We start from the raw sequence: 56856 nt of genomic DNA on the forward strand, positions 1-56856 counted from the left end.
TTCGCCAACGCAATAGCAGCGCCAAGTGGGCTTACCTTGCTTGATTGAGTGGGCTTGATGAAGATGAGTTTCATATCATTTCCTTGATGGTGATTTTTTAGCCTACGGTAATTGAATGTTTGCCGCAAGCTGCAACCGAAATAAAAAAGCACCACGCTGAGGTGATGCTTATTACTATACAGTTTAATTTATTTTTTGATGCGGCGAGCACCTAAGCCAAGTAATGCTAAAGCAAATACTGCTAGGCTTGATGGCTCTGGCACTGTAGCAGGTGCTTGAGCTAAGCTGTATTCAAAACCAATCGCGCCAATATTGTCGCTAACTGCTTCTGAGCTTACAGCGTCACTGCTGTTTAAAGATTGACGGATTAAGCGAGTAAAACTAATGTCATTGGCGCCAATTGTATGAGTGTTGTCCGTTGAGTAAGGTGTTTCATTCAAGTCGTTATCAAAGGCTAAGAAACCTAAAATGGTGCCTGCAGCGATGTTTAGACTTAAATCAATCTTAGAACTTTGGTTTTCGAATAAGCCCAGTTGAGTAAAATTGGTAGTTGAAGCGCCAAATTCTGGAGGTGTTGCAGAAAACTCTAGAATTTGTAAGTCGTAGTTTTGTGATATGCCAGAGCTGTTGGATAACCAAATAGATTCAAACGTCATGTCTTCTAGGGTTTCAAACCAGTAGCCTCGCTCTCTGGCAGTACAACAACCACCACCGCTAAGGCTGGGCTCTACAATTACCCCAGCATTAGCAGTACTCACGAAAGCCGATGATAGTAGCAGTAGAGATACAGCGAAAAAGCTTGAATACTTATTTAACATCTTGATTATGTTCCTAATTTAATATGGTGTCGCTTAATGTTGACGACTGTAAAGCAGGAACTGCGCCAATCTATAATATGGTGTTTTATCAAAACCTTAGTACTTAGAGGCTGTGTATTGTATGAGCTTATGTAAAAACTACTGACACTTTTTTCACCGGTAGCTTTTAATGTGGTTTGATAGGGTTTAGGCGCCCGCATAGTAGCTTAATAAATTGCTGTACAGCGATAAATACCGCGCATAATACCAATACGTAAATGCTTTGCTGTCCTAAGGCAACTAACAGTAAGCAACAAAGCAGCACGCCTACTATGGCGAGTACCTTATAAAAACCACGCAATAAAATGGCGCCAGCTAGCATACTCAACAGATAGACCATGATGAAATTGCCATTGGCATAACGGATTAACTCGTCCAGTGGTAACTCAAATAGCCAGGTTGCAACACAGCTAAGCGCACAAACTAAAACAATGGTGCTAAGCGCATGTTGTGGAATTTTATTTTTGGACAAACGCGCTAACGGTTTTAGCCGCTGACCTTCATCGGCCATGCTCCAGAGCAAGCGCGAAAAGCCTTGTATATAAATATTGATGCTAGCGTAACAAGCTAAATATCCCACAATGGCGGCTAGCCACTTGGCTTTTTGACCAAAGATAATCGCTACCAAATGAGGCAGTGACTGGGTATTGGCAAGTTGGTCTCCATAGCTGCCGTACTTAAGCACCACCACCGATGCCGCCCAGTACACGGCACCTGCTAAAAACACACCCAATAATAAGGCAATGGGGAAATCTCGTTCTGGCCGACGAAACTCCTCGCCCATATGGGCAAAGGCTTCAATGCCTACAAAACACCAAAACATCACAGCTAATGCAGGGGCAATGCTAGGAGTATCGATCTGTTCAGGAAGCTGATAATCGCCTGTTTGCACATCGCCCTGCCACCACAATGCCGCTACAAGCAATACAATCGCAATCGCAATCAAACCTTGAATATTGCCTGAGAGCTTTGCGCCTCCCATGCCTAATAGCCACATGCTGAGTAGCGTACCAAGTTGAATGATTAAGGCGGTATTTGGCGTGATGGAAAACATCGCCTGCCAAAATCCGGTCGCCATCATTAGCGCAGCAGGCAAGCCAACCGGTAACACCGAAATGAATAAAAAGGCCGTGAGTTTTTCGGCCCGAGGTCCCAAGGCTTTGGCAACAAAGTGAGCGGCCCCACCGGCGTGTGGATAGCGCTTGCCTAATGCCGCAAAGGTAAAGGCAATTGGCAATACCAAGCTAATGAGTAATAGCCAGGCTAATAAAGAACTGTGTCCGGCAATGCTGGCGGCAATAGCAGGAACAACAAAGATGCCAGTGCCAAGTAAAGAGGTGGCGAGTAATGCGATGCCTTGGCTGATGCCAAGTTGTTGATTTAAGCGGCTCATGAATGCTCACAGGATGAATAACAAAGCTAAAGCATAGCGCCAATCAACTCACTTGAAAGCTGTCAAAATAGCGGAAACTAACGCTAAATAGTCGGTGTTTGCCGTTAATTTAACGGTGAGTCCAACCTAGACTCTAGCTGCTCTAAAAGTTCGGCGTAGCGGCCGCTTGTTTTGAGCTTTTGTAAACCTTGGTTAAATTGCTGCAAATAATGCTGATTTTCCGAATGTTTTTTAGAGAGCATAAGCCGAAAGTGACGTTGCTCTACAAGAGTTTCGGAATAAGTAATTTGCTGGGTCTCTGCTTCGCTCAAGTGATTGGTCATGTAGTGCAAGGCAACGGTCTTGGTTAGCGCTATTGCATCGATGCGTTGATATAACAAGCGTTTAAATAGGCTTTGGTAGTCTCCCGCGATTTCTAAGCTAATCAATTCTTTTTCCGCAGTTTTTTCTAGGGTGGGGTAAACCGCAGCCACGGTTCCACCTATACTAATGCCCCTTAGGTCTTCGATGGTTTGCCAGTGAATCGGATTAGACTTCAATGAGAATAGTATTTCTTTATCACTCACAATGGGCTCGCTAAACCAAAAGTGTTGTTTGCGTTGTTCGGTTTCAATCCAGGCTAAGCTACCATGCCATCTGAAATTGGCTGCGCCAAAGCCACGCCGAGCATATTCAAAGGAGCGTTTCCATGGGTAGTAACCGTAATACGTTTTGATACCTTGTTGAGCAAAAGCTTCGCTAACAATTTGTGCGGCTATGCCGCCTTTTGCCAAGTCTATTGAAAGATAAGGTGGCCATTCACCACTGGTTAAATTGATGTTTTTAACAGCAAATGCTGGGTGCGAAAATGCGCTTAGCAAACTCACCAGTAAACAAAATATACCCAAATAACATTTACTTAACTTTCTTATCATTATCTTTTTAGTTTATTAACTTTTGTCTTTTTCAAGTGTAGTCGAGGGCTAAATAACGGTGCTTAATTTTCAAACCAACTACCTATTTTGAGTAGCGTTGTAAAAATTATTTCCGCGATTTCACAAAATCAAGTTTGCCGGAGTACGTGAATTTTAGCGTCATTTTATTACCCAAATGTAATTATATTACAGATTTTGATGGTTAAATATTCAACATACCTCTTTAGGGTAGTTTAAAGTTGTTATTGATCTACATCATTCTTTTATTTTTGTTACATCTTATTATCCGCGCATTAATCTTATTTTGTCGCTGGAAAATCTATGAGCAAGCTGAAGCTAGTAGTTGTTGGTAACGGTATGGTGGGGCACCGTTATTTAGAAGATTTGGTCGAGAAGGCTGACTTAAGCCAATTCGACGTAACAGTTTTCTGTGAAGAGCCTCGAGTTGCCTACGACCGTGTTCACTTGTCTTCATACTTTTCTCATCACACCGCTGAAGAGCTGTCTCTTGTTAAACATGGCTTCTACGAAAAACACGGCATTGAGGTATTGCTTGGCGAACGAGCTATCAATATCAACCGTGAGCAAAAAGTGGTGTATTCAAGCACTGGTCGAGAGATTGCTTACGACAAACTAGTAATGGCTACGGGTTCTTACCCTTGGGTTCCACCGATTAAAGGTAGCGAAAATAAAGACTGCTTTGTTTACCGTACCATTGAAGATTTAAAAGCCATTGAAGCATCTGCTAAAAAGAGTAAGAGCGGTGCCGTTGTAGGTGGCGGTCTATTAGGTCTAGAAGCGGCGGGTGCTTTAAAAGCGCTAGGCGTAGAAACCCATGTTATTGAGTTTGCTCCAGTATTAATGGCCGAGCAGCTCGACCAGCAAGGTGGTTTATTACTGCGCAACAAAATTGAGCGCATGGGTGTGCAAGTGCACACCAGCAAAAACACCTTAGAGATCCAAGCGCAAGGTGAGCATGCTCGTAATACCATGCAATTTGCCGATGAAACCAAGCTAGAAGTTGATTTCATTGTGTTCTCTACCGGTATTCGTCCGCAAGATAAGCTAGCGCGCCAATCTGAGCTAAGCATTGCACCTCGCGGCGGTATTGCGATTAACGATCAATGTTTAACTTCAGACGAAAACATCTACGCTATTGGTGAATGTGCTTCTTGGAACGAAAGCTTCTTTGGCTTAGTGGCGCCTGGTTACAAAATGGCGCAGGTAGCGGTTGATCACTTGTTAGGTAACAACAGCGCTTTCGAAGGCGCGGACATGAGCGCCAAGCTTAAGTTACTGGGAGTAAAGGTAGGTAGCATTGGTGATGCCAATGGTCGCACGCCAAACTGTAAGAGTTTTGTTTACCAAAACGATGAAGAGGGTGTGTATAAGCGCCTGATCGTTTCAGAAGATGGCAAAAAACTATTAGGTGCAGTGTTAGTGGGCGATACCGCTGATTACGGCAATTTACTACAGCTTAAACTTAACGATATTGATTTACCTGAACATCCAGACACGCTTATCTTGCCTGCTCATGCGGGTGCAGAAAAACCTGCAATGGGCGCAGACTCTTTACCTGATTCAGCGGTCATTTGTTCTTGCTTCGATGTTACCAAAGGTAAGATAGCTGCAGCAGTGGCAGATGGCCAAACGACTATGGCCGAGATTAAAGCCTCTACTAATGCAGGTACTGGCTGTGGTGGTTGTTTACCGCTAATTGGCCAAGTATTAAATGCAGAGTTGGCTAAAGCCGGCGTAGAAGTTAATAACCACCTTTGTGAACATTTTGAATACTCACGCCAAGAACTGTTCCACCTAGTTCGAATTGAAGGCCATAAAAGCTTTGAACAGGTATTAAACAAACACGGTAAAGGTTACGGCTGTGAAGTATGTAAACCAGCCGTTGGCTCTATTTTAGCTTCTTGCTGGGGCGACCACGTATTGGCGCCAGAGTTAGTAAGCCTGCAAGATACCAATGATAACTTCCTTGGCAACATGCAAAAAGACGGCACCTACTCGGTGATTCCGCGCATGGCCGGTGGCGAAGTTACTCCTAAAGCCCTTGGCGTACTGGCTGAAGTGGCCGAAGAATATGCCCTTTATACAAAAGTGACTGGCGCCCAGCGCATTGGTTTATTTGGTGCGCAAAAAGATGACCTTCCAAATATTTGGCGCAAGCTAATTGCCGTGGGTTACGAAACTGGCCAAGCCTACGGTAAAGCCTTACGCATGGCTAAAACCTGTGTAGGTAGCACTTGGTGTCGTTTTGGTGTGCAAGACAGTGTTGGTTTGGGCGTAATGCTAGAAAACCGTTACAAAGGCATTCGTACTCCTCACAAAATGAAGTTTGGTGTATCGGGTTGTACCCGCGAATGTGCCGAAGCCCAAGGTAAAGATTTAGGCATTATCGCCACCGATGCGGGCTGGAATATGTACGTGGGCGGCAACGGTGGTATGAAACCACGTCACGGTGATTTACTGGCCGCAGACTTAGACCAAGAAACCCTAATTAAATACGTAGATCGTTTCATGATGTTCTACATTCGCACCGCCGACAAATTACAACGTACTTCGGTTTGGTTAGAGAACCTAGAAGGCGGTGTTGATTACCTGCGTGAAGTAGTTGTAAACGACAAGCTTGGCATTAACCAACAACTAGAAGTCGACGTGGCTAAATTGGTTGCGAGCTATAGCTGTGAGTGGAGCGACACTCTAAACGACGAAGCGCAACTTAAACGTTTTGCTCATTTCATTAATAACGACCAACGTGATGAAAACGTAGTGTTTGTTAGCGAGCGCGAACAGCATCGCCCGGCTACTTTTGCCGAGAAACACCCACAGGCAAAAGGCGACATTCTACACGTTGAGTTGGAGGCATAATCATGAGTTTCGAAACCGTTTGTAAGTTAAACGATATTACCCCAGGTACCGGTATTTGCGCGCTAGTAAATGGCCAGCAAGTAGCCCTTTTTCGCCCACGTAACAATGAGCAAGTATTTGCCATTAATAACATGGACCCTTTTGCTAATTCGAACGTATTGTCGCGCGGATTGATTTGTGAGCATCAAGGTCAGCTTTGGGTAGCAAGCCCACTTAAGAAGCAACGTTTTAATCTTGAAACCGGCATCTGCCTAGAGAACCCAACGGTTTCGGTAGCGAGCTATAAGGTGCAGATTAAAGCCGACAGTGTTGCGGTGAGTGCATAACAGATTTTATTTTAGAAAATTAAGGAAGCATTATGTCTTACGTAAAACCCGCTGAATTCGTTCAAACCATGATCGATGCCGGTGAAAGCAAAGTATTTATGTCTACTCGCGATACCATTGTGCGCGGCATTATGGCTGGTGCAATTTTAGCGATTGCAGTAGCTGTAGCTATTACCGCAGCAGTGCAAACCGGTATGCCTATTGTGGGTGCTTTAGTATTCCCAGTTGGTTTTTGTATTTTGAACCTTATGGGTTTTGACCTACTAACTGGTGTATTTGCATTAGCGCCATTGTCGCTGTTTGAAAAACGCCAAGGTGTCACCGCCAAAGGTGTGCTTCGTAACTGGCTATTAGTGGGTTTAGGTAACCTTATTGGTGCGGTATCGGTAGCATTTTTGGTTGCCTTAACCTTTACCATGAACTTTAGTGTTGAGCCTGGCGCAGTAGGCCAAGCCTTTGTTAAAGCTTCAACAGCCCGTACTTTAGGCTTTGCCGAGCATGGCTTAAACGGTTGGATTACGGTGTTTGTTAAAGGCATCTTGTGTAACTGGATGGTGTGTTTAGGTGTAGTTGGCGCAATGACCTCTAAAACCGTTGGCGGTAAAGTATTGGCGATGTGGTTCCCAATCTTCATCTTCTTTGGTTTGGTATTTGAACACGCCGTAGTAAACATGTACCTATTCCCATTAGGCATGATGTTAGGTGCTGAATTTACTATCACCGATTGGTTAGTATGGAACCAAATTCCAGTTACTCTTGGTAACTTGGTTGGTGGCTTATTGGTAACTGGCCTAAGCCTTTATGTTACTCACGGTAAAACCTTGCCACAACGTAAAGCTGCTTAAGCACAATACACAGTAGTTTTACCGCAAAATGATAACCCCTTGCTGTTGCTAGGGGTTTTTTTGTATTTGAAGCTTATGAACTGATACTCTACGGTTTTGGCCTTAAGGCCCGTTACACTAAATATAATATTCGCTCTACCGAGTAATAAGGAAACAGACGATGCCCCACTCTTCTTCTACCGCTATTAACGAGCTGGGTTTTGTTTCGCTGGTTGGTGCAGGGCCTGGTGATCCAGACTTGCTTACCGTAAAGGCGGTGAAGCGCATCCGCACAGCCGATGTCATTGTATTTGACCGTTTGGTGTCGCAAGAGATCCTCGATTTAGCTTCGCCTACCGCAGAGATGGTGTACGTTGGCAAAAAGCTTGATCATCACTTTGTACCGCAAGATGAAATTAACCAAATCTTGGTAGACCAAGCCAAGTTAGGCAAACACGTGGTTAGGCTAAAGGGCGGCGACCCGTTTATTTTTGGCCGTGGCGGTGAAGAGTTGCAATCATTAGCAGCCGAAAACTTAGCTTTTGAAGTGGTGCCTGGCATTACTGCTGCGGTGGGTTGTACCGCCTATGCGGGTATTCCACTCACTCATCGTGACCATGCGCAAAGTGTGCAATTTATTACTGGCCATTTAAAACAACATGGTGAAGATATTGATTGGCCTTCCTTAGCGCATTCTAATCACACCTTGGTGTTTTATATGGGCCTTAAGCAGTGCCCAACCATTCAGGCAAATCTGATTAAAAATGGCTTAGCCGATACCACTCCTTGTGCCATCATTGAGCGTGGTGCCACGCCGCAGCAACGCGTTTTAACCGGCAGTTTAGCTGAACTACCAGAGTTGGCGCAGCAAGCCGAAAGCCCGTCTTTAATTGTTGTAGGCAGCGTTACAGAGTTGCACAAAGAGCTGGCTTGGTTCGCGCCAGAGTCGGTTTAGCTTAATCCGTGAAAAGCTTGGTCATATTAAATAGGGTGATTAAAGGGAAGTTAGTGCTTGGATAAGTTTGATCAAAAAATTGTCGCTATGTTAGTGGCCAATGCGCGTACTCCGGTGAGTCAAATTGCTCGACAGGTAAACCTTTCGCGTTCGGCCACCGCCGAGCGCATCGCCAATTTAGAGAGCAGTGGGCAGATCAGTGGCTATCACGCTAGCTTGGGCACCCATAGCGAGCAAGCGCCGATTGCTGCGCATTTAGAGCTTCGCTACAAAGAGCACAACTGTGAAGCTTATGCAGAGATTATGCGTGGCATTCCGGAGATTAAACGCTGTCAGGCCATATCTGGCGACGTTGATATGTTGCTGTACGTTGAAGTGGCCTCAATGGCTCGACTAGAAGACATTCGTTTGCAGCTAGAGCAAATGGAAAAAATGGTGATGGTGCGCACACACATGGTGCTTAGGGAAATGTTTAGTCGCTAAGGGTGGCAATGGATCAAGTTATTATCGGCTTTCAATTAGACAACGAGCGCCATTGGATCGCTCGGTTAGCTTGTGGCCACTATCAACACGTACGCCATCAACCTCCTTGGCAAAACCGCCCTTGGGTCACTAGCTATCAAGGTCGCGCTAGCATGTTAGGTAAAGAGCTCACTTGTGTAAAATGCCTCGAAAACGCCCCCCGCGATTGGAATTAATAAATAATTCAAGCCTGTAGATCTATTTTTATTCACCGCCCGTTTTATAAGTAATTTTTAAAACTGGCGTGGGTAGATATGCAACTAGCCTCTAGCTTAAATCGCAGATATATTTTTTTACTTAGCCTTCTGGCTGGCATGTGGGGCTGTTCTAGCGCTGAGATATCCAGCTATGCAAGTAACCAACCTGCCTTAGTGCTGGAAGACTTTTTTGATGGCCAGCTAAGTGCTCACGGCATAGTGAAAAACCGCAGTGGCGAGCTCATCCGCTATTTTAATGTTGAGATCACTGCTAGCTGGGATGAAACGGGCGTGGGCACCCTTGATGAGCACTTCATTTTTGACGATGGCGAAAAGCAGCAACGTATTTGGACCTTGAGCAAACAAGCTGATGGTAGTTTTCTTGCTCGTGCTAACGATGTTAGCCAACCGGCGCAGATGCACCTCTCTGGTAATGCCTTGTTTATGGACTATGTGCTCACTTTGCAATATAAAGGCAAACCGCTAGATGTTGCGGTTGAAGACAAAATGTATTTAGTGAATCCAAATACCATTGTGAACGAGTCAGTGATGCGAAAGTTTGGATTTAAAGTGGGCTCGGTAAGCCTAGTGATTCAAAAGCAGTCTTAGTTTGCCTTCACACAAACGTAAGCTAAACAACGCCTCAGCTGTTAAAGCCAGGCAAACTGGGCTAGGTATGTAGTAAGCAATTTAAATATTAAGAGAGAGCTCTATGAGCAATGTGTCTAAAACCAATGTTTCTAACTTAGCGCCACTGGCCAATAGTTTTAAGTTAGATCCCGCGCTAATTACTATCACCAACTTACGTTTACGGACTTATATTGGTTTTAACGAAGAAGAGCTCAGTAAGCAGCAAGATGTAGTCATTAATGCTGAAATTCGCTACCAAGCGACTCAAGCTTGTGAAGCCGATAGTGAAGATTTAGCACTCAATTACAAAGTAATTACCAAGGCGATGATTGCTCATGTAGAGCAAGGTCATTTTCGCTTACTGGAAAAATTGTGTGCAGACTTGCTAACCCTAGCTATGGATGAGCCGCGGGTGATTAATGCCAGCATTACCGTAGATAAACCCCATGCCTTGCGATTTGCTGACTCGGTATCGGTGACCTTATCGGGCTCGCGTAATGCCGAGTAAATCAGCCAAAAGCAGCGCTCCGGTATTAATTACCGGAGGTACTCAGCGTTTAGGTTTGGCGATTGCCGAAGACTTATTACAGCAAGGTTATCCGGTGATTGTGACTTACCGTCGCGACAAACCAGCGGTACAGGCCTTACGCGACAAAGGCGCAGATTGCGTGAAAGCCGATTTTAGTGATGAGCAGAGCATTAGCCAGTTTATTGGCTATGTTTTAGCCAACTACCAAGCATTGCGAGCGCTGATTCACAATGCTTCACAGTGGCTAAATAACATGGCTCTAGATAATCAACATCAGCTGATGCAAACGATGTGGAGTGTGCATGTGAGCGCGCCTTATCAGCTTAATCTGGCCTTTGAAGAGTTATTAAAGAACCAAGCAGAGCAGCCAGCTGGCGACATTATTCATATGACCGATTATGTCGCAGAAAAAGGCAGCAGCAAGCACATTGCTTATGCCGCCAGCAAAGCGGCTTTGGCTAATTTAACCCATTCTTTTGCTGCTAAACTTGCACCAGCGGTAAAAGTGAATAGTATTGCGCCCTCGTTGCTAATGTTTAACCAAGATGATCAGCCTGAATATCGGGCCAAAGCCTTGGCTAAATCTTTAATGGGGCTTGAGCCGGGAGCGGGTGAAGCAGTAGCCGCAGTGAACTACTTGCTGGCTAGTCAATACATAACCGGTCGTACCATCGGCTTAGACGGTGGGCGCCATCTGGTCTAGGGTTAATAGTGTTGTTAACTAAACCGTAGCGGGTGAACCAAGAAACTATCTAAAGGAAGTGATTATGAAAGTAGCGTTAGCTGAAAAACAATTTAGAAAAGACGCTTGCTTGTCACCAGAGGCAATTCAAGTACGCCAAGCGTTGATTGAGAAAGGGATTGAAACCCCCTTAGTGGATAATCAATTAAGCAATGAGCAGAAGTACAATAAAATTAAAGCCTCTTTGACTGATGTAGTGGCTACCTTGGGTTTAGATTTAAGCGACGATAGCTTGGCCGAAACCCCGCACCGTATTGCAAAAATGTTTGTCGATGAAGTGTTCTCGGGCTTAGATTATTCGCGTTTCCCGAAAATAAGCATCATTGAAAATAAAATGGCAGTAGAGGAGATGGTTAAGATTTCAGATATTGCCTTCACTAGTACCTGTGAGCACCATTTTGTGACCATTGATGGCTTAGCTAAAGTGGCTTACATCCCCAAAGATAACATTATTGGTTTATCTAAAATTAACCGCATAGTGAGGTTCTTTGCGCAGCGGCCACAGGTGCAAGAGCGATTAACTCAGCAAATCTTGGTCGCCTTGCAAAGCCTGCTAGGTACTGACGACGTAGCCGTTACTATGGATGCCACTCATTTTTGCGTAAAAGCACGAGGAGTTATGGATGCGAGCTCAAGCACCCAAACATCGGCTTATGGTGGCAAATTCAAATCGAGTAAGTCTGCTCGCAGAGAGTTTCTAGGTTAATTAAAAGCCCAGCATGTAGCTGGGCTTCTTGATTGCTTATTTGTTACCAGACGATGCGGGTTTAGGTTTCGCGAAACGGCGGCTGGTTTTATTGGTTCCACCTTCGGTATGGCGACGATTTTTACCCACCGGTTTATTGCCCCGTGAGTTTTCGCTCGAGCGTTGACCATCGCGATGCCCGTTGCGGTGCTGTTTTGGTTTCTTCGGCTTTTTCGGTTTAATTGGCTTACCACTTAACGTGGTTGCTGGCAAAAGCGTTGCAGGCTCAAACCCTTCCATTTCCTTACGTTCTAAAAGCTTGCCAGTTAAGTGTTCAATACCGCTTAAATCAGCAATTTCATCGGCACAAACTAATGAAATGGCCTGGCCAGTAGAGCCTGCGCGACCGGTTCGGCCGATGCGGTGAACATAGTCTTCAGCTACGTTAGGTAAATCAAAGTTAACCACTTGTGGTAGTTGATCAATATCTAAACCACGCGCTGCGATGTCGGTGGCCACTAGTACGCGTACTTCACCACTTTTAAAATTTGCCAGTGCGCGGGTTCGAGCGCCTTGGCTTTTATTACCATGGATAGCCGCCGCAGTAATTTGACTATGTTCGAGGTGTTTAGCCAAACGGTTGGCACCGTGCTTGGTGCGGCTAAATACCAATACTTGCTGCCACTTATTGTCATGAATAAGGCGGGTTAATAAGGCAGATTTTTTTGATTTATCGACCGGTACAATCCATTGGTCTACTGTAGGTGCGGCAGCGTTGGGTGGTGTAACGGAGACTTCTACAGGGTTATTCACTAAGCTTTTAGCTAATGTGCGGATCTCGTTAGAGAAAGTGGCCGAGAACATCAAGGTTTGACGCTGTTTTGGCAGCAAAGCCAAAATCTTTTTAATGTCGTGGATAAAGCCCATGTCTAACATGCGGTCGGCTTCGTCAAATACAATCACTTCTAACTGCTGAAAGCGAAAGGCATTTTGCTGGTAGAGATCTAGCAAGCGACCAGGTGTTGCCACTAATACATCTGCGCCGCGACGCAGCTTTTGCATTTGCGGATTAATTTTCACCCCACCAAATACCACGGTAGAGCTAAGCGCCATGTTTTTACCGTAGGTAGTTACGCTTTCACCCACTTGAGCCGCTAACTCACGGGTTGGGGTAAGCACTAAGGCGCGTACTTGGTTGGCGCGCACTTTTGGCCCCCTACTTAGCAACTCTAGCAGTGGCAAGGTAAAGCCGGCGGTTTTACCGGTGCCGGTTTGCGCGGCGGCCATGATGTCTTTGCCTTCTAGAATCACAGGAATGGCTTTGGCTTGAATAGGTGAGGGCGTGTCGTAACCTTGTGCTGCTACGGCGTCTAATAAAGGTTTAGATAAACCCAGGGAGTCAAAGCTCATAGTTGGTCTCTTGTGATAATAAGTATGGCCGCTAAGTGGCGGGCGTGCAGCTTACAGTAAGTTAGGGTTAAGCGCCAATATTGAGCTAGCAAAAGCGGGCTGCTGAAATCGTGCTAGTCTGAAGGCAATAACGGGTATTAACGATATTTCGTCTGGGAGTCACTTAATGAGTATAGCCGAGCGTTTGCTAGAGCTAGGAATTAGTTTACCTAAACCAACAGGCCCAGCTGCCAGTTATAGTAATTGTGTACAAACAGGCAATTTACTTTATGTCTCGGGGAAGGGGCCGGTTGCCGGTTTACAGGAGCCGCCAAAGGGTAAAATTGGCAGAGAGTTTACTCACCAGCAAGGGGCGCAGTTTGCCCGTTTGGCTGGCTTAGATATTTTAGCGGCAGTGCAGCTACATCTAGGTTCATTAGATAGAGTAAGCCAAGTTGTGAAGTTACAGGGTTTTATCAATGCCACCGAGCAATTTGAGCAACACCCAGCTGTGCTAGATGGCTGCTCTAAATTGATGGTGGAAGTATTTGGTGACAAGGGCTTACATGCCCGCTCTGTGTTTGGTGCTATGTCACTGCGCGCCAATTTGCCGCTGGTGATTGATTCTATTTTCGAGGTGAGTGAATAATGGCTTACGATTTGGAATTGGCTGAAAAAATTCGCCAAGCGCTAGCCAGCCAAGTTGAGTTTAGTGAACGTAAGATGTTTGGTGGCTTGTGCTTTATGGTGGCTGGCCACATGTGTTGTGGCATTGTTGATAAGCAACTCATGGCGCGGGTTGGACCAAATCAATATCAAGACTGCTTACGCTTAGAATTTGCTTCCGAAATGACCTTTACTGGAAAACCAATGAAAGGAATGATCTATGTATCGCTAGAGGGTTTATTTGAGCCTAAGCAACGTGAGCAGTGGTTGCAATATTGCTTTAATTTTGTGCACAGTTTGCCGCCAAAGTAATCTTATTCCACGCAATTTAGTTACCAGAGATGATATGCAACAGTTCCCAATAAAAGCTAAAGATGGCCAAGAATTTTTGCTCAGGCTGCTCAATCAGCAAGATGCAGCGGCATTAGGGGCGTTTTTTGTGGCCTTAAGTGAAGCCAGCCGCAGCCGCTTTGGACCTCATCCTTTGAGCAGTGAGTATGCTCTGCATTTGAGTGAAGCGCTTGCCGATGACAGCGCGCAGCGTTGGGTGATTGCTGATGGTGCCGCAATTGTCGGCTATTTCATCTTTGAGCAGAAAATTTTAGAGCCGGAATACCAGCGCTATTATGTGCAGGGAGTTAGCTTACAAGCTGAACTTGATGTCATACTTGCCCCCTGCATTGCCGATGACTATCAAAACGCTGGGCTTGCCATGGCGGCGATGCAACCCTTGATGGTTGAGTTTAAGCGGCAAGGCGCTCGTAGCTTAGTATTGATGGGGGGAACTCAGCAGAGTAATCATCGCGCGCGACATTTTTATCAACGTTGCGGCTTTGTTGAATATGGCGGTTTTCAAACCGATGTGTATAACATTGATATGCGCCTTATCTTGTAATTAGCAGCCACTTGGGCATAGTAGCGGCATTATTGTTTGAAGAGAGAATGCCATGAAAATTTGGGTTGATGCCGACGCCTGTCCAGTGGTGATTAAAGAGATTTTGTTCCGTGCCGCCGAACGAACCCAAATACCGCTTACGTTAGTGGCCAATCAATATATAAAAACACCACCTTCTAAGGTGATTAGTAGTCTGCAAGTTAGCGCGGGTTTTGATGTGGCCGATAATGAGATTGTTGCGCGGGTAGCTGCTGGCGACTTAGTGATTACCTCGGATATTCCTCTAGCCGATGAAGTGATTACCAAGCAGGCTCAAGCATTAAGCCCAAGAGGCGAGTTATATACTAAAAGTAATATTAAGTCGCGACTCAACATGCGTGATTTCATGGATACTATGCGCTCTAGTGGGGTGCATGCTGGCGGCCCTGCAGCGCTAAGCCAAGCCGACCGCAAAGCCTTTGCCAGCCATTTAGATTCTATTCTCGCCAAACACCAGTCAGCTAAATAAGCCCGCTAATCGAGAAAATAAAAAAGCTTAAGCAAAGGCTTAAGCTTTTGAGTCGTGTAGCTAATAGCTTAATACTTAAAGCGGTTTACTTGAGTCACCATCTGATGGCCCACTTCTAATAAATCTTCGGTGGCTTGTTGCAGTTGTTTGCTGTCTTCACTGAGTGATTGCGCGCCAAGGCTCAAGGATTCCATATCAGCGGTAACCGCGCTAGTAACATTAGATTGCTCTTCACTGGCGCTAGCTATCATGGTGATCATGTCATTTACCGAGTTCATTTCTTGGTTAATTTGTACTAGAGATTCGCCAGTGCCTTCGGCAGATGAGATAGTTTGACTGACCATTTCTTTACCCGCTTGGGTAGCTTGGTAAGAAGTCTCGGCTTGGCTTTGTAAATCACCAATAATCGACTCAATTTCAGAGGTCGATTCGTGAGTTTTACTGGCGAGAGCACGTACTTCGTCGGCAACTACCGCAAACCCTCTGCCAGACTCACCCGCACGGGCCGCTTCAATGGCGGCATTTAAGGCCAGTAAGTTAGTTTGCTCGGCAATGCCTTTAATCACATCTAATACGCTGCCAATGTTGTCACTTACTTGCTTGAGGCTGGTAACTTCATCGGCGGTGCGATCAAGGTTTTTCACTAGCTCGCTCACCTGTGCAATGTTGTCATCAATGGCTTTATGCCCATCCATGGATAATTGGTAAGCTTGCTGGGTGCGAGAAGCGGTGTTCTCCGCATTGCCAGCGATTTCTTTGGTGGCGATGCCTAGCTGTTGCAAGTTGGTTAATGAGGTAGACGTTAGCTCTGTTTGCTCAAAGGTGTTGGCAGTGTTCTTGTCGTTAATTACCCGCACGCTCTCAGATACTAGTTCTAGCTGAGTTGCGGCCTCTGCCATATCTTGAACAATACTTTGTACGGTTTCGATAAAGCTATTGAAGTTGTGGCCAAGTTGGCCAATTTCATCTTCACTGGTTACGGGAATGCGCGCGGTTAAATCTCCATCACCTTGAGCGATGCCCGCCAGTACGCTATTCACGTTAGCGAGTGGCGCAATAATTACTTTACGTAGCGCCAGAATAAGCAGTACGATAATTAGTGCAGTCATCAGCACAATGGTAAGGACGTCTTCGCTTAACTCACTGCTCAGGGCACTGTTTATCGCCTGTTTGGTGACGCCAATTTCGATGGTGCCAAGTGGTTTACCATCCCAATCTAGTTCAATGCTAATGGTTTCATCTGGGCTAAAACCAGAGTCGTGATTTTCAGCCATTAGCTTGCCACGCTGATCACTCACTTTAATGCCTGCAATCATCGGTTCATCGATAAAGGCATCAATGGTGGCTTTTATCACGTCGAGGTCATAAACAAACACCGGCTCTTTTAGAATGATGCTCATTTGTTTGGTGAGGGCCACCTTGTCGTTCTCATATTGCTGGTTTAACGAAGCGCTGCTAAGCCAATACAATGCGCTGATGACAATGACCCCAGATACAAGAATAACAATAACAAGTAGGGAGGCGAGTTTTGCGGTAATTGTTTTCATATAATTATTGTCCAGCCAGTGGGTCAAACCAAAACTTCTGCGGAATGGCATTCACTTTATCGGTAAGGTAGGGGTTTTCTAAATCAAAAATGGTGCGTTTTTCTAGTTTGCCTAGCTCCAAGGCATTCTTCACATCTGGGTCGTTAAGGAACATTTTTTGATAACTGCCATCTTCAAACATTTGATAAAGAATATCGTTGAGGTGTTTGGCTAAGCTTTGATTGTCTTTTTTTACAAAAAAGAAAAACGGCATTTTGTAGCGCAGCATGACATAGCTATCTACTGTGAGATTATATTTTGCTTCGCGCTTCACTTCGCTCCACGGCTCGAAAATACCGCGCGGAAAGTAATCACAACGATCTGCTTCTAGCATCGCAAAAATATTGCCATAGCCTAAACTTTTAGCCACTTTAATACCGTTAGCTTCAAGAATGGCCGTATCGGCCCACAACTTACCTTGGCAAGGAATATACTGGCGCATTTGTGCAAAGCTGGTCACTTGCTTGAAGGTGTCACTTTTACCTTGCTCAACAATGCCTAGGCGCATGCCTAAGGTGCCACGATAGAGGGGGAAGTAAACCGCATTTTGTTGTTGCTCGCGGTCGGCTGAGGTAGCTGTCCAAAATAGATCCAGTACTCCATCATTTAAATCGGCAACGGTTTTAGCAAAGGAGATTTCCCCAGCATCGCCATAGGGGTAACCCACCGAGTCATAAATATTGCTGCGTTTTACTATTTCTTTAGCTAGAACAAACGGCAGCGTTTCTGCATTGGGTGAGCCCGGGATGTTTAAGGTTTTGGCAGAACATATTGATGATAAAAATATCACCAAAAAGAGAATCTTTTGCATATAGCCTCCATGCTTTTGTATAGCTTAGATAGGGGTTCGGGTGAGGTATACGATAAGCTTTTAAAGTGTGACTCAGATCTAATTTATAATTCTTTGATGACTATTTGTTGAGCAATGTAACAAGAATTAATCATTGCTTGTTAACTTAGTAAGTGATTGAAGATTTTAGTGATTATTGAGGTAAGTAAATGGGCAAGCAATTTAGTGCAATGATTCCACCGCACATCGAGTTTATCGCAGAGCAAAAAATGTTTTTTGTAGCAACCGCTGCGGCCGAGGGAAAAGTGAATTTGTCACCAAAGGGCATGGACTCATTTCGAGTGCTTAATCAGCAGCAAGTGGTTTGGCTCAACTTAACCGGCAGTGGCAACGAAACCGCTGCACATCTAAAACAAAACTCACGTATGACCATTATGTTTTGTGCTTTTGAAGGCAAACCGGTCATTTTACGATTATATGGTCAAGCCAAAGCCATTCACCGTGGCGATGCAGAGTGGCAGCAATACATTGAGTTATTTTCCGAGCAACAAGGCGCAAGGCAATTGTATTTGCTAGATATTGATATGGTGCAAAGCTCCTGCGGTATGTCGGTTCCCCTGTATGACTTTGTGTCACAGCGCGATGATTTGGCTAACTGGGCCAGCAAACAAGGGGAGCAGGGTATCCATCAATATTGGGCTAAGAAAAATCAACATAGCTTAGATGGTGTTGCTACCGATATCTTGAGTCTGTCTGGACTCGCGCAGGAAGCTGAAAATTAGTTTGAGCTATAACTATTTTCTAATTACTTATTTAGATCTTTATGTGGCGCATTAATGTCTAAAAGTGGTGAGGCGTCGATAGATTGGGCGTCCATCATGGATGCAATATGCTGCAAAGAGGACAAAATTTGCGTTTTTTCCCAGTCTTGTAAGCTTTCAAAACGTTGAATAAATTCTTCATGTAGTAGTGGCGGTACTGTTGTGAGAATACCAATACCTTGCTCGGTGAGCCGCGGGTTAACAATACGTCGATCGCTTGCGCTGCGAATTCGCTCAATCAATTGGCGCTCTTCTAAACGATTCAAAATAGTCGTAACCGTAGCCTGGCTTAGTGATACCTCATCAGAGAGGTGCTTCACTGTTACGGTTCCTAAATCTTGTATTGCCCTTAATACCATAACTTGCGGAATGGTTAATCCACAGGCTTTCACAATCCGTTTAGATTGTAGATCGGTGGCGCGAATAATTTTTCGCAAAGAAATGAGAACGTCTTGCCAGTAAGCAGGTTTTTGCATGAGTGGTAGCGGGCCAAATTGGTTTTTTCTGGAGTATATCCCATACTTAAGGCGCAGGGTATACACAGCAGTTAATTTGAACTCTAATTATTTGAAGTGTATGATTCTAGGCGCTAAGAAAGCACTCAAAGGGAAGGATAGGGATATGAAGTTAAGATACGCAGCACTGCTTTTGGTGAGCGGTTTTGCTCAAGCAGAAGACAGCTGTGGCAGTGTTACCATTGCCGACATGAACTGGAGCTCTGCAACAGTTATTGCCAATGTAGATAAATTTATTTTAGAACATGGCTACGGCTGTGATGCTGAATTGGTGCCTGGGGACACTATGCCAACCACCGTCTCTATGATGGAAAAAGGCGAACCAGACATTGCCCCTGAGTTATGGACTAACTCTGCCAAAGAAACCTTAGAGCGTGGCGTAGCCGAAAAACGCTTACGTTTTGCCGGTAAGTCATTATCTGACGGCGGCGAAGAAGGTTTTTGGGTTCCTCAGTACTTGGTTGACCAATACCCAGAAATTGCCACTATCGAAGGTGTTAAAAAGCACGCTAAACTATTTGTTCACCCAGAAAGCAAAGAGCTTTCAGGCTTCTTCGGCTGTCCAGCAGGCTGGAACTGCCAAATCTCTGCAAACAATTTATTTGAAGCTTTAGAGCTTGAGAAATCAGGTTTTGAACTGATTGATCCAGGCTCAGGTGCTGGTTTGTCGGGTTCTATTGCTAAAGCTTACACTCGCGAGCAAGGCTGGTTTGGTTACTATTGGGCGCCAACCGCAGTACTGGGTAAATACAAAATGGTAAAAGTAGATACCGGTAATGGTATCGACGAGCAAGAGTTCTTAACTTGTACTACCCAAGAAGATTGTGAAAATCCAAAAGTAACCATGTACCCACCTTCGGCGGTGCATTCGGTAACTACTGAGGAATTTGCTAGCAAAGCCCCAGCTGCTTATGAATACATCACTAAGCGTTCATTTACCAATGCACAAATGAACGAACTATTGGCATGGATGGAAGATAACCAAGCCGATGGTGATGCAGCCATGTACCACTACCTAAGTGAAAATCCAGATAGCTGGAAGGCTTGGGTGCCGGAAGATGTTGCCGCTAAGGTAAGTAAAGCCCTAGCCAGTATGTAGTTTGAGTTAAAAAAAGGCCAACCTTAGGTTGGCCTTTCGCGTTTTTATATAGAGGTAGTTAGTTATGGCGGATTCGTCATGGTTGGAACGTTTTCCACAAATGAGTCGAGCCGATCTCACCGTTATTCGTAAGTCTTTAGATGGTGCATATCGTGATTTTTCCCGAGAGTATGGTGAAGCCATCGAATCGTTTTTCGATCCCCTTCTGCAATTTTTGGTTTGGTTTGAAAAACTGCTGATCACCACGCCTTGGTGGTTGGTATTGATTGTTTGTGCAGGCTTAGTGTACTTAGCCAGTCGCTCTTGGAAGCTAGTGATTGGCTCTGTCGTCTCGCTGCTGCTAGTGGGCTACTTTGGCATGTGGGAGGATATGATGCGAACCATGAGCATTATTACCGTGTGTACCATGCTGGCGATTGCCTTGGGCATACCCATTGGCATCATTATGGCGCGCTCCAATCGCGCTCAAGCGATCATTACCCCTATGCTTGATGTTATGCAGACGCTGCCCGCTTTTGTATATTTGATTCCGGTAGTGATGCTACTAGGCATTGGCAAAATCCCAGGTGTAATCGCGGTAGTTATTTACGGTATTCCCCCGGTGATTCGTTTGACCAACCTAGGTATTCGATTAGTAGATAAAGAAGTGCTCGAAGCTGCCACCGCCTATGGTGCTAGCGGCTGGCAACGTTTATTTGGGGTGCAAATGCCACTAGCGATGCCCACCATTATGGCGGGTATTAACCAAACCATTATGATGGCTCTTTCGATGGTAGTTATTGCCTCGATGATTGGCGTTAAAGGTTTAGGCCAGCCAGTATTAAAATCAATTACTAACCAATATTTCACCTTGGGTTTGCTTAACGGTTTAGCCATTGTTGCTTTAGCTATTATTTTTGACCGTGTGTCGCAAGCCTATGCCAAGCGCACCCAAGCTCACCTTCAAGGATTAAAGCATGACTGAGCCGCTCGTTAAAATTCAGGGCTTGTACAAGCTATTTGGTGAAAACCCGAAGCAGGTTATGTCACGGGTGAAAGCTGGAGAAAGCAAAGACAAAATCTTAGCTGATACTGGCCATACGTTGGGTCTAAAAGACATTAATCTTGAGATTCAACAGGGTGAGATTTACGTAATTATGGGCTTGTCGGGCTCTGGTAAATCAACGCTTATTCGTCACTTCAATCGCTTAATTGACCCTACCGAAGGGGTGATTAGTATTGAAGGCACCGACGTGATGAAGCTAAGCTCTAAAGAGTTACAAGATTTTCGTCGTCATAAAATGTCGATGGTATTCCAACGCTTTGGCCTAATGCCACATCGCACGGTAATTGAAAACGTCGCTTATGGCCTCACCGTACAAGGTGTAGCAAAAGAGCAGCGCTTGGCTAAAGCCCAAGAGTGGTTGGATACTGTAGGCTTAAATGGTTACGCACAGCAGTACCCAGCGCAATTATCTGGTGGGCAACAGCAGCGAGTTGGGTTGGCCCGCGCCTTAGCTACCGATGCTGAAATTTTGCTGATGGACGAAGCCTTTTCAGCTCTGGATCCACTGATTCGCAGTGAAATGCAGGATCAGCTGATTGAGCTGCAAGAAACTTTGCATAAAACCATTATCTTCATTACTCATGATTTGGATGAAGCACTGCGCTTGGGCGACAAAATTGCCATTCTTAAAGACGGTGAGGTAGTGCAGCAAGGTACACCAGACGATATTCTGTTGCACCCTGCCACCGATTACGTTGAAGCATTTGTTAAAGACGTAAACCGTGCGCGAGCCTTGACTGTTGAAACAGTGATGCAGCCTCCTGCTCGCCGGATTACTGCTGACACTATTGGTGAAGCATTGCAGCAGATGAAGAAAATTAAAGGTGACTACGCCTACCACGTAACCGAGGAAGGTTTCCAAGGTATCGTAACCCAAGATTCCTTGGAAGAAGCGTCTTTGAACAAGGCTGATGAGCAGTTTGAATCCTGTGAATATCAAGATGTGCCAACGGTTTCTCCTGATGCGATCATTGAGAGTGTGCTTACCGAGAGTTTAGAAACGGAGTTTTCTTTACCGGTGGTGGATGAAGACGGCAACCTTAAGGGTGAATTGACCCGTAGCTCAGTGGCTGAAGTATTTGCTGAACCAGAGGCTGAAGAGGAAACAGCAAACGCTGCCTCGAAATAATAATGTCAAATAGCCTTGTTAGAGTCCTTCTAACAAGGCTTTGATTTTTCTACTATATAGAGCTTATTACTAGGAGATGGTTTTGAGTTTTATTATTTGTCCTATCGATGCCTCACACAACCAAGCAGTTAAACAGATCATTCAGCAAGGCGGCCGCGAGTTTGGTGCCATTGGTGATGGCTTTGGCCCCTCTGATCCTGAAGTAGAGGCGATGAGTCTTAACTACAGTGAGCCTCAACGGGGTTATTGGGTGGCGCTGCAAAACGACTGTGTAGTAGGCTGCGGCGGCATTGCTGAGTTTGATAATGTTTCCAAGACTTGTGAATTGCGTAAGCTGTTTGTTAGCCCGCAATGCCGTGGTCAAGGTCTTGGTAAGGCTCTAACTGAACATTGCTTGCAAGAGGCTAAACGGCGGGGTTACCAGCAATGCTATCTAGATACATTGAGCAGCATGCACTCTGCTATTGCTTTGTACCAATCATTGGGTTTTAAGCACCTGTCGGAGCCTTTTTCTGCCAGTATCCATAGCGGTTGCGATGTATGGATGATGAAGGCGCTGTAGTTTTATAACCGAGAGTAGTTATGCGGATTGACTTATTCGACCCTCAAAATGATATAACAAAGCTTGCCGAGGTGATGCTAGTGCTACGCCCAAGCTTTACTAAAGAGCAGTTAATTGAACAAATAAGCCAGCAACAGGAACAGGGCTATCAGCTGGCTTATATAGTCGCAGATCAGCAAATTGTTGCGGTAGCGGGTTTTGTGATTGGCTGGAAGTTGTCTTGGGGTAAGCACTTATACTTAGATGATTTAGTCACCGTGGAAAAAGTGCGTTCAAAGGGTTTTGGCTTGCAGTTGCTACAGTGGTTGGAAAATTACGCTAAACAACAGGGCTGTGAGCAATTTCATTTAGGCTCAGGAGTGCAGCGTTTTGGCGCTCATCGCTTTTATCTGCGCAATGGTTTTGATATTAAGAGCCATCACTTTACTAAGCAATTAGCTTAGGCTGAGTGAAGGGGTAAGTTTAGTAAGAGCGATAAAAAGAGCAGCCAAGAGCAGCCCTTTTTTATCTAGCGCATTGCTAAATCAACATGGCCCACAGAACACAGTTGTTGCATGCGGTCGTAGGTTGTGGCGAAACCTTTTAGCGATATCGCCTTTCTATCTAGTTTTAAGTTTCCAGTGGTAATAGCTTGCTCACTAAATAACAAGTATCTGCCTTGTTTTAGTTGTTCAACTTGCTCCATCGAACTCAAGCTATAGTTAACTTGGCTAAGAGTCGTTTTAAGTGCTTGGTTATCAACAGATACATGTTGGCTTGGGCCATTTAGTAGGTTGTGTTTAACCGAAACGCTACCATCATTGGCGCAGCTTAGTTTTAAAACTGCATAGCCATCGACGATACCAACTAACCCTCGGATTCCCGCTGGGCGCTTACCTTTACTAGTGGTATAGCTTTGATAGTTTATTTGGGCATTGGCATTGATAAACTCCGCAGGAGTGGTTTCCACCAAATGGCTATTAAATGCCCATGATTGAAAAGACAGCGTGCTAAGCAATCCAATCATTGTTGCTAATGTTCTCACGAAAGTTCCTTGATAAATATCTTTATAATTCGTTTAATTATTAGCCTGTTTTTCCGTTTTGATTGGAATATACAGAAGCTAAAAAGTGCATTCAAGTTTGTATGACAAATTCGTGAGCTTTTTAATTAAACTGTGTTAGCGCTAACGTTTTGAGGCGATTTTTTGCTCTGAGCAGAGTGTTTCTACTCGTTGGTAAGTTTCGGAAAACCCGCAAGTGAAATGGTAGATGCTGGAATGCTAAGGTTGCCGATGTTGATACTTGCGTGAGTAAGCTGAAAGCTCTTTTGATTGTTTAAGGCATTAGTTTGTTTAGGACTAAACACTTGATTAAAAGGTGGAAAAGCTTGTTGGTTGTTTAGTCGAGCGTTGTTATTGCTAACTAGGTTATGGCGTACTTGAACACCGCCATCTGCCGCACAATTGATCTTTAAGATTGCGTAGTTCTCAACATGTCCAACTAAGCCTTCAATGCGTACCCTAAATGGCCCTTTGCTGGTGTTTTGATATAAATAGTTAACTTGGGCGTTTTCATTGATTTTCTCATTAGGCAAAGGATGAAGTTTGTAGCTATTGAATGCTAGGCTGGGATTGGAGCTTATTACTAGTATAAGCAATAGTGCGAGTCGCATGTCTAGTCCTTGAAATTCTAGAGTAATATTCCAACTCATTGATTAACTTCCGTTAAAGCGTTTGCTTAAATGGTATTTAATAATATTAAAGCCAATAATTGTGACAGTTAAGATAATTAGGTCATTCCTATATGTTAAAAGGTAATTGTGTTGAAAAATCGTTGCTTATTTAGGTTGTAAGTTTGACTGGAGTTGGGTGATTGTTGAGCAGAAGTAAGGGTATTTAGCTTATGAGAGAATGTATTAGGGATGCTAAAGAGGGTGACAGTCAGCAGATTTGCCAAATCTATAATTATTACGTTGAGACTAGTGGTGCTACGTTTGAAGAGCAGCTAGTGAGTCAAGGTGTTATGGCTGAGCGTATCGTCAGTATTCAGAAACAACTGCCTTGGTTGGTATTTGAAGAAGCTGGTGAGGTCCTCGGATACGCCTATGTTAGTCCATGGAAAGAGCGCAGTGCTTATCGCTTTGCGGTAGAAAGCTCCATTTATGTGGCACAACAAGCCGCCGGGAAAGGCATCGGTAACAGCTTATACCAAGCCTTGTTAGCGCGTTTAGTTGACTACCCGATAGCTACTGTCATCGCTGGCATTACTTTGCCAAATCCCGCTAGTATTGTATTGCATGAGCGCTTGGGTTTTAACCAAGTGGCAGAGTTCGAGCGAGTGGGCTTTAAGTTTGGCAATTGGATGAACGTGGGTTATTGGCAGCGTCAGATAAAAACTGAAGAGCAGATTAATCACTGTTTGAATAAGGACTAGTCATGTCGAAAATTGAATTTTCTAGTGAACAAAAAAACGCATTGGTCAGTAAAATTCAAGATTATTGTGAGCAGCAATTAGATCTTGAGATAGGCCAGTTTGATGCTGAGTTTTTGTTAGATTTCTTTTCTGAAGAAGTGGGCGCATTTTATTACAACCAAGGTTTACAAGACGCCCAAGCAGTGGTGCAGAATCGTATTGATAGTATTGCTGATGAACTTTATGAAATAGAGAAACCCACTAAGTGGTAACAGGAGTTAAGGCTAGCGATGAAAACAATAGGCATTGTTGGTGGCATGAGCTGGGAATCCAGCCTTAGCTACTATCAACAGTTAAATATTGCGATTAAACAAGCAAAGGGTGGGTTACACTCGGCAAAAGTTAACTTAGTGAGCGTCGATTTTGCTGAGGTCGAAGCCTTGCAACACCAAGGTGACTGGCCAGCTTTGGCCGACAAAATGGTAGCGGCGGGTTTATCGGTGCAAGCTTCCGGCGCTGATTTTTTATTAATTGCTACCAATACCATGCACAAAGTAGCCGCTGAGGTTGAGCAGGCTTTGCAGATCCCTTTGCTGCATATTGCCGATGCCACAGCCAATAAATTGCTGGAGCAGGGAGTAAAGCGAGTGGGTTTGCTAGGTACCCGTTTCACCATGGAACAAGATTTTTATAAAGGACGACTAGAGCAGCGCGGCTTAGAAGTCTTGGTTCCACAAGAAAAGGGAATAGAGATAGTTCATCAGATTATTTATCAAGAGCTGTGTTTAGGTAAAATCAATGCTGACTCTCGAGAGCGGTATTTGGCAGAAATTGCTGAGCTAGCAGCGCGAGGTGCCGAAGCGGTGATCTTAGGGTGTACTGAGATTGGTTTGTTAGTGCAGCAAAGCCATTGTGGCTTGCCTTTGTATGATACCACTGCCATTCATGTTGCAGCTGCCGCGGCTGAGTCTTTAAGCGATTAGAATTACAACGCTAGGGTTTAAAAACAAAAAACGGTCCGTAGGGACCGTTTTTTAGCTTAAAGCTAGTGTCTAATTAATCTGAAGACTAATTGGATACTTATGCCTTAAAAAGCAGCTTAAGCAACTTTTACGTTAGCAGCTTGAGGGCCTTTAGGACCTTCTTCTACTTCAAAAGTAACTTCTTGGCCTTCAGCTAAAGTTTTGTAACCTTCGCTTTGAATAGCACGGAAGTGTACGAATACATCTTTACCGTCTGGACGCTCGATGAAACCAAAACCTTTTTGCTCGTCGAACCATTTTACGCGACCTGTAGCCATGAGTAATCTCCAAAAATAATAAATAAAACTTGCCCAAAAATAGACAAATTAGGGTGCCGAAAGATGCAGAAATTACTTACGAACAAACAGGGTGAAATTGCGAAAAATCAACGTATTTGTATGGGGCATAAATATCCGCTGTAACCTTTACCAGCGAGCGAAGTGTAACGTATATTGGGGTAATGTAAAGGTGTATTCGTGATCTTTCGTCAACTGTTCAGATCAGTCGAGTGACTTCTCTTGAGCAAAGCATACCCGCGGGCTGGCTAACCATTAGACTTTAGTTTAATCAACAAGGACTGTTATGAACTTAAAAATGCACCAGGTAGATAGCTTTACCCGTGATCTTTTCAAGGGTAATCCTGCAGCGGTTATTGTCTTAGAGGCTTGGTTAGAAGATAGCGTAATGCAGGCTATTGCTATTGAAAATAACCTTTCGGAAACGGCCTTTTTAGTTGCCGACGAACCGGGTTCGTACCTTATTCGTTGGTTTTCGCCGATCTGCGAAATTGACTTTTGTGGTCATGCTACGCTGGCTGCCGCCCATATTTTGTTTGGCCAACAGCCTGAACTACAAGTGCTACATTTTACCACCTTACAGGTAGGGGAGCTAAAGGCTCACCGTAGCGATGGCGGTTTAATTGCCATGGACTTCCCAAGTTGCCCGCCACACATGGAGTTTGAAACACCCTCCGCTTTGCTTGATGGTGTCTCTGTTAAACCTAATGAAGTATGGCGAAATCAACAGGCCTATTTTCTGGTCTATGAACAGCAATCGCAAATTGAAGCCTTAGAAGTTGATCTTGAATTGCTAGAAACGCTGGCCCCTTATGATGTGGTGGTAACCGCACCGGGAGAGCAGTGTGACTTTGTCTCTCGTTATTTTTGGCCGGCTAATGGCGGTGCCGAGGATCCGGTTACTGGCTCGATTCACGCAGGCTTAACGCCGTTTTGGGCTAAACGTTTAGGCAAAGATGAACTGCTTGCCTATCAAGCTTCTCAGCGAGGTGGAGTATTGCATTGTCAGCAGCTTGGCGACCGAGTGACGATTGCCGGCAATGCCAAAATCTATTTTGAAGGCACGGTGTTTTTATAAGTCAGCACTTTTGTAGTCAAGGACCAGACAATGAATCAACATGAAAAATTAAACTACGTGGAATTCCCCAGTCGTGATTTAGCGGCCACTAAACAGTTTTTTAGCCAAGCCTTTGCATGGCAGTTTGAGGACTTTGGTGAGCAATACAGCGCTTTTTCTGGCCAAGGTTTAGATGGCGGCTTTTTCCAAGCCCCTTTGTCGTCTAATACAGAAAATGGTGCAGCCTTATTGGTTTTTTACAGCGAAAAACTTGAACACACCTTAAGCAAAGTAGAAGCCGCCGGTGGGCGAATTGTAAAAGACATTTTTAGTTTTCCCGGTGGGCGACGCTTTCATTTCTGTGAACCTAGCGGTAATGAGTTTGCAGTGTGGTCAGACAGTGAATAAAGCAAGCCCAATGTCCACATGGCTAAGCACTGGACTAGCCCTAATTGCGTTTGCGGGTAACTCGGTGCTATGCCGCTTAGCTTTAGGCGAGCCACAAATTGATGCTGCTAGTTTTACCGCAGTGCGTTTATTAGCGGGCGCAACTACCTTGGCGATATTGCTGAGTGTAAAGCCCTCTTCAGGCTCTGCTCAAAGTAAAGGTAGTTGGTGGTCGGGCTTTATGCTGTTTAGTTATGCGGCTTGTTTCTCCTTTGCCTACCTATATTTAGATACAGGTATTGGCGCATTAATACTGTTTGCCGCGGTGCAGCTGAGCATGGTGGGGATTTCGGTGTTCAAGGGCGTTCGTTTAGGCTTAGGCGAGCTAGCCGGTATTTTGTTGGCCTTTAGTGGTTTAATCGTTTTACTGACGCCTAGTGAGCAAGCGTCGGTATCGGTGCTAGGTTTTATACTCATGGTGGTGGCAGGCTGTGCTTGGGGTATTTATACCTTAAATGGTCGCGGTTCATTAAGCCCTAGTAGAGATACTTGTTTTAATTTCTGGCGCAGCCTGCCATTTCTCGTGCTATTGCTACCTTGGTTGGTCATGCAATCTTCTATTAGCACATACGGCTTAATCTTGGCAGTGAGCTCGGGCGCACTGGCTTCCGGCCTCGGGTATTGGGTTTGGTATATTGCCTTGGGCGGATTATCGGCGAGCCAAGCTGCAGTGCTGCAATTGCTGGTACCATTGATTGCCGCACTAGGTGGCTGGGTGTTTGCTAGCGAGCCGCTGGGACTAAGTTTTATGTTATCGGCAGCTTTGGTATTAGGCGGCATTTTACTCACCATTTATAGTCGTCAACGGCTTGCAAAAACAGCTGTGCAGGGAGGTTAATATGACGCAACAGTTTCAATTAATCGTGGGACGAGACTCAACTTGGTCATTGCGGGCTTACCTTTGTATGAAGTTGGCCGGACTCGAGTTTAGCAGCAGCGCAATTGCACTGGGTGAAGCGGGCTATCAGCAACAACTCGCTAAGTTGTCACCCAGTAAACTAGTGCCGGTGTTGCATGTCGATGATTTGGTCATTCATGACTCTTTGGCCATTAGTGAGTACCTAAATGAACAAGCAACAGGCAAGCTTTACCCTGTTCAAGCCGATTTGCGTGCGCAAGCTCGCAGCTATTTAGCGGAGCTACATGCTGGCTTTACGGCAATTCGCCAGGGCTTACCTTTTCAGTTTGAAAAACAAGCCCGGCCAGCTAGCTTATCTGCTGAGATTAATACTGAAATAGCACGTTTGAGCGAGATTTGGCAGAAGTTCGACGGCTGCTTTGCCTTTAATAAAGCCGGCGCTGTAGATGCTTTTTATGCGGTAATGGCTTTACGCTTAGCCAATTACAGTATAGAGCTCGATGACGCTGCTGGGCGTTACCAGCAGCACCTTATTTCTTGGCCGCTATTTCAGCGAGCGATAAACACAGCGAAGCAGTGGTAATGGATAAGCCCTTAAAGCCTGAATTGCAGGCCGCCATTGCAAGCTATCCTGCAGCGGTGCAGCAACAAGTAATAAGTCTAAGGGCCGAGATACTGGCAGTTGCTGCAGGTTCTGAAGGGGTGGGAGAGCTGTTAGAAACCTTAAAGTGGGGAGAACTGTCCTTTGTGACCGAACAAAGCAAATCGGGCAGTACTTTAAGGGTTGCGTGGAACGCCAAGCAGACCGAGTATTTGGGTTTATATGTAAACTGTAAAACTAGCTTGGTGGACAGCTACCAAACCTTGTTTCCGGGATTGTTTGTTTATCAAAAGCAGCGGGCTTTGCTGCTCCCTTTAGACTCCGAATGGCCTTTGACAGAGTTGCGGATCTGTATTGCTATGGCTCTGCGCTATCATTTAGATAAACGAAAACGCTAATTACTCACCGTTAAGCAGGAGACGTCGTTGCAGTTTTATTCATGGATGAATATTCGTAAAGCTAGCTGCTATTGGCTTGCTGTTAGCTTGTTGTTGTGCGCAAGCTATAGCCAAGCCGCATTGGTAGAAGGGCACTTAGAAGATGAGATATTGCCGGTATTGCAGCGTAACTTGGCAGGCACCTTTGCCGCCGATGCAGTGATTCACGACCGTGAAACAGTAACAATTGGCTTTGTTAACTTTGACCCTTCTGGCTTTATTCCCATTGATGATGACAACTTGGGTGGTGATGACGCTAACCGGCTGAAAAATGAGCTGAAAACCATCACTTTACCCTTAACGCTGGCTTTACCTTGGCATGGAAGAGCGTGGGAAAGTTACGCAACCGGGCGTTTGGGTTATACCCAACGTTTTCACGACATTACCTTGTACGAAGAGTTAGACCCCACTCGCGACCATGAAAAACTTAAAGTTTATTCTGGCTTCTTAGCTGGTGGTGCGCATTGGGATGGCCTTGAGAATTGGCGATTTACGGCCGAGTTGGGAGGCAGTATCCGACGCTTAGAGCAAGAGTATATTTACAACAATTCGATTAGTCAGATTTTTCAGCCGTTATTCGATGGGGTGTTAACTAACTTTTCGCTGAACGCTTGGATGTTACAGCCCAGTCTAGCCCTGCAGTATCAAAAGCGTTGGACCAAACACAAACTTAAGTACCGTTCGCGCTTTGCTTATATGTACGGTGAAAGCTTTGGCGCTGATGTGCCCTCCCACCAAGTAGACATTGCGGCCAGTTCTTGGCGAAATACGCTGTATTACTCCCATCCTATTGGGCGCATGTTGGATATTTCTTTTGCCGGGCAGCTTTCTGCTTCGCGTGTAGATCTAGGGGGGAATACTAACGAGGCCTTTCAAACACCGCATTATTACGAGTTTGGCTTTGATTTGCTAATGGGAACAGGCGCTTACGGCGAAGGTTGGTTAGATAATGTGAGTATAGGTTTGCTGTTTAATTATGGCAGTGTGCTGAAAGGCGGCAGCCTAGTATTTAATTACAATACTTATTAGGGGCTGTTGATCTTTGGTGTTGAAATTTTGTTCGAGATAAGCGGGCTTTAATCGCGGCGAGCACTTAGAAGCCTAGTGGGCTAAGCAAGAAGTGCTTAACAAAGAGTAAAGTTCGCTTATCCGAACCCTTCGGGCAGCATTTCTTAGCCATTTATTCAGCGTTTGCGAGTGATTATTAAGTCTACTTAACTGCACACTCACTGCCTTGCCTAAATGGCTAATAAATTGCTGCAAAAACCATCAGCAAAGATCAACAGACCCTAAACAACTCGCCAGGAAAAACTGGCGAGTTGTTGGCAACTATTAGCAAGGCAGGTGGCGAACTCTAAAAGAGCGTCCTTTCATTTTACCGTCTTCCAGTTTTTTGCGCGCCCGTTTAAGTGCTTCTCGCTCTACAGCCACATAGGCGCGGTTATCAAACAAGTTAATTTTGCCTACTTGTGCGCCTGCAATGCCATTTTCACCGGTGAGTGCGCCAAGAATATCTCCAGCGCGTACTTTTTGCTTTTTACCGCCATCAATTTGCAAGGTAGCCATAAGTGGAGCGGCTGGCTTTTTGTTAAGTAAAGCCATTGATGGAAGCTCTTCATCATTAATGCTGCGGCCAAGGTAGTCTTCTAGTAAGGCCACTTTATAGTGCTCTTTATCGCTAAAGAAAGAACAGGCAATGCCTTTGCTGCCGGCACGACCGGTTCGGCCAATGCGGTGCACATGCACTTCGGTATCGCGCGCTAAGTGGTAGTTGAATACTGCATCTAAAGAGTCTATATCTAAGCCACGAGCTGCTACGTCGGTTGCCACTAAAATTGCCGCACTGTTGTTGGCAAATTGCACTAAGGTTTGGTCTCGTTCGCGCTGCTCTAAATCGCCATGCAGGGCTAAAGCGCTAAAACCGAGTAAGCTAAGTTCATCGGCCACTTCTTGAGCTTCTCGCTTGGTATTGCAAAACACAATGCTGGATTTAGGGCGATGTTGTAATAGCAATAAACGCAAAGCTAGCATGCGTTGTTCATTATCATCTACTTTAAAAAAGTGTTGGCTAATAGAACTGTTGTCGTGGGTGCTGGCCACTTCTACCCGCACTGGCTGGTGCATAATATTGTTGGCGATACTTTCGATTTGCTCGGGGAAAGTGGCACTAAATAACAAGGTTTGGCGCTGTTTGGGAGCCAGCTCAATAATCGCATCAATGGCCGATTGAAAGCCCATTTCCAGCATTCTATCGGCTTCATCTAAGATTAAGTTTTTCACGTTGTCTAAACGTAATGAGCCTTTGCGTAAATGCTCTTCAATACGCCCTGGCGTGCCCACTACAATGTGCGCGCCGTGCTCTAAAGAACCGATTTGCGGGCCAAAAGGCATGCCGCCACATAAGGTAAGCACTTTAATGTTGTGAATGCTGCGCGCCAGTTTGCGAATTTCTTTGGCTACTTGGTCGGCCAGTTCACGAGTTGGGCACAATACTAGGGTTTGAATGCGAAAGCGTTTTACCTCTAAGGCATTTAGCAGGCCTAGGCCAAAGGCAGCAGTTTTGCCCGAGCCGGTTTTACCTTGGGCAATCACATCTTTACCGTCCAAAATCAGCGGTAGGCTTTGCGCTTGAATCGGCGTCATTGAGCTATAACCCAGAGTCTCTAAGTTTTTAAGTAGATCGGGGTGTAGGGCAAGAGTGGAAAAATCTGTTTGGCTCACAATGGCGTCCTCTTCGAGGGAAAAATAAAAGTGTTACCGCTGCTGCTTTAGCATTGGGGGCGCGATAATAGCCGAAAACGCGAACAATTGGGTAAAAAATAGCAAGTTTTTCACACTAAGGGGGCTTTTTGTCAAAAGTGCTGGTGACGCGTTGGAACAGTAAGCGGCGAAAACTGCTAAAAGCCGAGTGGATTGAGCTGCTATTGAAGCAGCGGTTGTTCGATGGCTTGGTATAAACTGGCGGAGTTGATCAAGGCATGAGCGGTAAGGCTAGGCACACCATACACCAGTGTTTCTACATCATAATCTTGGTTTATTTTGTCCAACAGAATGGCAAAATCGCCATCGCCAGATAGTAATACAACCATGTCTACCTCGCGTGCTGCCTCTAGCACGTCAATAGTAATGCCTACATCCCAATCACCTTTAGCCGAACCATCACTGCGCTGAATAAAGGGTTTTAGTTTTACATTAAAACCTATGTGTTTTAACGCATCTTGAAACTTAAGCTGTTGATTATCGCCGCGATCAATGGCGTAAGCGTAGGCTGCAACAATGCTGCCCTGCTCTTGCAATTGTTGCCATAACCTACGGTAGTTAAATTGTTTAGCGTAGGCCTCTCGGCAGGTGTAGTAGATGTTTTGCACATCGGCGAATACGGCAATTTTTTTCACTAGGCGCTCTCTTAGCGGTTGGCTATGAAATGGCTGGCGGCTATTTGATGTTGCAAGCATTATTACATGCTCCTATTAAAAAGCCCCGCTCTTGCTGATTTGAATAAGCAAAAACGGGGGCTAGCTTAAATTATGCTCACTACAGCGAGCGCAAAAACTTCGCAATTGCTCTTGTCTTTTATGGCCTTCTGGCGCTGACCGCTACCCAAGCTTAAATGCCTGTGACATAGATTGGTGTGATTATTAATGGCTGGTGAGCAAGATCTTGCAAACGAGCGTTTTTAACAGGCAATACTTTAGCTGATGTAAACAAAATATCGGCAACCGGATTTATTTATCGGCTAAAAAGCTAGGGAATACTATTTTTGGCGCTTTGCTGGGAAGGCGATAGTTCAACATGGTGGCAGTAAAGCGAAGGCTGACGACCACCATGTTTAGGTAAGTGAGGGCTTATTTCTTCTCTATCGCGAACTCATCAACTCGAACCTCAAGTTCTTTATCTAAGCTAAGCTCTTGGCTAGTATCAACTTCTAGCAAACTAAAGATTTCTACTTGGGTATTGCTGCCTGTATTAAAATCAACGGATACTTGTTTAAAGCACTTTTTGTTTTCAGCTTGGGGAGCTTGAGCTAGGTCTTTTACGTGCGCTTTAGCATCGGCCAACACTGTACCTGCCAATGGCGCATTGGGGATTACTTCGCGAACGCCAAAATGTAATTGGGTTGGAGAGTTAACGCCCTTTTTATCGCAGAAATAAAGTGAGTAGCTCATATCGGTATTGGCAGGTAAACCACTAACAATTTGGCTTAAACCCGGTTTAGAGTTGAAGTCATGGTTCGATACGTCTCGCTTAAAGCGAAAACGAGAAGAACCCTCGTCACCAAAGGCACTATCTTTAGAGCTACCAACATCACCTAAGCCACCGCTTGAGTCTTCATGAGACAACCAAACCGAGCTTTTACCTTTATCTGCACGGTACTCGGTAAGCTGCGGATCTTGAACATAGGCCTGAGCCGAAAATGCTAAACAAGCGGTAAACATGGTGGCACTTAAAGCTAATTTTTTTTGTATGCGCATAGGTAGTCCCTTTAGTTACTAATAACGTCTCTCCGGATTAATTGTATTATTATATAATTTAACTGGGGTGTGCTGTGAGCATTCTCGCGTTTTTGAACACCTTTTATACATGTTAAAAGACGTGAGTATGGCTACATTCTGAAAGGTGCATTAGTGGGTAGTTGTTTTCGTAAACCATTAAAAGGTAATGGCTTTTATCCGCAGATAGCTAACGAAGCTAAGGGCTCTAACTTTGGCTGAAATGAGAGAAGACATTGGCGCAGCGAAATGAAAAAAGGCCGATTTCTCGGCCTTTTTATTTTGAACTAACGGGCAACAGCGTTGTTAGGCATTGTCTGCCACTCGTGCATCTTGCACCTTGGTCATCAAGTCTTGGGCTTTTTTCATTACTGCGCCAGCTTCTTTGGTGCGACGTTTTTTTAACAAGTAATCAGAGAAGCGAAGGTATTTGTTGGCCATTGTTTGGCGAGTTTCTATTAAGTGAGAAAAATCGTCGGGCAAGTCTTTAGCCATGTTGTCGACTTCTCTAGCCATCCTATCTAGGGTTTTCACCCGAGTAAGGCCATTGATACGCTCTTGTAATTGACTAAAGTGGTTTTGGTAAAACACTTCAGCGGCTTGATAAGGAAACTCTGCTTCTTGCTCATCGGCGATAGCTTGTTTGTAGTTAGCCATAGCAGCAATGGCAGTTTTTAGCTCAAGTGCTCGAGCAATACGCTCTTGCTGTTGTTCGCTGTTGGCGAAGAAGGTTTCACCTGCTTCAATCATTTGCGCTAGGGCAACCACATCAAGTTGGTCGGCTGCTTTATCAAATAGCTGGGTAAATACTTGCTCAGATTTTTCGTTAGGAACAAATTGATAATCGGTTCTTACTTGCAGCAAATCTTGGTAAATCGTGTAAACGTCATCGCCATCTTCACTGTGCTGATAGCGGCCTTGCTCTAGATGTAAGTCAAGTCGCTGAACCAGTGCTTCAACTGTGCCCATCCAACCTTGGTTTACGTCTTCAGCAATTAAGGCCAAGCTGTATGAATCTGGGTAAATGCGGTTTACTTCCTGCAGCAAAGATTGGATAGCGTAATAATCTGGGTAAGCGTTTTGGCGATTATTAAGTAAATCGTCGATTTGTTTCTCGTAAAAATCGATCACCAAACGTTGCTTGTCTCTTAACAAGGCTTGTTTTGGTACATGCTGTTTTGCCGGAATGGTATTTAGCATAGGCAAAAACTGCTGCGGGTTTAAGCTCACTAAGTCTTGATTGGCTGAGTTCTCCCGCTGTAGTCGGCTTAATTCTTGTTGGCTATGCTTTAGCTGACCATCCATTTGCTGGAAACCATAACTGAGTGCACCGGCAACACCAACAATGGCAATCACACTTAAACTGGGCTTCAAAAAGCTTTGGGTAAAGCTTTTCTCGATTTGATCTAAGTCGGTTACTCGTTGTTTTAGATTGAAGTTGAGACCGCGCTTCAGCTTACCCCAACGTAACAAAGGCGCATGCTTTGGCTTGCTAGGAGTAATGTTTTCTTTAGCCGCTTGGTTAGCGGTTTTACGATTGAAGGGGTGTTTACTCGACAACAACTCGTAGGCAATACAGCTAAACGCAAATACGTCGTCTGCAATGCTTGGTGCGGCGCCATCTAACAACTCTGGCGAGGCATAAGTTGGTGTAAATCCGCTAACTGGTGAAGTTTCTTCAGGTTTGTCGGCAGCGTATTGATCGGCATTTAGGTTGAGTGCGCGAGATACACCAAAGTCAAAAATCTTAATGGTGCCATCTCGAGATAACATGATGTTACCCGGTTTTAAATCGGCGTGTACTACACCATTTTGGTGGGCATAACGAAGCGCCGAGGTTAACTGAGTGAGTAGCGCTAAGCTGCTTTTAAAGGTAAGGCCATTGGGGCGATGACTTTTAATGACTTCATCAAGTGTTTGCCCGTCTAACCATTCCATAACCAGGTAGTAATCTTCTTGATCTACCCCGAAGTCGTGTACTCGGATGATATTTGGGTGGCTTAAGCGCTGAGTCTTGCGTGCTTCTCGGATAAGAATTCGAGCGGCGTCTGGCTGGTCATGAAATTCTTTCTGCAGCAATTTGATGGCTACATAAGGTTGGCTGTCACCAGCTGCTTCTAACAACAAGTCTTTTGCTCGGTAAACATCGCACATACCACCATGACCCACCAGGTCTTCGATTTGGTAGCGCTTTTTAATCACCCGATTTATCACTTGCTCTTTGTTGGAGCGTGCATTGGTTTTTTTGCTTGTTGCTGTTTCGGTGTTGTTTACAACGGTTTTATCTGATGCCGTTGAGCTTGCAGTTTTATTTTCAGCCTTGGTGTTTGGCGAAGCAGCTTGATCTTTGTTTGCGTCATCCATGAGTACTACCCTAATTCGCTAGCCATATACATTACTTTAATAATGCATGACAAATATATTAATTAAATTTTACCGTTTATTTAGAATTTTTCAGATCTTGTTATTTATATTATTTGTAGCCATACAAGAACAATATTCATGTTATTTAAAATGACTGTTGCGTTTGTTTGTTTTTTGTTCGCTGTAAAGAAATCCGACACTCAGTGTAGCTAAAACAAAGGCTTGGATGCTAACAATAAAAATATCAAAACACAAAGAAAGCCAGAAAAATTTTATTGTTAAAATTATTATAATCTCTATTGATTGGATTATTTATTAAGTGTAATAATAGCGCCTCTTTTTCTAGTGATATATAAATCACTAGTATTTTTGAGGGAATGGGTTCTTCTCAAAATAAAAAGACTTCTAAGGGACGGAAGATTATGAATTTGAGTTTATCTGTGATTAGTTATCACAGATTTACCTCTGGTGTGGAAGAGAAGAAGACGCTCTCTACTACGTCAGGGGAGTCAGTTATTACCATTGGTAGGGCAAGCCAATGCTCTTGGTGTTTGCTCGATCCAGAAAGAGTTATCTCTAGTCGTCACGCCCGCATTGAGTCAAACAATGGGCAGTTTTGGCTATACGATACGTCTACCAATGGCGTGTTTGTTAACCGCTCGGTAGAGGCCTTAGCAAAAGACCAGCCTTATCAGCTTATCGACGGTGATACCTTAGCAATTGGCGACTACGAAATAGAAGTGGCGATATCCGCTCAAGCTATTGCTCAGCAAGCGCCAAGCTCTGCTCAGGTCGCCACAGCTGCTCCTACTGTTCAAGCTCCAGCTGCAATGCCAGCAACTAATCTTGAAGAAGATTTTGGTGTATTGGCTGAACCAGAGCCTATTGCAAACAACAGCAGTAGTTTAGACGCTAAGCTTAATGCCAATCTTGATGATGCTTTTGTATTGCCGCAATCGATGAATGATGAGCAGTCCAGCATTCCGGAAGATTGGAATGCTTTGTTTGCCAGTCCCGCTCCACAAAAACCCGTTGCCGTTAGCTCTCCGCCGCAACCAGCTGTCGTGCCAAGTGCTGCTGTTCCTGAAGTTAAGCAGCCTGCAGTAGCAGAGCCAGTTGCTGCAGTAGCAAATACAATGGCTAATGATCCACTTGCTTTTTCAGCCGCTACTACCAAGCAAGCTACTCCGGCAGCGCCTGCAGCTGCCGTTAAACCACAGTATTCAAGCGCCGATGAGCAAGCTCATCTGGCCGCATTTTTAGAAGGAATGGGAATATCACCCGAGCTAGTTTCTCAGGATAACCCAGTACGTTGGTGGCATCAGTTAGGCGTGATAACTCGCGACTCACTCGATGGCATCATGAATACCTTGCACAACCGAGCAGCCTTTAAAGAGAACAGTCGAATCAACCAAACGACTTTTAGAAGGAATGAAAACAATCCGCTTAAGTTTTCTACTAATGCCGAAGATGCCATTCATAACTTATTACAACGCAAAACGGCTGGCTTTTTGCCGCCAGAGCGAGCCGTTAAAGAAGCGTTTATCGATTTAGAGCGCCATGAGTATGCGCTGTTGTCGGGGGTTGAAGGAGCCGTTGCAGGTCTTATGCAGCTGCTCGACCCAAAATCGATTGAGTCCAAAGATCAGAACGCTAAAGGAATTGCCAAGGTGTATTCGGCAATTGAAAAGCATAAAAGCTGGAACCGTTACTGTTCGATCTACAGTGATTTGGAAAATGAGTTTAGCCAAAACAGCAATGCCTTCTACATGGAAGACTTCGCTAAGGCTTATGAATCAACCTTAAAAAGCATAGAGCAAAAGGGACAACGATGAGCAAAGTAGGGAAATTAGTACTTAGTGTGCTGCTGAGTATGTCAATGTTGGGCTGTACCGTAGCCAACTACGTAGTAGAACCATATTCAAAGCTGCAATTTCATGTGGCCAATGATGTTAACCCCGATATCACTGGGCGAGCCTCGCCAGTGGTGGTGAAGGTGTTTGAGTTATCTTCTCGCACCTTGTTTGATAGCCAAGACTTTTTCGCCTTGTATGACGATGCGTCGCAGGTGCTTGGCCCGGATTTAATTAACCGCACCGAGTTTGAATTTGAACCTGGTAGCGAGTTTGAATACAAGCTGTCTTTATCGCCTGGCGTTCGTTATGCCGGGGTGCTTGTTGCCTACCGAGACATTGACACCGCCAGCTGGCGTGAAGTGGTCACTGTCGACCCTACCACTTACAAAACCTTTGATGTTCACGTCGGTGAGCTCGCTGTATTTGTTGGCAATCCATAAGCAGTATTTCGGGATTAAACATGAGTGACTTTTGTCGTGTCGCGTGGAGCGAGGGGATGTTTTTGCGTCCTCAACACTTTCAGCAGCAAGAACGCAGTTTGAATTTTCAGTTGCAGCAGAATTTGTTGCAGCAATCCAGTTACTACTGGGGAGTAACAGAACTAAGTGTAGACCGCTCCCTATTAAGTAACAGTAAATTCGGCTTAAGTAGTATTAGCGCGTGTCTGCAAGATGGTGCGGCAATGGTTAGCCCCACTCGTGATCCTTTGCCTGAAGCGTTATCGCTGGACAGCAGTATTCGAGATCAGTTGGTGTATTTGGCGTTACCTACCGAAAAGTCCAATGGACTGAATGTATCGGCGCAGGGGCGTAGTGTGACTCGCTACCGTTTTGTAGATCATGAAGTGGTAGATACCAACATTGGTAACGACGCGGTGGAAGTGTTGCAACTAGCCCAGGCTGGCTTTGAGCTTAAGTTAGAAAGTGACAATTTATCAGGCTACGACACCTTAGCTATCGCTAAGATCATTGAAGTTTCGGAAGAGGGACAAGTTAGCCTCGACGAGAAATTTATTCCTGCAAGTTTAAATGCGCAAGCTAACTCGGTGCTTAAGCAACAACTGGCCGAAGTGCATGGCATGTTACGCCAACGTGCTGAAGCCTTAGCTGCACGTATTGGCGCAGGCCAGGGCAGTGCCAGCTCAATAGCAGATTTTTTAATGTTGCAGTTATTAAACCGATACGACGCATTGATTGCTCATATTTTGGCAACTAACGGCTTACACCCAGAACGATTGTTCCAGGAGTTGGCAGGTTTAGCGGGCGAGTTAGCCACATTTTCTAGTAAAGATAAACGCGCTCCACAGCTTCCGGGCTATCAACATGATGAGCTCACCCGTGTATTTGGCGATGTGATGGTGGTGCTTAACCAGTTCATGAGCATGGTACTGGAGCAAACGGCAGTACAAATTGCACTGGACGAAACCAACTACGGTATCCGAATCGCCCAAGTTCAAGATAAAGGCTTATTAGAACGCGCCGAATTCGTGTTAGCGGTAAACGCCAACATCAGCCCGGATGAATTGCGCAAGCGCTTCCCTGCTCAAGTGAAAATCGGACCGGTTGAACACATTCGAGATTTGGTGAATAACCAATTGCCAGGTATTTCTGCCATTGGCTTACCGGTAGCGCCGCGACAAATTCCATATCACGCCGGTTTTCACTATTTCAAATTGGATAAAAGCAACGATTACTGGTCACGGCTTAGTGCCAGTGGTGGCGTAGCCATCCATTTGTCGGGTAATTATCCCGAGCTTGAAATGCAAATTTGGGCAATTAGCCAGTAATTAATGTTCCAAGGATGAAATAAGATGTCAGAAGCGACAGTAATGAAGCCTCGACCAGGGAGTCGCGGTGGCAATAAGCCAGTAAGCGACTTGGGCAAAATTGCAGCTTCAGCAGCAGAGGCTGAATGCACCGTAGTGATTACGCCTTCTAAAAACAAAGAGCGTGGTGTGCAATTGCCAAAGTTTGGTGATAACCCGCTAATTGATGAAGCGAGCGCACTATTGTCGATGGTTGGGCAGATTCGTTGCACCGTAAAACACGGTGATATCGCTTCGTTACGTCAAGTATGCATCGACAAAATTCGAGATTACGAGGCTAACTTGCGCCATCAGCAAGTGAGTGCCGAGATCATTGAAGCCTCACGTTATTGCGTTTGTTGTTTCATTGATGAAACAGTATTAAACACCAACTGGGGTGGGCAATCTGTTTGGGCCAGCGACAGCTTATTATCCACCTTTCACTCGCAAACTTGGGGCGGAGAACACTTCTTCACCTTGTTAGATGAAAACCTAGCCGCTCCTCATGCCAAACCACAATTGCTAGAGCTACAGTACCTTTGTTTGTCTCTGGGTTTTGTTGGCAAAATGCGAGTAGAAGAGCGTGGCCAAGACAAACTTGAAGAGTATCGCCAGCAAGCCTTCGAGCGTTTGCAAGCTATTCACGGCGAAGCAGAGATTGCGCTGTCACCAAAAAGCCAAGCCAGCGCAAGTGTTGGCAGTGAGGCTAATGGCGGCTTACCTTTGTGGGTGATCGCTGCCATATTTGGCGTTCTGCTGTTATCAATTTATATGGCGTGTAGCTATTTCATTAACAGCTATTCAGACCAAGTATTTAATCAAATTAACGCCTTAGCCCGCTGGGAAAGCACTACCACCAATACTGCTGAAGTCGATGAACAACAAGTATTGATGTTACAGCAGCGCCTGCAAACTGAAGTCGACCGTGAGTTACTAGAGATAGCGCCGCTTAGCGATCGCATCCGCATCACCATTAACTCTAGCGAATTGTTTAGCCCTGGCAGCGCCGAAGTGAAGTCTTCGGTAGTTCCTGTTCTGCAAAAACTATCGCGGGCGCTTGAGTCTACTACTGGCCGAGTATTGATCACCGGACACACCGACAACCAACCTATTTTCACTAGCCGTTATCCGTCCAACTGGCACCTTTCTTTGGCACGCGCCACTGCCGTTGCCAACAGCATGTCTATAGGCACCTTGCTGCAAGGACGTTTATGGCCAGAGGGGCGAGGGGATTCAGATCCTCGAGCCAGCAACAACACCGAATCAGAACGTGCGTTGAACCGTCGAGTAGAGATTGATTTGCTTTATTAAGCAAACTTAAAGGATTGAGAAATGTTTAACAGTTTGTTTTTTCAACGCTTAGTGCAAATGCTTAAGTCAAAATGGGCAATCACCTTGTTGGGTTTTTTAGCGCTAGCCTTTTTGATCTGGTTTGGCGGACCATTGATTGCGATTGCAGGTGCTGAGCCTTTAGGTAGCGCCAGCGCTCGATGGTTCACCATCATTACGCTGGCATTAATCTGCATTATCTATCAGTTTTGGCAGCACGTTCGTAGCACTAAGCAAAATCAAGAAGCAGTGCAATCTTTATTAGACGGTCAAGACGAGCATGGCGATGATGAAGAGAGCCGCCGAGAAGTAGAAACCTTACGTGAGCGAGTTGTTACCGCTCTGGACGTGTTAAAAAATTCTAGTTTAGCCAAAGGCCAAGGGGTTTATCAGTTGCCTTGGTACATCATGATCGGCCCTCCAGGTACCGGTAAAACAACCGCGCTACAAAACTCAGGTTTAGAGTTTCCGCTTAAAGATAAATTAGGTGACGATCCCTTAGCGGGGGTTGGTGGTACTCGCCATTGTGATTGGTGGTTTACTAATAAAGCCGTGCTGATTGATACCGCCGGCCGTTATACCACTCAAGACAGTAACAGTGCTAAGGATTCTCGAGCATGGTTAGGCTTTTTAGGGCTACTTAAAAAATACCGCACCAAGCGCCCGATTAACGGCGCCATTGTTACCGTAAGTTTAGCGAGTCTTCTGCAACAAACTCGCACCGAACGTAACTTACATGCTCGTGCTATTAAGCAACGTATTCAAGAGCTTAAAAACCAACTCGGCATGCAGTTCCCGGTTTATGTTGTGCTGACCAAGGCCGATTTAATCGCTGGCTTTAGTGAGTTTTTTGCCGATTTAAATGCTAACGAACGTGAGCAAATTTGGGGGATCACTTTCCCTCTAACGGCTGAAAATGCCGACACTGGTGTGGTGGGTTTATTCAATCGTGAATTCCATGGCTTGCTTAAGCGTATTCAAACTCGCTTGAACGTTCGTTTACAGCAAGAGCGCGATATTGATAAGCGTACTTTAATGTACGAATTCCCTAAGCAAATGCATCTATTGCAATCGAGCATTGATGATTTCTTAAAAGAAATATTCTCGCCAAATGCCTTTGAAGAAGCGCCAATGTTGCGCGGTTTATACATTGCGAGTGCTACTCAAGAGGGTAAACCGATTGATCGGGTTATGGCCGAAACCTCAAACGGATTAGGTTTAGGGCAAGTACCGCTAAAACAGCAAGGTGGAGAAACTAAGGGCTACTTCATTAAGCGTTTGCTTGAAGACGTGATTTTCCCAGAAAAATTTGTAGGTTCGGTGAATCGTCACCACCAAAAACATTCAATGTGGACGCGACGCATTGTTGCTGGCGGCTGTGTGGTTAGCTTACTTACCTGTAGTTTGCTTTGGTACAACAGTTACAGTTGGAACAAACAATTAGTTGATACCAGCGAAGCGGCTGTAGATCAGTATAAGGCCATTGTTAAACCTGGTTTGTCTACCGATACCGACGTAATCACTTTGGTTCAGGCACTTAACGCTTTACGCGATTTACCGGCCGGCTTTAGCCAGCAATTGGTGAATGAAGATGTTCATCGCATGGGGCTTTATCAGGGTGAAAAAATTGGCCAACCGGCACAAATGGCCTATCAGCGAGCATTACAAGGTTTCTTTGCTACCTACTTAACAGAGTCGCTTACTCACGAGCTGGCCGAGAACGAAGAATACCTCGAGTACCTCTACGAAACGCTTAAAACCTATTTGATGATTTACGATGCCGAGCACCGTGAAATTGAACAAATATATAGCTGGTTTGAGATTTTTTACGAGCGCCGTTTACCGGGTGAAATTAACCAAGGCCTTCGCCAAGACTTAATGGCCCATACTCGCAACCTGTTTGCTGAAGGAATTAACCTTATCCCGGTTAATGACAACGCGATTGCTCAAGCGCGTAGCGTGTTAACCCGTATGCCTTTGGCCGAGCGTGCCTATCAACGTTTACGTATAGAGTTTTTGTCTAGCCACGTAGCCGACTTTAGGTTGAGTGATGTATTTGGTCGTCAAGGTCGCCAAGTATTCATCCGCAATAGTGGAGAGCCGTTACATGAAGGGATTCCAGGCCTTTATACCTACAGCGGCTTCCACGGTTTGTTCCGCATTGAGAATAACCGCATTGTAAAACGCTTGATGGAAGACAGCTGGGTATACGGCGACAGCTTATCGATAGATGAAGCAACCCGTGATGAAGTGGTTAAAGCGGTGAGTGAGCGTTACTTCCGAGATTACGTTTTTGAGTGGGAGCAATTGCTGGCCGACGTGCAACTTCGCCCTTACGCTTCAGCGAAAGATGGCGCTGTGTTAGCTAAGAACTTAACTGGCTCTGAGCGACCTCTGCAAAGCTTTATTCTGGCGGTTCAGAAAGAGTTACGTCTCACCGAAGTGGCAATGAGTGACAACACTAAAATGGCCGGTGAAGTGGCTGGCAATGTTGCTGATGTTGCTTTGAAAAATCAAAAAGCACGGATTAACCGCTTCTTACCAAACGATATGTCCAAGGCAAAATTGGCCTTGCCCGGCGCTGAAGTAGAAGCAGAATTTGAAGACTTCTTGAACATTAGCGAAGCCGATCTAGAAGGCATGCATGTCTCTTTATTGCAACTGCGTGATTATCTAGAAGTATTGTCCGAGTCAAACAACAAACGGGCTTACACCAGTTTGATGGATGATAACAGCCAAGCTGCGGTTACTAGTGCGTTACGTCGCTCTCGCAAAGATTTACCGGCGCCGTTTTCAACCATGCTAGGCGAGCTGTCTAGCCAAACCTCTTCGTTGGCTAAACGTGGTGCTCAGGTACATGTTAATGCGATTTGGAAAGACAGTGTTTACAAAGAATACCGTGCCGCGATTCGTGGAAAATATCCCTTTGATAGCAAAGCGGCTGATGAAGTGCGGCTAAAAGACTTTGGTCGCTTCTTTGGTTATGGCGGCACAATGGATACCTTCTTTGAGCGTTACTTGAAGTCTTCCGTTGATACTAGCAAACGTAACTGGAAGTTAGAGCGTTCGGTAGGCATCGACCCAGGTTCACTAAAAGTGTTCCAACAAGCTCGCCGTATTCGCGATGTATTTTTTGAGCCTGGCTCGCAAACGCCACGGGTGGAGTTTGGCCTTAAGCCGCTTTACTTAGATGGCCACATTAATAACTTCCGGGTTGAGTTGGGCGAACAAGAATTGGTATATCGCCATGGTCCGCAGCGTACCTCTCACTTTATTTGGCCAACCGACTCTAGCCGCAGCACCCGTTTAGCCTTTGTGCCGCCTAAATCAGGTCACTCTATTTCAGAGACTTACCCAGGGCATTGGGGCTTGTTCCGCATGCTTGATGGTTTAGCTAAGCAGCGCCCTGACTCACGTAAAGATAACGTGTTGGATATTGAGTTCAAGGGTAACAAAGTGCAGTTGGAGTTGATTCCAACAACCGCTATGCACCCATTCTGGTCTAAAGACTTAGCGAGGTTCTCATGTCCAGTAACGCTGTAAACGGTTTTGGTTATTTTGGCAAAGTGCCAGCACGCGGTGACTTTATTCAAAGCCATTTACCGAGTGATTTTGTTGCCAGCTGGAGTGAATGGTTGCAAGCCGTTATTGCAGTAAGCCGTGAGCAGCAAGGTGAGCGCTGGTTAGATTGTTACCTAACCAGTCCTATTTGGCACTTTGCTCTCTCCGCTGGGGTATGTGGTGAGTCTGCCATTGCAGGCACCTTAATGCCTAGTGTTGACCAAGTAGGCCGACACTTTTACTTCACTATGGCCAAACCGATTAACCAAGTACCTGTTGATGTATGGCAGCAACGTGAGTGGACCGAGCTAAGCGAAGAAAAAGTATTAAAGCTGCTGGATGATGATACCGACGTGGTTCGCTGGGCAGAAAGCGTGGCAGAACTGGATTGGTTAGATGGCATCAAAGCCGCTAACCCATTGCTTAACCATGCTAAGCAGAGCGAGCAATTAGTGTTGCAAAGTGAGCAGGCGATTAGCGCTGAACATTTACTGCATCAGCAATTACGTAAGCGTTTAGATCGTTACTGCATCTGGTGGACTAATGGCTCTGAGCTAGTTCCTGAGTGCAGTTTGGTGAGCGAAAGTTTGCCCTTAGTGAGCCAATTTTCAGCCATGTTAGATGGTCAATGGGAGCAATGGGGATGGTAGCTAGTCCAACTCTGATGGATGGATTTTTTGTTAGTTTTGCGCAAACCCATCCTGGCAAGGTTCGCCCTTACAACGAAGATGCAGTGCTTGATTTACGTGAAGAAGGCGTATGGGTAGTAGCCGACGGCATGGGTGGACATGCAGCGGGTGATGTTGCTAGCCAAATGGTGATTGATAGTGTGAAGCAGTGTGTTGAGCAAACTCCAGCAGCCAGCTTAAGCATCGATTGTTTACGCAAGGCCTTGTTGCAAGCTAATCAGCAAATCATCAATTTTTCGCAGCAACACCTCGATGGAAAAACCGCCGGCAGTACTGCTGTATTACTGCATGTTCGTGATGGTTTTTATCATTGTTTATGGGTAGGTGATAGCCGCATTTATTTGATGCGCCAAAATCATCTACAGCGTAAAACCCGCGATCATAGCCAAGTGATGGACATGGTTGAACAAGGACTGATTCCAGAATCTGAAGCCGAAGACCATCCTTTGTCGAACGTTATTACCCGCGCCATTGGCGTAAGTGACGAGCTTACGGTTGATCAAAACTCTGGTCAGCTATTGCCCGGCGACCAGTTCCTGCTGTGTTCAGACGGTTTAACCAAAGAGCTTACCGACAGCGACTTAGCCATGTGCATGCAGGCTAATAGCGTATCTGATATTGGCCTAGCGTTGATGCATTCGGCTTTAGTCAAAGGTGCCAGCGATAACGTGAGTTGTGTATTGGTTAAGGTGAGTCAAAGCGATGCTGATAGCGAAGAAGAGCATTGTGATGACACCGTGCCGGTGTTTTTTAATCGTCGTAATTCGGTGAGAGGCTAAGCGAATGTTTCAAGAATTGTCTGATATTGATTTTGAAAAACTTGCGCAGCCGGTGTCTGAGGACTTACCGACCGGTGAAGATCCGCGCTTGGATGCTTCTCCGCTGTCTACTTACTTCACCCTTAAGGATGTTCGCAATACCGCTCGCGCAGCTGAACGTAACGCCTTAGTCGATAACGAGCCCTTACTGAGCTTTGCTAATGAATGGGATCCGATCATCAACCAAGTACCGGAAGTATTGGTTGAGAACTGTAAAGACTTAGAGTTAGTCGCTTGGCTTATTGAAGGTTTAGTTCGCCGCAAAGGTTTTAAAGGCCTTCGCCAAGGCTTTGATGCCGCCCGAACACTAATTGAAAACCATTGGGAGCATCTATACCCAAGCCCCGATGAAGACGGGCTGGTAACCCGAGTAGCGCCTTTGGTTGGCTTAAATGGCTACGACGGCGAAGGCACCTTATTGATGCCAATCGCCTGTGTGCCATTAACCGACTTAATTGAAGAGCAACCTTATTCGCTTTGGGAATTTGAGCAAGCCAGTGAGGTAGAGCGTTTAGAAGAAACTAAACGTGGCCAACGCCATGCCGCAGGCGCAGTAAAGTTAGAAGATGTCACCCTCACCGTTAAAGCCACCAGCACGGCATTTTTCATCGAGTTATTGCAAGACATTGAAGCGGCATCTACTGCCTATTTGCAGCTTTCGGCCGCCATGGATGAAGCGGTAGGAGAGCCGCAACCTAGCTCTCACATAGTTAAGCGTTTAACCGATTGCATGGAGGCAGTGCGTTATTTGGCTGCTGACAAACTAAGCGCGGTTGAGCTTGAAACGGTAACTGAAGAAACACTAACAGAATCTGATGAACAGTCCGGCACTTCAGTGCCAGAAGGACCCAGTAATCAACTAAGAAATCGCGCAGACGCGATCCAACAACTTGGCAACATTGCTGAGTTTTTTAAGCAAACCGAGCCCCACTCTCCCATGGCCTATGCCATTGAACAAGTGGTTCGTTGGAGTGGAATGAGCTTGCCAGATTTACTGCAAGAACTGATTTCTGACAACGATGCTCGAACCGGTTATTTCCGATTGACTGGTATTACATCGGAATCACAGGACTAACGTGGTGCTTAGCGCTCTGCGTGTTAATCAAGAACAAGGAGATTGATATGGACAGTATCCACGGCAAGTTGTCTCGGGTACGCAAGCCACGAGTTCACATCACTTATGATGTAGAAACTGAAGGGGCTGCAGTTAAAAAGGAACTGCCTTTTGTAGTAGGCGTAATGGGCGATTTTGCGGGCGACAACACCGCATCTTTAAAGCCGCTAAAAGATCGTCGTTTTATCCAAATTGACCGCGATAACTTTGACGACGTACTTAAGCGCATGAATCCTAAACTGGAATTCAAAGTTGATAACAAGTTGGCTGATGACGATTCACAAATGTCAGTGGCGCTTGAGTTCAGCTCAATGAAAGATTTCGATCCAGCTGCGGTAGTTAACCAAGTTGAGCCATTACGTAAGTTAATGGATACACGTAATAGATTACGTGACTTGATGACTAAGGTTGACCGCTCAGAAGACTTAGAAAACATCCTAGAAGAAGTACTTAACAACACTGACTCTCTGCAAAAGCTAAAAGGCGAACTTGAAAAAGAGCCTAGTGCGGAGGATTCAGAATGAGCGTAGAAAGCCAAACTACTCTAGATCCAAGTGTTGAAGAAGCACAAAGTTCAATTTTAGAACAAGCGATTGGTGCCACTAAGCAAACAGATAGTTCTCGTTCAGAAGAATTATTACGCACGCTTACCGAAGAAGCGCTGAAAGGCACTGTTAGTTGGAACAAAAACTTAACAGTAACCTTTAGAGAAGCGATTGCCGGGATCGATGAGCTTATTTCTAAGCAGTTAGCTGAGGTTATGCACCACGAAAGCTTCCAAAAATTGGAAGGTTCTTGGCGCGGTCTTAACTACTTGGTGATGAACTCAGAAACCAGCCAAACGCTTAAGATCCGTGTGCTTAGCATGAGCAAAAAAGAGCTACACAAAGACTTAAGCAAAGCGGTTGAGTTTGACCAAAGCCAAATCTTCAAGAAGGTGTACGAATCAGAGTTTGGTACACCGGGTGGCGAACCTTATGGTGCTCTAGTCGGTGACTACGAGTTTACTAACCACCCAGAAGATATCGAGTCACTAAGCTTAATGTCTAACGTTGCTGCCGCTGGTTTTGCGCCGTTCTTATCAGCGTCTTCGCCAGCCTTGTTTGGTTTTGATAACTGGACAGAGTTAAGCAAGCCACGTGATTTAGAAAAAGTGTTTGAATCACTTGAATACACTAAATGGCGTTCTTTCCGCGAAAGTGATGACTCACGTTTTGTTACTTTGGCAATGCCACGTGTATTGGCTCGTTTACCTTACGGCGAAGCGACTACACCAATCGAAGAGTTCAACTACGAGGAGTTTGAGGTTGACGCTCAAACTGGCATGGCTCAAACCACCGAACACGATGAATACTGTTGGATGAACGCTTCCTACGTATTGGGTGTTCGTATGACCGAAGCCTTTGCTAAATACGGTTTCTGTACCGCTATTCGCGGCGCTGAAGGTGGCGGTAAAGTTGAAAACTTACCTTCTCACCTGTTTGTTTCTGACGATGGTGATCCAGATCTTAAGTGTCCAACAGAGATTGGCATTACCGACCGTCGCGAAGCAGAACTTAGCAAACTAGGTTTCTTACCGCTTTGTCACTATAAAAACACTGATTACGCGGTGTTCTTTGGTTCGCAAACTTGTCAGAAGCCGAAGAAATACGATAACCCAGATGCCACGGCTAACGCCGCTATCTCATCGCGTCTACCTTACATGATGGCTACCTCACGCTTTGCTCATTACCTAAAAGTAATGGCGCGCGACAAGATTGGTAGCTTTATGGAAGCCGAAGACGTTGAAAACTGGCTTAACCGCTGGATTCTTAATTACGTGAATGCTTCTGAGGGCGGCGGTCAAGAAATCCGAGCTAAATACCCATTGGCTGATGCCAAAGTTCAAGTAAAAGAGATTCCGGGCGCGCCTGGTTCGTACAACGCAGTTGCGTGGTTACGTCCTTGGTTACAAATGGAAGAACTGACTACTTCACTGCGCTTAGTCGCAAAAATCCCTGAAATCGGCGGATAACTAGATTGCGGGCCGCAAGGCCCGCCTTATTACTATGACCATGAGCCAAACTTTACCACCACTGAGTTTTGTGGATAGCCAAAGCCTGCATCAAGTTGAGTTAGATACTCAACATGTTGATGTGGATTGGTGTGCCCAGAGCCAAGTGGTGGATAAGTTTTTAGCGGCAGAAGATGCCTATTTAGCGCTGCGAATATGGTTAGAACGAGACAATCAACAATATGACTCGGCATGGACGGCGGAAACCCTAAGGCCGATTTTGTTACGTGCCATTCGCGACATTGATGAGCGTTTAAATGACCAAGTGAACGCGATTATTCACCATCAACGGTTTCAGGACTTAGAAGCCAGTTGGCGCGGGGTGAAATACCTTACCGAGCATTCAGGTACTCAAGACCACAGCCTGGTTGCCAAGGTTAAGTTAATTAGCCTTAACTGGCGCGAGCTTTGCCGCGATGTATCTCGTGCCATCGAGTTTGATCAAAGTGAACTGTTCAAGCTTATTTATACCAATGAGTTCAACATGCCGGGCGGTGAGCCCTTTGGCATGATTGTGGGTGACTACCAAATCTCGCACAAAGCCAAACGTGGCATGCCTACTAACGACATTGATGCGCTGCGGGCAATTAGCCATGCAGCAGCTGCCGCGTTTGCGCCTTTTGTAACTGGCGCTGCGCCATCAATGTTTGGTGTCGATTTCTTCAGTGAGCTGGCATCAGTTCGAGATATTAGTGCGCAGTTTTCGCAAGCTGAATACATCAATTGGCGCAAGCTGCGTAGCCAAGAAGACTCCCGCTTTTTAGGCATTACCGCGCCCAATATTCTAATGCGTGAGCCCTATCAACAAGATGGTCGTCGCCAAGAAGGCTTTATGTTTGTTGAGCAAGTTAACGATGCCGAAGGTGACTACCTATGGGGCAACGCCGCATATGGTGTTGCTGCCGTGGCCTTGCGCGCCTTTAAAGAATCTGGCTGGTTTAGCCAAATTCGTGGCTTGCAGCCAGGCCAATATAAGCACGGTTTGGTATTCGATTTACCCAGCTCTCGCTTTAAGTTTTCGCGCCATATGCGCTCGGCTAAGCCCTCGGTGAACTTGCAAGTCGGTGACCGTTTAGAGAAGCAATTGTCTGACAGTGGTTTTATTCCGGTGTCTACAGTTCCGCATACAGAACACTTAGTTTTGTATAGCAATGCCTCCGTGAACTTACCGAAAAACTACGACAGTTTATCGGTAGCGGTAAATGCGCGCTTATCGTCGATGTTGCAATACGTATTGTGTGTTTCTCGCTTTGCTCACTACTTAAAAGTGATGGGGCGAGATCGAGTTGGTTCATTTGATAACGCTAACTTGATTGAGCGTGACCTGCAAAGTTGGTTGCATGCTTACACCACCGCCTCTGATGAAGCCTCCGACGAGATTCGAGCGCGTTATCCGCTAAACGAAGCCAAGATTCAAGTTAAAGAACAAGCCGGTAAGCCCGGCCATTATTACTCCATTATCCATTTGCGTCCGCATTTTCAGCTCGACCAAATGATCTCCAGTATTCGCCTGATAACTGAGTTATCTCCAAGCTATAACCAAGCAGGATAAACAGATGCAACAACAAATAAAGCAGTTGATTCAACAAGGACAATTAAGTGAAGCAATCGCACAAACCATTGCTCACCTAAAAGTGATGCCTAAGGACTTAGATGCACGCAGCAGTTTTATTGAATTGTTATGTATTGATGGCCAGCTAGAGCGTGCTGATCAGCAGTTGGACTTGTTGGTTAAGCAGCATCCACAGTGTGTTCCTGGTGCCTTAAACATGCGCCAACTAGTGCATGCCGCGCAATCGCGGGTAGATTTTGCAGCTGGTGGAGATACCGCAAGTTTGGTGACGGGCGCGTCGCAAACTTTAGCGCCTTTGGTGGAAGTGCGCTTGGCACAGTTAAGTGACAACAAAACTGAGTTTGAACAAGCTGCTCAGCAACTAGAAAGCTTACGCCAATCAGCTGAAGTAGAGATTAACGGTAAAAACTGTAACGAGCTGCGTGATTTAGATGACAGCTTAGCGGGTTACCTAGAAGTATTTGGCTCTAATGGTTTGTATTACTTTGTGCCGTTCTCTGACATCACTTGGTTAAAGCTACTGCCCGAAACCACGTTGTTTGAGCACATTTGGCGCCGCGCCGAGTTAGACATTAAAGATGGCCCTTCCGGCGAAGTGTTCTTGCCAATGACCTATGTAAACAGCCAAAGCGATGCAGAAAAGCTGGGTAGAGAAACCGATTGGCAAGCCATTTTAGGTTCTGAGTTTTACCAAGGTCGAGGGCAAAAAATGTGGTTAGTAAATGATGACGCATTAGCTGTTTCTCAGTTGGAGTCGTTCTCTGTAGAAACAGCCACCGAGGCTGCTGAGTAATGAGCACTGTTCAACCCGCTTTGCAGCTTTCATTACTCGACAGGTTAAGTAATAACTTGGATGAGAATGCAGCAAGCAGTGATATCTATTCAAGCTACGGGCGACAAGCTTATCGGCGCAGTATTCGCCGTGATCTAGAGGCTTTGCTTAACGCCAAATTGCATTGGCATACCTGGCCTGAATGGTACAGCGAGTTGGACAAGTCATTATTTAGTTATGGTTTGCCAGACTTCTCATCTATGCCTCTGAGCAGCCAAGATGGCCGCGAGATGTTGTGCCAAATTGTTGAGCAAACCATTCGCAAATTTGAGCCTCGTTTTATTGATTTATCGGTGACAACCGTAAGTGAAGAGCAACCGCTTGATCGGGTATTGCGCTTGCGTATTCATGCTCTTTGTCATGCCGATCCTGAGCCAGAGGAAATGACCTTTGACTCTGAAGTTGAACCGGTATGCCTTGGCATAAAAATAGTTGAGTAGAGCATGAGTGACGAGCTGTTAAAGTACTACAACCGCGAACTAGCTTACTTACGCCACATGGGGGCTGAGTTTGCCGAGCGCTATCCCAAGGTGGCTGGCCGTTTGCGCATGAGCGAAGAAAGTGTGGAAGACCCACATGTTTCTCGATTACTCGAAGGAGTGTCGTTACTTACGGCACAGGTAAGACAAAAGCTTGATGACAGTTTTCCAGAGCTAACCGAAGCTCTGTTAGGGCAATTATATCCCGATTACCACGCGCCAATTCCGTCGATGTCGGTAATCAAAATGAGCACCCAAAATGTTACTGACTATAGCTTGATGATCCCCAAAGGCACCGAGTTAGAAACTCAAGTGCCGGGTTACAAAAGTTGTCGTTTTAATACTTGCTACGATACCGAAATGTGGCCAGTAGAAGTTACTCAAGCGAGCTTTGAAGGTGCGCCGTTTAAAGCGCCACGCCCTAACTTTCAAAAGAATGCTGCAGCGGTAATAAAACTGCGTTTAAGCTGTGAATTTGATGATGTGGCCTTTAGTGATGTGGGCGTGCAAAAAATGCGTTTCTACATTCACGGACAACCGCAGCTTAGCTACAAGCTTTATCAACTTATTTTCCAATCTAGTGTGGGATTGGCGTTTGCCTCTCCGGGCAGTTTACAAGCTAATCACTACTTGCAGGCCCGTCATATTAGTGCGGTGGGTTTTGCTGATGATGAAAAAGTGGTGCCTTATGATCAGCGAACTTTTAATGGCTATCGCTTGCTGGTTGAGCACTTTCTTTGCCCTGAAAAGTTCATGTTTTTTGAGCTACAAGATTTAGATCCTAGTTGGTTTGGTGACCAGCATGAGGTGGATTTATACATTTATCTTGATAGCGATTCAGACATACTGGCGAAGCAACTTACCGCCGATAATATTTTGCTGGGTTGTGTGCCAGTGATAAACCTATTTGAAGATGAGCTGGAGCCTTTACGTTTAGACCCCGCTCGTTTCGAACACCGCTTAGTGCCTCGTTATCGAGATGCAGATATCTCCGAAGTAGTGCGAGTAACCGAAGTAGAAGCCTTCGATCAACACGACAACAGTGTTGATGTAACGCCGTTTTACGGTAGCCAGTTACCGCATTACCCTCAAGCGGGGAATTTGTTCTGGACGCTACGCCGTGAATTAAATAAATGGGCTGGTGGACACGACGAACCCGGTGTTGAAAGCTACTTAGCAGTGGTTGATGGTGACGCTAAAGCCTTAGATATCGAGCAACATGAACAATGGTTGGTATCAGCTAAAGCATTATGCAGTAACCGAAATTTGCCAGCGCGCTTGCCTTTTGGTGGTGGACAGCCATCGATAGTGGTGCCGAGCCGTGCCGATTCGCTTAAGAATGTCCGTTGCTTATTGCCCTTTAGCGAGCCTATTCGCCCCGCTATGTTTGATGCTTCCCGTTGGCAGTTGGCTAGTCATCTAACCCTTAATCACTTTGCCCAGCCTAATGCGGTTAAGTTACTCCAAGAGCTATTACAGCTATACGATTTTAAGCAATCACCACAAACCAAAGTATTGATTGAAGCTATCGCTAAGGTAAACATCGAGCGGGCGACAGCTCGGGTTGTGCAAAATGGCCGAGTGGGATTTTGCCACGGTTCAGACATTATTTTGGAGTTTGTTAATCAAGAACTCTCCGGTATTAACTTGTTCTTCTTTGGCAACGTATTGGCGCACTTTTTCGCTCAGTACACCACCATAAACAGCTTTACTCGTTTATCGATTAAACACTTGGGTGCCAGCAATGTACTGCACCGTTGGCCGGCGATGGCTGGTGACAAGGAGCTAATATGAAGCTGTTTGACACCTTAAACAGTGGCAGTGAGCAAGACTTCCACCACAGCGTGGTTGCTATTCAAGCTGGTCGAGGTGCACAACACAACGGTGTGGGCTCTGATACTTTACCCAAGAATGAGGCCTTACGTTTTAAAGTGCCGCAAAACTTGGGTTTTCCCGGTAAAGCCTTGGAGCGGGTAGAGGCGCCTGTTTCTGAAAATCAGCCCTATTCAGTGTTTGTTAACTTTTTTGGTTTAACTGGGCCAAGTGGTGTGATGCCCCGTCATTACAGTGAATGGGTAATGGATCGTTGCAAGCAGAAAGACGAGTCGATGCGAGACTTTCTGGATATTTTCCATCATCGCCTGATCTCTTTATATCACCGCGCTTGGGAAAAGTATCAGTTCCCACTGCAGTATCAGCGTCAGCAACAAACCAACAAGAAAGACCCTATTTCTAGTGCCTTGCACTCTTTATCTGGTACTTCAAATCATACCCAACAATACCTAGGTGGTTTGTTTGCTCAGTCTATTCGTAGTGCTCAAGGTTTAAAGCAAATTGTAGAGCTTATTTCTGGCTGCAAGGTAGTGATTAATGAGCATTTAGGGCAATGGCTATCGCTAAGTGATGAAGAGCAAACCAGCTTAGCGAGCCGGGTTAATCCAGAAGGGCAACATGCGCAACTAGGACGCAGTGCCACCATTGGCAGCAAGGTTTGGGATGTAGGTTCTGCATTAGAAATTGAAATTCATGCAGCCAATGCACAAGGGGCTCAGCAACTTTTGCCGGGCAGTAAAACACTTTCATTATTACAAGAAACCGTCGCCGAATACTTGCCCGCGCACGTGCGTCCTCGTTGGAGCCTAATGGCCCGTTATCGAGATATGCCTAGTTCGCGTTTAGGTAAAACCGGTTTGGGCTTAGGCCAGGGTAGCGCGCTAACCATTAACAGTAAGCGAATGGACGAACAAACAAAAATCCCCATCGCGTAGTAGATTTTGTTTAAAGGATTATAGGAAATACAGATGTCGACAATGACTTTAAAATCAATGGTTGAGAAGCTATCGCCCACAGCCAAGCAGAGCCTAGAAGCGGCCGCTGCGTTGTCTAATAGCCGCAGTCAGTTTAGTGTAGAGATCCAACATTGGTTATTGGCGATGTGCGAAGGCCAAACCGAAGATCTTATGTTGGTGGCCGAGCATTTTGCGGTAGATATTGATGCATTAACTGCCGATCTAAATCGCAATCTCGAGCGGGCTAAAACCGGTAATCAGCAAACTCCTGGTTTATCGCCGCAAATTGTCAGCTTATTGAGCGCCGCTTGGATGGCTGCCACTATTGAATACAACGCAGACAATATCGCGCCTATCCACATTATTCATGCCTTGCTAAACGACGATACCCTTAGCTTTAGCACCATGCATTTCTTGAAGCAGTTAGAAAACATCGACCCGGCTCAGCTGGCGCATGTATGGCCGACGCTTAATCAAAATGCCGAAGCTGCAAGTGCAAGCCAAGTTAAAGGCTCGGGCAAAACACCAAGTTTAGATCAGTTTACTATCGACCTTACCGAGCAAGCACGCTCAGGCAAGCTTGACCCAATACTTGGTCGCGACGAAGAAATTCGCCAGATGATCGACATTTTAACCCGTCGCCGCCAAAACAACCCGATACTTACTGGCGAAGCCGGTGTAGGTAAAACTGCAGTAGTTGAAGGTTTAGCGCAGCGTATTGCTGATAATGATGTGCCCGAGTCACTGCAAAACGTAAAGATTCATGTTTTAGATTTAGCCTTGCTACAAGCTGGTGCGGGCATGAAAGGTGAGTTCGAAAACCGCCTTAAATCGGTTATCAGTGAAGTGAAGAATTCGGCTACACCTATTATCGTGTTTATCGACGAAGCGCATACCTTAATTGGTAGCGGCGGCCAAGCTGGCCAAAATGATGCAGCCAACCTGCTTAAGCCCGCGCTGGCGCGCGGTGAACTGCGCACTATTGCGGCAACTACTTGGGCCGAATACAAAAAGTACTTTGAGAAAGATGCAGCGTTAACGCGCCGCTTCCAAGTGGTTAAAGTAGAAGAGCCAAGCGAAGAAAAAGCCATTGTGATGTTACGCGGCTTACTACCTGTGATGGAAAAGCACCATCGCGTATCAATTAGCGACCAAGCCTTGCAAGCCGCAGTGCGTTTATCTAACCGCTACATTAATGCTCGCCAGTTACCCGACAAAGCCGTTGCTTTGCTTGATACCGCCTGTGCCCGTGTGGCGATGAGCCAAGCCGCTACCCCTAGCCAAGTAGAGCGTTTACAACGTAAACAACAACAGTTAGTTGCGCAAATCGAGCAATTGGAACGCGAGCAGTTAACCGGTTCAGAGCATCAAGAATTGCTGCAGCAGCTCAATGCAGAATTGGCTGATACCCAAAGTGCCTTTGAGCAAGCAGAAGCTACTTGGCGAGACGAGCAAGGCATGGTGCTTCAAGCTAAGCAACATGCCGATAGCATTCTCAATGCTGAGGAAGAAACCGAAGAAAATGCCCGCGAGC

Annotated in this window: 59 protein-coding genes (1 of these 59 running past the window's edge); 45 read left to right on the top strand and 14 right to left on the bottom strand. The window is 45.5% G+C overall.

Going from position 1 to position 56856, the window contains the following annotated elements:
• Positions 1-188: 188 nt before the first annotated feature.
• The 3 genes from K5609_RS00550 to K5609_RS00560 all read right to left on the bottom strand — a co-directional run bounded on the left by K5609_RS00550 (position 189) and on the right by K5609_RS00560 (position 3137).
• The gene (locus K5609_RS00550; protein WP_246611920.1) at positions 189-818 is read right to left on the bottom strand and encodes a PEP-CTERM sorting domain-containing protein; all 630 of its coding nucleotides are present in this window, start codon (positions 816-818) and stop codon (positions 189-191) included.
• 166 nt (positions 819-984) lie between these two features.
• Complete coding sequence (gene yjeH / locus K5609_RS00555; protein ID WP_221075523.1) at positions 985-2250, bottom strand: L-methionine/branched-chain amino acid transporter; 1266 nt, start codon at positions 2248-2250, stop codon at positions 985-987.
• Between the two features lie 104 nt (positions 2251-2354).
• Positions 2355-3137, bottom strand: a complete 783-nt coding sequence (locus K5609_RS00560; RefSeq protein WP_221075524.1) for a substrate-binding periplasmic protein — start codon at positions 3135-3137, stop codon at positions 2355-2357.
• A 348-nt stretch (positions 3138-3485) separates the two neighbouring features.
• On the opposite strand from K5609_RS00560, the gene nirB reads away from it, so the two are divergent.
• The 10 genes from nirB to folE all read left to right on the top strand — a co-directional run bounded on the left by nirB (position 3486) and on the right by folE (position 11475).
• Positions 3486-6044, top strand: a complete 2559-nt coding sequence (nirB, locus tag K5609_RS00565) for a nitrite reductase large subunit NirB (protein WP_221075525.1) — start codon at positions 3486-3488, stop codon at positions 6042-6044.
• Complete coding sequence (gene nirD, locus K5609_RS00570; protein ID WP_246611979.1) at positions 6044-6370, top strand: nitrite reductase small subunit NirD; 327 nt, start codon at positions 6044-6046, stop codon at positions 6368-6370. The genes nirB and nirD overlap by 1 nt, the downstream gene beginning before the upstream one ends.
• A 32-nt stretch (positions 6371-6402) precedes the next feature.
• Positions 6403-7215 carry a formate/nitrite transporter family protein gene (locus K5609_RS00575; protein WP_016399990.1) on the top strand — a complete coding sequence of 271 codons (813 nt, stop codon included), beginning with the start codon at positions 6403-6405 and terminating at the stop codon, positions 7213-7215.
• 160 nt (positions 7216-7375) lie between these two features.
• Positions 7376-8149: a uroporphyrinogen-III C-methyltransferase gene (gene cobA, locus K5609_RS00580; protein ID WP_221075526.1), complete on the top strand. Its 774-nt coding sequence runs from the start codon at positions 7376-7378 to the stop codon at positions 8147-8149.
• Between the two features lie 57 nt (positions 8150-8206).
• The gene (locus K5609_RS00585; protein WP_016399988.1) at positions 8207-8632 is read left to right on the top strand and encodes an Lrp/AsnC family transcriptional regulator; all 426 of its coding nucleotides are present in this window, start codon (positions 8207-8209) and stop codon (positions 8630-8632) included.
• 8 nt (positions 8633-8640) lie between these two features.
• Positions 8641-8847: a DUF3565 domain-containing protein gene (locus K5609_RS00590; RefSeq protein WP_221075527.1), complete on the top strand. Its 207-nt coding sequence runs from the start codon at positions 8641-8643 to the stop codon at positions 8845-8847.
• A 78-nt stretch (positions 8848-8925) separates the two neighbouring features.
• On the top strand, positions 8926-9477 hold the full coding sequence (locus K5609_RS00595; RefSeq protein WP_221075528.1) for a DUF3833 domain-containing protein: 552 nt from the start codon (positions 8926-8928) through the stop codon (positions 9475-9477).
• Between the two features lie 103 nt (positions 9478-9580).
• The gene (gene folX, locus K5609_RS00600) at positions 9581-10006 is read left to right on the top strand and encodes a dihydroneopterin triphosphate 2'-epimerase (protein ID WP_221075529.1); all 426 of its coding nucleotides are present in this window, start codon (positions 9581-9583) and stop codon (positions 10004-10006) included.
• Complete coding sequence (folM, locus tag K5609_RS00605) at positions 9996-10730, top strand: dihydromonapterin reductase (protein ID WP_221075530.1); 735 nt, start codon at positions 9996-9998, stop codon at positions 10728-10730. The genes folX and folM overlap by 11 nt, the downstream gene beginning before the upstream one ends.
• Before the next feature lie 64 nt (positions 10731-10794).
• Complete coding sequence (gene folE, locus K5609_RS00610; protein WP_221075531.1) at positions 10795-11475, top strand: GTP cyclohydrolase I FolE; 681 nt, start codon at positions 10795-10797, stop codon at positions 11473-11475.
• A gap of 36 nt (positions 11476-11511) precedes the next feature.
• On the opposite strand, the gene K5609_RS00615 is transcribed toward folE, so the two are convergent.
• Positions 11512-12864, bottom strand: coding sequence for a DEAD/DEAH box helicase (locus K5609_RS00615; RefSeq protein WP_221075532.1), 1353 nt, complete (start codon positions 12862-12864; stop codon positions 11512-11514).
• Between the two features lie 166 nt (positions 12865-13030).
• Between K5609_RS00615 and K5609_RS00620 the strand changes: the two genes are divergently transcribed.
• Genes K5609_RS00620 through K5609_RS00635 form a run of 4 tightly spaced genes read left to right on the top strand, consistent with a single transcriptional unit; the run spans position 13031 to position 14912 of the window.
• Positions 13031-13492, top strand: coding sequence for a RidA family protein (locus K5609_RS00620; protein WP_221075533.1), 462 nt, complete (start codon positions 13031-13033; stop codon positions 13490-13492).
• Positions 13492-13821: a TfoX/Sxy family protein gene (locus K5609_RS00625; protein WP_221075534.1), complete on the top strand. Its 330-nt coding sequence runs from the start codon at positions 13492-13494 to the stop codon at positions 13819-13821. Before K5609_RS00620 ends, K5609_RS00625 begins: the two co-directional genes overlap by 1 nt.
• Before the next feature lie 34 nt (positions 13822-13855).
• Entirely contained in the window at positions 13856-14404 is a 549-nt protein-coding gene (locus K5609_RS00630) for a GNAT family N-acetyltransferase (RefSeq protein WP_221075535.1), read from the top strand.
• A 52-nt stretch (positions 14405-14456) separates the two neighbouring features.
• The gene (locus tag K5609_RS00635) at positions 14457-14912 is read left to right on the top strand and encodes a YaiI/YqxD family protein (protein WP_221075536.1); all 456 of its coding nucleotides are present in this window, start codon (positions 14457-14459) and stop codon (positions 14910-14912) included.
• Positions 14913-14980: 68 nt separating this feature from the next.
• Here K5609_RS00635 and K5609_RS00640 read toward each other — a convergent pair whose 3' ends face one another.
• Together K5609_RS00640 and K5609_RS00645 are read right to left on the bottom strand one after the other, a co-directional pair.
• Positions 14981-16459, bottom strand: coding sequence for a methyl-accepting chemotaxis protein (locus tag K5609_RS00640; RefSeq protein WP_221075537.1), 1479 nt, complete (start codon positions 16457-16459; stop codon positions 14981-14983).
• A 4-nt stretch (positions 16460-16463) separates the two neighbouring features.
• A complete protein-coding gene (locus tag K5609_RS00645; RefSeq protein ID WP_221075538.1) occupies positions 16464-17309 on the bottom strand; it encodes a type 2 periplasmic-binding domain-containing protein in 846 nt (281 codons plus the stop codon).
• Between the two features lie 188 nt (positions 17310-17497).
• On the opposite strand from K5609_RS00645, the gene K5609_RS00650 reads away from it, so the two are divergent.
• Positions 17498-18070 (top strand): pyridoxamine 5'-phosphate oxidase family protein, encoded by a 573-nt coding sequence (locus K5609_RS00650; protein WP_246611921.1) that lies wholly within the window; start codon positions 17498-17500, stop codon positions 18068-18070.
• A 23-nt stretch (positions 18071-18093) separates the two neighbouring features.
• Here the strand turns inward: K5609_RS00650 and K5609_RS00655 are convergent, their stop codons facing one another.
• A complete protein-coding gene (locus K5609_RS00655) occupies positions 18094-18585 on the bottom strand; it encodes a MarR family winged helix-turn-helix transcriptional regulator (RefSeq protein WP_221075539.1) in 492 nt (163 codons plus the stop codon).
• A gap of 145 nt (positions 18586-18730) precedes the next feature.
• Between K5609_RS00655 and K5609_RS00660 the strand changes: the two genes are divergently transcribed.
• The 5 genes from K5609_RS00660 to K5609_RS00680 all read left to right on the top strand — a co-directional run bounded on the left by K5609_RS00660 (position 18731) and on the right by K5609_RS00680 (position 22902).
• A complete protein-coding gene (locus K5609_RS00660) occupies positions 18731-19723 on the top strand; it encodes an ABC transporter substrate-binding protein (protein ID WP_221075540.1) in 993 nt (330 codons plus the stop codon).
• Positions 19724-19787: 64 nt separating this feature from the next.
• Positions 19788-20687 (top strand): ABC transporter permease, encoded by a 900-nt coding sequence (locus K5609_RS00665; protein ID WP_221075541.1) that lies wholly within the window; start codon positions 19788-19790, stop codon positions 20685-20687.
• A complete protein-coding gene (locus tag K5609_RS00670; RefSeq protein ID WP_221075542.1) occupies positions 20680-21897 on the top strand; it encodes a quaternary amine ABC transporter ATP-binding protein in 1218 nt (405 codons plus the stop codon). Before K5609_RS00665 ends, K5609_RS00670 begins: the two co-directional genes overlap by 8 nt.
• A 76-nt stretch (positions 21898-21973) precedes the next feature.
• Positions 21974-22459, top strand: a complete 486-nt coding sequence (locus K5609_RS00675; RefSeq protein ID WP_246611922.1) for a GNAT family N-acetyltransferase — start codon at positions 21974-21976, stop codon at positions 22457-22459.
• A 20-nt stretch (positions 22460-22479) separates the two neighbouring features.
• Positions 22480-22902: a GNAT family N-acetyltransferase gene (locus K5609_RS00680; RefSeq protein WP_221075544.1), complete on the top strand. Its 423-nt coding sequence runs from the start codon at positions 22480-22482 to the stop codon at positions 22900-22902.
• A 65-nt stretch (positions 22903-22967) separates the two neighbouring features.
• On the opposite strand, the gene K5609_RS00685 is transcribed toward K5609_RS00680, so the two are convergent.
• Together K5609_RS00685 and K5609_RS00690 are read right to left on the bottom strand one after the other, a co-directional pair.
• Entirely contained in the window at positions 22968-23483 is a 516-nt protein-coding gene (locus K5609_RS00685) for a hypothetical protein (protein ID WP_221075545.1), read from the bottom strand.
• Between the two features lie 182 nt (positions 23484-23665).
• A complete protein-coding gene (locus K5609_RS00690) occupies positions 23666-24151 on the bottom strand; it encodes a hypothetical protein (protein ID WP_221075546.1) in 486 nt (161 codons plus the stop codon).
• 191 nt (positions 24152-24342) lie between these two features.
• On the opposite strand from K5609_RS00690, the gene K5609_RS00695 reads away from it, so the two are divergent.
• From K5609_RS00695 to K5609_RS00705, 3 genes are read left to right on the top strand one after another with little or no spacing between them, the layout of a single operon-like run.
• On the top strand, positions 24343-24873 hold the full coding sequence (locus tag K5609_RS00695) for a GNAT family N-acetyltransferase (RefSeq protein ID WP_221075547.1): 531 nt from the start codon (positions 24343-24345) through the stop codon (positions 24871-24873).
• 2 nt (positions 24874-24875) lie between these two features.
• Positions 24876-25124, top strand: coding sequence for a DUF2164 domain-containing protein (locus K5609_RS00700; protein ID WP_221075548.1), 249 nt, complete (start codon positions 24876-24878; stop codon positions 25122-25124).
• 18 nt (positions 25125-25142) lie between these two features.
• Positions 25143-25835 carry an aspartate/glutamate racemase family protein gene (locus K5609_RS00705; RefSeq protein WP_221075549.1) on the top strand — a complete coding sequence of 231 codons (693 nt, stop codon included), beginning with the start codon at positions 25143-25145 and terminating at the stop codon, positions 25833-25835.
• Positions 25836-25951: 116 nt separating this feature from the next.
• Here the strand turns inward: K5609_RS00705 and K5609_RS00710 are convergent, their stop codons facing one another.
• The gene (locus K5609_RS00710) at positions 25952-26152 is read right to left on the bottom strand and encodes a cold-shock protein (protein WP_016399963.1); all 201 of its coding nucleotides are present in this window, start codon (positions 26150-26152) and stop codon (positions 25952-25954) included.
• Between the two features lie 304 nt (positions 26153-26456).
• Here K5609_RS00710 and K5609_RS00715 point away from each other — a divergent pair, with 304 nt between their 5' ends.
• Genes K5609_RS00715 through K5609_RS00740 form a run of 6 tightly spaced genes read left to right on the top strand, consistent with a single transcriptional unit; the run spans position 26457 to position 30600 of the window.
• Positions 26457-27248 carry a PhzF family phenazine biosynthesis protein gene (locus K5609_RS00715; protein WP_221075550.1) on the top strand — a complete coding sequence of 264 codons (792 nt, stop codon included), beginning with the start codon at positions 26457-26459 and terminating at the stop codon, positions 27246-27248.
• Between the two features lie 30 nt (positions 27249-27278).
• The gene (locus K5609_RS00720) at positions 27279-27635 is read left to right on the top strand and encodes a VOC family protein (protein WP_221075551.1); all 357 of its coding nucleotides are present in this window, start codon (positions 27279-27281) and stop codon (positions 27633-27635) included.
• A gap of 10 nt (positions 27636-27645) precedes the next feature.
• A complete protein-coding gene (locus K5609_RS00725; protein WP_221075552.1) occupies positions 27646-28512 on the top strand; it encodes a DMT family transporter in 867 nt (288 codons plus the stop codon).
• Position 28513: 1 nt separating this feature from the next.
• Positions 28514-29116 carry a glutathione S-transferase N-terminal domain-containing protein gene (locus K5609_RS00730; RefSeq protein ID WP_221075553.1) on the top strand — a complete coding sequence of 201 codons (603 nt, stop codon included), beginning with the start codon at positions 28514-28516 and terminating at the stop codon, positions 29114-29116.
• Complete coding sequence (locus K5609_RS00735) at positions 29116-29532, top strand: DUF1801 domain-containing protein (protein WP_221075554.1); 417 nt, start codon at positions 29116-29118, stop codon at positions 29530-29532. The genes K5609_RS00730 and K5609_RS00735 overlap by 1 nt, the downstream gene beginning before the upstream one ends.
• Before the next feature lie 27 nt (positions 29533-29559).
• Positions 29560-30600 (top strand): Solitary outer membrane autotransporter beta-barrel domain, encoded by a 1041-nt coding sequence (locus K5609_RS00740; protein ID WP_221075555.1) that lies wholly within the window; start codon positions 29560-29562, stop codon positions 30598-30600.
• Between the two features lie 303 nt (positions 30601-30903).
• Here the strand turns inward: K5609_RS00740 and dbpA are convergent, their stop codons facing one another.
• The 4 genes from dbpA to K5609_RS00760 all read right to left on the bottom strand — a co-directional run bounded on the left by dbpA (position 30904) and on the right by K5609_RS00760 (position 36425).
• Positions 30904-32292 carry an ATP-dependent RNA helicase DbpA gene (gene dbpA, locus K5609_RS00745; protein ID WP_221075556.1) on the bottom strand — a complete coding sequence of 463 codons (1389 nt, stop codon included), beginning with the start codon at positions 32290-32292 and terminating at the stop codon, positions 30904-30906.
• A 200-nt stretch (positions 32293-32492) separates the two neighbouring features.
• The gene (locus tag K5609_RS00750) at positions 32493-32966 is read right to left on the bottom strand and encodes an NYN domain-containing protein (RefSeq protein ID WP_221077174.1); all 474 of its coding nucleotides are present in this window, start codon (positions 32964-32966) and stop codon (positions 32493-32495) included.
• Positions 32967-33416: 450 nt separating this feature from the next.
• Positions 33417-34043: a hypothetical protein gene (locus K5609_RS00755; protein ID WP_221075557.1), complete on the bottom strand. Its 627-nt coding sequence runs from the start codon at positions 34041-34043 to the stop codon at positions 33417-33419.
• 324 nt (positions 34044-34367) lie between these two features.
• Complete coding sequence (locus K5609_RS00760; protein ID WP_221075558.1) at positions 34368-36425, bottom strand: serine/threonine-protein kinase; 2058 nt, start codon at positions 36423-36425, stop codon at positions 34368-34370.
• Between the two features lie 422 nt (positions 36426-36847).
• On the opposite strand from K5609_RS00760, the gene tagH reads away from it, so the two are divergent.
• The 16 genes in view from tagH to tssH are tightly spaced (at most 47 nt apart) and all read left to right on the top strand, a layout consistent with a single transcriptional unit that may run on beyond the window.
• A complete protein-coding gene (gene tagH / locus K5609_RS00765) occupies positions 36848-38260 on the top strand; it encodes a type VI secretion system-associated FHA domain protein TagH (protein ID WP_221075559.1) in 1413 nt (470 codons plus the stop codon).
• Positions 38257-38721: a type VI secretion system lipoprotein TssJ gene (gene tssJ, locus K5609_RS00770; protein ID WP_221075560.1), complete on the top strand. Its 465-nt coding sequence runs from the start codon at positions 38257-38259 to the stop codon at positions 38719-38721. The genes tagH and tssJ overlap by 4 nt, the downstream gene beginning before the upstream one ends.
• A 20-nt stretch (positions 38722-38741) precedes the next feature.
• Positions 38742-40067, top strand: coding sequence for a type VI secretion system baseplate subunit TssK (tssK, locus tag K5609_RS00775; RefSeq protein WP_221075561.1), 1326 nt, complete (start codon positions 38742-38744; stop codon positions 40065-40067).
• Between the two features lie 24 nt (positions 40068-40091).
• On the top strand, positions 40092-41396 hold the full coding sequence (gene tssL / locus K5609_RS00780) for a type VI secretion system protein TssL, long form (protein WP_221075562.1): 1305 nt from the start codon (positions 40092-40094) through the stop codon (positions 41394-41396).
• Positions 41397-41417: 21 nt separating this feature from the next.
• On the top strand, positions 41418-44957 hold the full coding sequence (tssM, locus tag K5609_RS00785) for a type VI secretion system membrane subunit TssM (RefSeq protein WP_221075563.1): 3540 nt from the start codon (positions 41418-41420) through the stop codon (positions 44955-44957).
• The gene (tagF, locus tag K5609_RS00790; protein WP_221075564.1) at positions 44939-45625 is read left to right on the top strand and encodes a type VI secretion system-associated protein TagF; all 687 of its coding nucleotides are present in this window, start codon (positions 44939-44941) and stop codon (positions 45623-45625) included. The genes tssM and tagF overlap by 19 nt, the downstream gene beginning before the upstream one ends.
• Entirely contained in the window at positions 45619-46443 is an 825-nt protein-coding gene (locus K5609_RS00795; protein WP_246611923.1) for a PP2C family protein-serine/threonine phosphatase, read from the top strand. Before tagF ends, K5609_RS00795 begins: the two co-directional genes overlap by 7 nt.
• Positions 46444-46447: 4 nt before the next feature.
• Entirely contained in the window at positions 46448-47557 is a 1110-nt protein-coding gene (gene tssA, locus K5609_RS00800; protein ID WP_221075565.1) for a type VI secretion system protein TssA, read from the top strand.
• A 47-nt stretch (positions 47558-47604) separates the two neighbouring features.
• A complete protein-coding gene (gene tssB / locus K5609_RS00805) occupies positions 47605-48120 on the top strand; it encodes a type VI secretion system contractile sheath small subunit (protein WP_221075566.1) in 516 nt (171 codons plus the stop codon).
• On the top strand, positions 48117-49610 hold the full coding sequence (gene tssC / locus K5609_RS00810) for a type VI secretion system contractile sheath large subunit (protein WP_221075567.1): 1494 nt from the start codon (positions 48117-48119) through the stop codon (positions 49608-49610). The genes tssB and tssC (K5609_RS00810) overlap by 4 nt, the downstream gene beginning before the upstream one ends.
• Positions 49611-49644: 34 nt before the next feature.
• Entirely contained in the window at positions 49645-51201 is a 1557-nt protein-coding gene (gene tssC, locus K5609_RS00815; protein ID WP_152783829.1) for a type VI secretion system contractile sheath large subunit, read from the top strand.
• A gap of 4 nt (positions 51202-51205) precedes the next feature.
• Positions 51206-52015, top strand: coding sequence for a type VI secretion system accessory protein TagJ (locus K5609_RS00820; protein WP_221075568.1), 810 nt, complete (start codon positions 51206-51208; stop codon positions 52013-52015).
• Positions 52015-52494, top strand: coding sequence for a type VI secretion system baseplate subunit TssE (gene tssE / locus K5609_RS00825; RefSeq protein ID WP_016399938.1), 480 nt, complete (start codon positions 52015-52017; stop codon positions 52492-52494). Before K5609_RS00820 ends, tssE begins: the two co-directional genes overlap by 1 nt.
• A 3-nt stretch (positions 52495-52497) precedes the next feature.
• Entirely contained in the window at positions 52498-54327 is a 1830-nt protein-coding gene (gene tssF, locus K5609_RS00830) for a type VI secretion system baseplate subunit TssF (RefSeq protein ID WP_016399937.1), read from the top strand.
• On the top strand, positions 54324-55301 hold the full coding sequence (gene tssG, locus K5609_RS00835) for a type VI secretion system baseplate subunit TssG (RefSeq protein WP_016399936.1): 978 nt from the start codon (positions 54324-54326) through the stop codon (positions 55299-55301). Before tssF ends, tssG begins: the two co-directional genes overlap by 4 nt.
• A 33-nt stretch (positions 55302-55334) precedes the next feature.
• Positions 55335-56856 carry the 5' portion of a type VI secretion system ATPase TssH gene (tssH, locus tag K5609_RS00840; RefSeq protein ID WP_221075569.1) on the top strand. It continues 1064 nt past the right edge of the window, so 1522 of the gene's 2586 nt are visible here — the first part of the coding sequence; its start codon is at positions 55335-55337; its stop codon lies beyond the right edge, outside the window.

Source organism: Agarivorans aestuarii, assembly GCF_019670125.1.
GTDB lineage: Bacteria > Pseudomonadota > Gammaproteobacteria > Enterobacterales > Celerinatantimonadaceae > Agarivorans > Agarivorans aestuarii.

Coding starts and splice junctions, on each gene's coding strand:
- K5609_RS00550 (WP_246611920.1), bottom strand. CDS start 818: ATGTTAAATAAGTATTCAAGCTTTTTCGCTGTATCTCTACTGCTACTA.
- yjeH (WP_221075523.1), bottom strand. CDS start 2,250: ATGAGCCGCTTAAATCAACAACTTGGCATCAGCCAAGGCATCGCATTA.
- nirB (WP_221075525.1), top strand. CDS start 3,486: ATGAGCAAGCTGAAGCTAGTAGTTGTTGGTAACGGTATGGTGGGGCAC.
- K5609_RS00575 (WP_016399990.1), top strand. CDS start 6,403: ATGTCTTACGTAAAACCCGCTGAATTCGTTCAAACCATGATCGATGCC.
- cobA (WP_221075526.1), top strand. CDS start 7,376: ATGCCCCACTCTTCTTCTACCGCTATTAACGAGCTGGGTTTTGTTTCG.
- K5609_RS00590 (WP_221075527.1), top strand. CDS start 8,641: ATGGATCAAGTTATTATCGGCTTTCAATTAGACAACGAGCGCCATTGG.
- K5609_RS00595 (WP_221075528.1), top strand. CDS start 8,926: ATGCAACTAGCCTCTAGCTTAAATCGCAGATATATTTTTTTACTTAGC.
- folX (WP_221075529.1), top strand. CDS start 9,581: ATGAGCAATGTGTCTAAAACCAATGTTTCTAACTTAGCGCCACTGGCC.
- folM (WP_221075530.1), top strand. CDS start 9,996: ATGCCGAGTAAATCAGCCAAAAGCAGCGCTCCGGTATTAATTACCGGA.
- folE (WP_221075531.1), top strand. CDS start 10,795: ATGAAAGTAGCGTTAGCTGAAAAACAATTTAGAAAAGACGCTTGCTTG.
- K5609_RS00615 (WP_221075532.1), bottom strand. CDS start 12,864: ATGAGCTTTGACTCCCTGGGTTTATCTAAACCTTTATTAGACGCCGTA.
- K5609_RS00620 (WP_221075533.1), top strand. CDS start 13,031: ATGAGTATAGCCGAGCGTTTGCTAGAGCTAGGAATTAGTTTACCTAAA.
- K5609_RS00625 (WP_221075534.1), top strand. CDS start 13,492: ATGGCTTACGATTTGGAATTGGCTGAAAAAATTCGCCAAGCGCTAGCC.
- K5609_RS00630 (WP_221075535.1), top strand. CDS start 13,856: ATGCAACAGTTCCCAATAAAAGCTAAAGATGGCCAAGAATTTTTGCTC.
- K5609_RS00635 (WP_221075536.1), top strand. CDS start 14,457: ATGAAAATTTGGGTTGATGCCGACGCCTGTCCAGTGGTGATTAAAGAG.
- K5609_RS00640 (WP_221075537.1), bottom strand. CDS start 16,459: ATGAAAACAATTACCGCAAAACTCGCCTCCCTACTTGTTATTGTTATT.
- K5609_RS00645 (WP_221075538.1), bottom strand. CDS start 17,309: ATGCAAAAGATTCTCTTTTTGGTGATATTTTTATCATCAATATGTTCT.
- K5609_RS00650 (WP_246611921.1), top strand. CDS start 17,498: ATGGGCAAGCAATTTAGTGCAATGATTCCACCGCACATCGAGTTTATC.
- K5609_RS00655 (WP_221075539.1), bottom strand. CDS start 18,585: ATGCAAAAACCTGCTTACTGGCAAGACGTTCTCATTTCTTTGCGAAAA.
- K5609_RS00660 (WP_221075540.1), top strand. CDS start 18,731: ATGAAGTTAAGATACGCAGCACTGCTTTTGGTGAGCGGTTTTGCTCAA.
- K5609_RS00665 (WP_221075541.1), top strand. CDS start 19,788: ATGGCGGATTCGTCATGGTTGGAACGTTTTCCACAAATGAGTCGAGCC.
- K5609_RS00670 (WP_221075542.1), top strand. CDS start 20,680: ATGACTGAGCCGCTCGTTAAAATTCAGGGCTTGTACAAGCTATTTGGT.
- K5609_RS00675 (WP_246611922.1), top strand. CDS start 21,974: ATGGTTTTGAGTTTTATTATTTGTCCTATCGATGCCTCACACAACCAA.
- K5609_RS00680 (WP_221075544.1), top strand. CDS start 22,480: ATGCGGATTGACTTATTCGACCCTCAAAATGATATAACAAAGCTTGCC.
- K5609_RS00690 (WP_221075546.1), bottom strand. CDS start 24,151: ATGAGTTGGAATATTACTCTAGAATTTCAAGGACTAGACATGCGACTC.
- K5609_RS00695 (WP_221075547.1), top strand. CDS start 24,343: ATGAGAGAATGTATTAGGGATGCTAAAGAGGGTGACAGTCAGCAGATT.
- K5609_RS00700 (WP_221075548.1), top strand. CDS start 24,876: ATGTCGAAAATTGAATTTTCTAGTGAACAAAAAAACGCATTGGTCAGT.
- K5609_RS00705 (WP_221075549.1), top strand. CDS start 25,143: ATGAAAACAATAGGCATTGTTGGTGGCATGAGCTGGGAATCCAGCCTT.
- K5609_RS00710 (WP_016399963.1), bottom strand. CDS start 26,152: ATGGCTACAGGTCGCGTAAAATGGTTCGACGAGCAAAAAGGTTTTGGT.
- K5609_RS00715 (WP_221075550.1), top strand. CDS start 26,457: ATGAACTTAAAAATGCACCAGGTAGATAGCTTTACCCGTGATCTTTTC.
- K5609_RS00720 (WP_221075551.1), top strand. CDS start 27,279: ATGAATCAACATGAAAAATTAAACTACGTGGAATTCCCCAGTCGTGAT.
- K5609_RS00725 (WP_221075552.1), top strand. CDS start 27,646: ATGTCCACATGGCTAAGCACTGGACTAGCCCTAATTGCGTTTGCGGGT.
- K5609_RS00730 (WP_221075553.1), top strand. CDS start 28,514: ATGACGCAACAGTTTCAATTAATCGTGGGACGAGACTCAACTTGGTCA.
- K5609_RS00735 (WP_221075554.1), top strand. CDS start 29,116: ATGGATAAGCCCTTAAAGCCTGAATTGCAGGCCGCCATTGCAAGCTAT.
- K5609_RS00755 (WP_221075557.1), bottom strand. CDS start 34,043: ATGCGCATACAAAAAAAATTAGCTTTAAGTGCCACCATGTTTACCGCT.
- K5609_RS00760 (WP_221075558.1), bottom strand. CDS start 36,425: ATGGATGACGCAAACAAAGATCAAGCTGCTTCGCCAAACACCAAGGCT.
- tagH (WP_221075559.1), top strand. CDS start 36,848: ATGAATTTGAGTTTATCTGTGATTAGTTATCACAGATTTACCTCTGGT.
- tssJ (WP_221075560.1), top strand. CDS start 38,257: ATGAGCAAAGTAGGGAAATTAGTACTTAGTGTGCTGCTGAGTATGTCA.
- tssK (WP_221075561.1), top strand. CDS start 38,742: ATGAGTGACTTTTGTCGTGTCGCGTGGAGCGAGGGGATGTTTTTGCGT.
- tssL (WP_221075562.1), top strand. CDS start 40,092: ATGTCAGAAGCGACAGTAATGAAGCCTCGACCAGGGAGTCGCGGTGGC.
- tssM (WP_221075563.1), top strand. CDS start 41,418: ATGTTTAACAGTTTGTTTTTTCAACGCTTAGTGCAAATGCTTAAGTCA.
- tagF (WP_221075564.1), top strand. CDS start 44,939: ATGTCCAGTAACGCTGTAAACGGTTTTGGTTATTTTGGCAAAGTGCCA.
- K5609_RS00795 (WP_246611923.1), top strand. CDS start 45,619: ATGGTAGCTAGTCCAACTCTGATGGATGGATTTTTTGTTAGTTTTGCG.
- tssA (WP_221075565.1), top strand. CDS start 46,448: ATGTTTCAAGAATTGTCTGATATTGATTTTGAAAAACTTGCGCAGCCG.
- tssB (WP_221075566.1), top strand. CDS start 47,605: ATGGACAGTATCCACGGCAAGTTGTCTCGGGTACGCAAGCCACGAGTT.
- tssC (WP_221075567.1), top strand. CDS start 48,117: ATGAGCGTAGAAAGCCAAACTACTCTAGATCCAAGTGTTGAAGAAGCA.
- tssC (WP_152783829.1), top strand. CDS start 49,645: ATGACCATGAGCCAAACTTTACCACCACTGAGTTTTGTGGATAGCCAA.
- K5609_RS00820 (WP_221075568.1), top strand. CDS start 51,206: ATGCAACAACAAATAAAGCAGTTGATTCAACAAGGACAATTAAGTGAA.
- tssE (WP_016399938.1), top strand. CDS start 52,015: ATGAGCACTGTTCAACCCGCTTTGCAGCTTTCATTACTCGACAGGTTA.
- tssF (WP_016399937.1), top strand. CDS start 52,498: ATGAGTGACGAGCTGTTAAAGTACTACAACCGCGAACTAGCTTACTTA.
- tssG (WP_016399936.1), top strand. CDS start 54,324: ATGAAGCTGTTTGACACCTTAAACAGTGGCAGTGAGCAAGACTTCCAC.